Source organism: Pseudomonas californiensis (genome assembly GCF_021147775.1).
GTDB lineage: Bacteria > Pseudomonadota > Gammaproteobacteria > Pseudomonadales > Pseudomonadaceae > Aquipseudomonas > Aquipseudomonas californiensis.
Genome location: NZ_JAGTPK010000002.1, coordinates 57672 through 115342 on the forward strand (window position 1 = coordinate 57672; position 57671 = coordinate 115342).

At 57.6% G+C, this 57671-nt stretch carries 48 protein-coding genes and 1 pseudogene (2 of these 49 cut by a window edge); 21 read left to right on the forward strand and 28 right to left on the reverse strand.

Annotated features, from left to right (window positions below):
• Positions 1-1279 (reverse strand): annotated as a pseudogene (locus KDX37_RS29650) (GMC family oxidoreductase); its annotated part reaches 534 nt to the left of the window's first position; the annotation flags it as partial.
• 210 nt (positions 1280-1489) lie between these two features.
• Here KDX37_RS29650 and KDX37_RS02385 point away from each other — a divergent pair.
• Together KDX37_RS02385 and KDX37_RS02390 are read left to right on the forward strand one after the other, a co-directional pair.
• Positions 1490-2494, forward strand: coding sequence for an AraC family transcriptional regulator (locus KDX37_RS02385; RefSeq protein ID WP_231651072.1), 1005 nt, complete (start codon positions 1490-1492; stop codon positions 2492-2494).
• A complete protein-coding gene (locus KDX37_RS02390; RefSeq protein WP_231651073.1) occupies positions 2434-2751 on the forward strand; it encodes an alpha/beta fold hydrolase in 318 nt (105 codons plus the stop codon). Before KDX37_RS02385 ends, KDX37_RS02390 begins: the two co-directional genes overlap by 61 nt.
• 722 nt (positions 2752-3473) lie before the next feature.
• On the opposite strand, the gene KDX37_RS02395 is transcribed toward KDX37_RS02390, so the two are convergent.
• The 3 genes from KDX37_RS02395 to KDX37_RS02425 form a co-directional block, all read right to left on the reverse strand.
• Positions 3474-8306: a M10 family metallopeptidase C-terminal domain-containing protein gene (locus KDX37_RS02395; RefSeq protein ID WP_231656665.1), complete on the reverse strand. Its 4833-nt coding sequence runs from the start codon at positions 8304-8306 to the stop codon at positions 3474-3476.
• 268 nt (positions 8307-8574) lie between these two features.
• The gene (locus tag KDX37_RS02420) at positions 8575-10128 is read right to left on the reverse strand and encodes a rhamnogalacturonan lyase B N-terminal domain-containing protein (RefSeq protein ID WP_231651074.1); all 1554 of its coding nucleotides are present in this window, start codon (positions 10126-10128) and stop codon (positions 8575-8577) included.
• A gap of 92 nt (positions 10129-10220) precedes the next feature.
• A complete protein-coding gene (locus KDX37_RS02425; protein ID WP_406641252.1) occupies positions 10221-11462 on the reverse strand; it encodes a pectate lyase family protein in 1242 nt (413 codons plus the stop codon).
• A 597-nt stretch (positions 11463-12059) separates the two neighbouring features.
• On the opposite strand from KDX37_RS02425, the gene KDX37_RS02430 reads away from it, so the two are divergent.
• From KDX37_RS02430 to KDX37_RS02440, 3 genes are all read left to right on the forward strand, one after another.
• Positions 12060-12455: a hypothetical protein gene (locus tag KDX37_RS02430; protein ID WP_231651075.1), complete on the forward strand. Its 396-nt coding sequence runs from the start codon at positions 12060-12062 to the stop codon at positions 12453-12455.
• Between the two features lie 156 nt (positions 12456-12611).
• A complete protein-coding gene (locus tag KDX37_RS02435; protein ID WP_231651076.1) occupies positions 12612-13802 on the forward strand; it encodes a CaiB/BaiF CoA transferase family protein in 1191 nt (396 codons plus the stop codon).
• 55 nt (positions 13803-13857) lie between these two features.
• Positions 13858-14247 carry a VOC family protein gene (locus tag KDX37_RS02440; RefSeq protein ID WP_231651078.1) on the forward strand — a complete coding sequence of 130 codons (390 nt, stop codon included), beginning with the start codon at positions 13858-13860 and terminating at the stop codon, positions 14245-14247.
• A gap of 131 nt (positions 14248-14378) precedes the next feature.
• On the opposite strand, the gene KDX37_RS02445 is transcribed toward KDX37_RS02440, so the two are convergent.
• A complete protein-coding gene (locus tag KDX37_RS02445; RefSeq protein WP_231651080.1) occupies positions 14379-14909 on the reverse strand; it encodes a cupin domain-containing protein in 531 nt (176 codons plus the stop codon).
• Positions 14910-15380: 471 nt separating this feature from the next.
• Between KDX37_RS02445 and KDX37_RS02450 the strand changes: the two genes are divergently transcribed.
• The 4 genes from KDX37_RS02450 to KDX37_RS02465 all read left to right on the forward strand — a co-directional run bounded on the left by KDX37_RS02450 (position 15381) and on the right by KDX37_RS02465 (position 17856).
• On the forward strand, positions 15381-16145 hold the full coding sequence (locus KDX37_RS02450) for an FKBP-type peptidyl-prolyl cis-trans isomerase (RefSeq protein WP_231651082.1): 765 nt from the start codon (positions 15381-15383) through the stop codon (positions 16143-16145).
• A gap of 451 nt (positions 16146-16596) precedes the next feature.
• Entirely contained in the window at positions 16597-17049 is a 453-nt protein-coding gene (locus tag KDX37_RS02455) for a YkvA family protein (RefSeq protein ID WP_231651084.1), read from the forward strand.
• 100 nt (positions 17050-17149) lie between these two features.
• Entirely contained in the window at positions 17150-17488 is a 339-nt protein-coding gene (locus tag KDX37_RS02460) for a helix-turn-helix domain-containing protein (protein ID WP_231651085.1), read from the forward strand.
• Entirely contained in the window at positions 17485-17856 is a 372-nt protein-coding gene (locus KDX37_RS02465; protein ID WP_231651086.1) for a hypothetical protein, read from the forward strand. Before KDX37_RS02460 ends, KDX37_RS02465 begins: the two co-directional genes overlap by 4 nt.
• A 37-nt stretch (positions 17857-17893) precedes the next feature.
• Here KDX37_RS02465 and KDX37_RS02470 read toward each other — a convergent pair whose 3' ends face one another.
• Together KDX37_RS02470 and KDX37_RS02475 are read right to left on the reverse strand one after the other, a co-directional pair.
• The gene (locus KDX37_RS02470) at positions 17894-19666 is read right to left on the reverse strand and encodes a bifunctional diguanylate cyclase/phosphodiesterase (protein WP_231651087.1); all 1773 of its coding nucleotides are present in this window, start codon (positions 19664-19666) and stop codon (positions 17894-17896) included.
• Positions 19667-19790: 124 nt separating this feature from the next.
• A complete protein-coding gene (locus KDX37_RS02475; RefSeq protein ID WP_231651088.1) occupies positions 19791-21872 on the reverse strand; it encodes a carboxy terminal-processing peptidase in 2082 nt (693 codons plus the stop codon).
• Positions 21873-22009: 137 nt separating this feature from the next.
• Here KDX37_RS02475 and KDX37_RS02480 point away from each other — a divergent pair, with 137 nt between their 5' ends.
• Positions 22010-22972, forward strand: a complete 963-nt coding sequence (locus KDX37_RS02480; protein ID WP_231651089.1) for an NAD(P)H-quinone oxidoreductase — start codon at positions 22010-22012, stop codon at positions 22970-22972.
• Between the two features lie 71 nt (positions 22973-23043).
• Here the strand turns inward: KDX37_RS02480 and KDX37_RS02485 are convergent, their stop codons facing one another.
• From KDX37_RS02485 to KDX37_RS02510, 6 genes are all read right to left on the reverse strand, one after another.
• Positions 23044-23697, reverse strand: a complete 654-nt coding sequence (locus tag KDX37_RS02485; protein ID WP_231651090.1) for an HAD family hydrolase — start codon at positions 23695-23697, stop codon at positions 23044-23046.
• 49 nt (positions 23698-23746) lie between these two features.
• The gene (locus KDX37_RS02490; RefSeq protein WP_231651091.1) at positions 23747-24736 is read right to left on the reverse strand and encodes an ABC transporter ATP-binding protein; all 990 of its coding nucleotides are present in this window, start codon (positions 24734-24736) and stop codon (positions 23747-23749) included.
• 1 nt (position 24737) lies between these two features.
• Entirely contained in the window at positions 24738-25535 is a 798-nt protein-coding gene (locus KDX37_RS02495) for an ABC transporter permease (protein WP_231651093.1), read from the reverse strand.
• Positions 25522-26322 carry an ABC transporter permease gene (locus tag KDX37_RS02500; protein WP_231651317.1) on the reverse strand — a complete coding sequence of 267 codons (801 nt, stop codon included), beginning with the start codon at positions 26320-26322 and terminating at the stop codon, positions 25522-25524. The genes KDX37_RS02495 and KDX37_RS02500 overlap by 14 nt, the downstream gene beginning before the upstream one ends.
• A 38-nt stretch (positions 26323-26360) precedes the next feature.
• A complete protein-coding gene (locus tag KDX37_RS02505; protein ID WP_231651095.1) occupies positions 26361-27167 on the reverse strand; it encodes an alkaline phosphatase family protein in 807 nt (268 codons plus the stop codon).
• 124 nt (positions 27168-27291) lie between these two features.
• A complete protein-coding gene (locus KDX37_RS02510; protein ID WP_231651097.1) occupies positions 27292-28359 on the reverse strand; it encodes an ABC transporter substrate-binding protein in 1068 nt (355 codons plus the stop codon).
• A 354-nt stretch (positions 28360-28713) separates the two neighbouring features.
• Between KDX37_RS02510 and KDX37_RS02515 the strand changes: the two genes are divergently transcribed.
• Positions 28714-29433, forward strand: coding sequence for a UTRA domain-containing protein (locus KDX37_RS02515; protein ID WP_231651098.1), 720 nt, complete (start codon positions 28714-28716; stop codon positions 29431-29433).
• A gap of 256 nt (positions 29434-29689) precedes the next feature.
• On the opposite strand, the gene KDX37_RS02520 is transcribed toward KDX37_RS02515, so the two are convergent.
• From KDX37_RS02520 to minC, 5 genes are all read right to left on the reverse strand, one after another.
• The gene (locus KDX37_RS02520; protein WP_231651099.1) at positions 29690-30979 is read right to left on the reverse strand and encodes a M18 family aminopeptidase; all 1290 of its coding nucleotides are present in this window, start codon (positions 30977-30979) and stop codon (positions 29690-29692) included.
• Between the two features lie 86 nt (positions 30980-31065).
• Positions 31066-31701 (reverse strand): RluA family pseudouridine synthase, encoded by a 636-nt coding sequence (locus KDX37_RS02525; protein WP_231651100.1) that lies wholly within the window; start codon positions 31699-31701, stop codon positions 31066-31068.
• A gap of 90 nt (positions 31702-31791) precedes the next feature.
• Entirely contained in the window at positions 31792-32046 is a 255-nt protein-coding gene (gene minE, locus KDX37_RS02530; protein WP_002552653.1) for a cell division topological specificity factor MinE, read from the reverse strand.
• Positions 32046-32858 (reverse strand): septum site-determining protein MinD, encoded by an 813-nt coding sequence (gene minD / locus KDX37_RS02535; RefSeq protein ID WP_231651101.1) that lies wholly within the window; start codon positions 32856-32858, stop codon positions 32046-32048. The genes minE and minD overlap by 1 nt, the downstream gene beginning before the upstream one ends.
• Before the next feature lie 232 nt (positions 32859-33090).
• Positions 33091-33828, reverse strand: a complete 738-nt coding sequence (minC, locus tag KDX37_RS02540; protein ID WP_231651102.1) for a septum site-determining protein MinC — start codon at positions 33826-33828, stop codon at positions 33091-33093.
• A 120-nt stretch (positions 33829-33948) separates the two neighbouring features.
• Between minC and KDX37_RS02545 the strand changes: the two genes are divergently transcribed.
• Positions 33949-34881 carry a lipid A biosynthesis lauroyl acyltransferase gene (locus KDX37_RS02545; RefSeq protein WP_231651103.1) on the forward strand — a complete coding sequence of 311 codons (933 nt, stop codon included), beginning with the start codon at positions 33949-33951 and terminating at the stop codon, positions 34879-34881.
• Positions 34882-34913: 32 nt separating this feature from the next.
• A complete protein-coding gene (locus KDX37_RS02550) occupies positions 34914-36095 on the forward strand; it encodes a patatin-like phospholipase family protein (protein ID WP_231651104.1) in 1182 nt (393 codons plus the stop codon).
• A gap of 88 nt (positions 36096-36183) precedes the next feature.
• Here KDX37_RS02550 and KDX37_RS02555 read toward each other — a convergent pair whose 3' ends face one another.
• From KDX37_RS02555 to KDX37_RS02565, 3 genes are all read right to left on the reverse strand, one after another.
• A complete protein-coding gene (locus tag KDX37_RS02555) occupies positions 36184-37038 on the reverse strand; it encodes a pirin family protein (protein WP_231651105.1) in 855 nt (284 codons plus the stop codon).
• Positions 37039-37242: 204 nt separating this feature from the next.
• Positions 37243-38055, reverse strand: coding sequence for an MlaA family lipoprotein (locus tag KDX37_RS02560; protein WP_231651106.1), 813 nt, complete (start codon positions 38053-38055; stop codon positions 37243-37245).
• Entirely contained in the window at positions 38048-39346 is a 1299-nt protein-coding gene (locus KDX37_RS02565) for a serine/threonine protein kinase (RefSeq protein WP_231651107.1), read from the reverse strand. The genes KDX37_RS02560 and KDX37_RS02565 overlap by 8 nt, the downstream gene beginning before the upstream one ends.
• A gap of 1197 nt (positions 39347-40543) precedes the next feature.
• Between KDX37_RS02565 and KDX37_RS02570 the strand changes: the two genes are divergently transcribed.
• From KDX37_RS02570 to KDX37_RS02580, 3 genes are all read left to right on the forward strand, one after another.
• Complete coding sequence (locus tag KDX37_RS02570) at positions 40544-41398, forward strand: glycine betaine ABC transporter substrate-binding protein (RefSeq protein ID WP_231651108.1); 855 nt, start codon at positions 40544-40546, stop codon at positions 41396-41398.
• Between the two features lie 237 nt (positions 41399-41635).
• Positions 41636-41947 (forward strand): DUF485 domain-containing protein, encoded by a 312-nt coding sequence (locus KDX37_RS02575; RefSeq protein WP_231651109.1) that lies wholly within the window; start codon positions 41636-41638, stop codon positions 41945-41947.
• Positions 41944-43602 (forward strand): cation acetate symporter, encoded by a 1659-nt coding sequence (locus tag KDX37_RS02580; RefSeq protein ID WP_231651110.1) that lies wholly within the window; start codon positions 41944-41946, stop codon positions 43600-43602. The genes KDX37_RS02575 and KDX37_RS02580 overlap by 4 nt, the downstream gene beginning before the upstream one ends.
• A 129-nt stretch (positions 43603-43731) precedes the next feature.
• Here KDX37_RS02580 and KDX37_RS02585 read toward each other — a convergent pair whose 3' ends face one another.
• A complete protein-coding gene (locus KDX37_RS02585) occupies positions 43732-43890 on the reverse strand; it encodes a DUF3309 family protein (RefSeq protein ID WP_231651111.1) in 159 nt (52 codons plus the stop codon).
• A gap of 330 nt (positions 43891-44220) precedes the next feature.
• Here KDX37_RS02585 and KDX37_RS02590 point away from each other — a divergent pair, with 330 nt between their 5' ends.
• The 4 genes from KDX37_RS02590 (at position 44221) to csrA (ending at position 46305) form a co-directional block, all read left to right on the forward strand.
• Positions 44221-44604: a DUF2784 domain-containing protein gene (locus KDX37_RS02590; protein ID WP_231651112.1), complete on the forward strand. Its 384-nt coding sequence runs from the start codon at positions 44221-44223 to the stop codon at positions 44602-44604.
• A 103-nt stretch (positions 44605-44707) separates the two neighbouring features.
• The gene (locus tag KDX37_RS02595; protein WP_231651113.1) at positions 44708-45520 is read left to right on the forward strand and encodes an SDR family oxidoreductase; all 813 of its coding nucleotides are present in this window, start codon (positions 44708-44710) and stop codon (positions 45518-45520) included.
• An 84-nt stretch (positions 45521-45604) separates the two neighbouring features.
• A complete protein-coding gene (locus tag KDX37_RS02600; protein WP_231651114.1) occupies positions 45605-45937 on the forward strand; it encodes a YnfA family protein in 333 nt (110 codons plus the stop codon).
• Positions 45938-46110: 173 nt separating this feature from the next.
• Positions 46111-46305 (forward strand): carbon storage regulator CsrA, encoded by a 195-nt coding sequence (gene csrA, locus KDX37_RS02605; RefSeq protein ID WP_231651115.1) that lies wholly within the window; start codon positions 46111-46113, stop codon positions 46303-46305.
• A gap of 3 nt (positions 46306-46308) precedes the next feature.
• On the opposite strand, the gene KDX37_RS02610 is transcribed toward csrA, so the two are convergent.
• The 4 genes from KDX37_RS02610 to KDX37_RS02625 all read right to left on the reverse strand — a co-directional run bounded on the left by KDX37_RS02610 (position 46309) and on the right by KDX37_RS02625 (position 51507).
• A complete protein-coding gene (locus KDX37_RS02610) occupies positions 46309-46536 on the reverse strand; it encodes a YheU family protein (protein ID WP_231651116.1) in 228 nt (75 codons plus the stop codon).
• 153 nt (positions 46537-46689) lie between these two features.
• Positions 46690-47886, reverse strand: a complete 1197-nt coding sequence (locus KDX37_RS02615) for an osmoprotectant NAGGN system M42 family peptidase (protein WP_231651119.1) — start codon at positions 47884-47886, stop codon at positions 46690-46692.
• A gap of 96 nt (positions 47887-47982) precedes the next feature.
• Positions 47983-49731, reverse strand: coding sequence for an N-acetylglutaminylglutamine synthetase (ngg, locus tag KDX37_RS02620; protein ID WP_231651121.1), 1749 nt, complete (start codon positions 49729-49731; stop codon positions 47983-47985).
• 3 nt (positions 49732-49734) lie between these two features.
• Positions 49735-51507, reverse strand: coding sequence for an N-acetylglutaminylglutamine amidotransferase (locus KDX37_RS02625; RefSeq protein WP_231651123.1), 1773 nt, complete (start codon positions 51505-51507; stop codon positions 49735-49737).
• 244 nt (positions 51508-51751) lie between these two features.
• Here KDX37_RS02625 and KDX37_RS02630 point away from each other — a divergent pair, with 244 nt between their 5' ends.
• Positions 51752-54526 (forward strand): polysaccharide lyase family 8 super-sandwich domain-containing protein, encoded by a 2775-nt coding sequence (locus tag KDX37_RS02630; protein WP_231651125.1) that lies wholly within the window; start codon positions 51752-51754, stop codon positions 54524-54526.
• 21 nt (positions 54527-54547) lie between these two features.
• On the opposite strand, the gene KDX37_RS02635 is transcribed toward KDX37_RS02630, so the two are convergent.
• Both KDX37_RS02635 and KDX37_RS02640 read right to left on the reverse strand, forming a co-directional pair.
• Complete coding sequence (locus KDX37_RS02635) at positions 54548-55624, reverse strand: lipocalin-like domain-containing protein (RefSeq protein ID WP_231651126.1); 1077 nt, start codon at positions 55622-55624, stop codon at positions 54548-54550.
• Positions 55614-57671, reverse strand: the 3' portion of a protein-coding gene (locus tag KDX37_RS02640) for an ABC transporter permease (protein WP_231651127.1). Its footprint extends 423 nt past the window's final position; 2058 of the gene's 2481 nt are visible here — the last part of the coding sequence; its start codon lies beyond the right edge, outside the window; its stop codon occupies positions 55614-55616. The genes KDX37_RS02635 and KDX37_RS02640 overlap by 11 nt, the downstream gene beginning before the upstream one ends.

A 57671-nucleotide genomic window follows, 5' to 3' on the forward strand; every position in this document is an offset into this window, starting at 1 on the left:
AGCCCGTGCCCCATGCGCAAGGTGCGCGCATGGTCTTCGACCGGTGCAACGACAAAATGCAATTGGATATCCGGTTTGTCCAATGTGTCGCAGGTTTTGAGAAATGCTCCGCCTTCGGCGAAGTTAGAGGTGAGCATGCCGCGGCGCTCTTGGCGAAATCGCCAGATTTCCTTCAGTATTTTCAGGCCGCCGCGCAGGGAAACCCCCATGGCGTCCAGACTGTTGGTCTTGTAGACGAAGACAAAATCCGGATGATCCTGCAGGTTTTGCCCGACCCCCGGCAGTTCGTGCAACAACGGGATTCCATGGCGCTGCAACTCCGCCTTCGGCCCCACGCCGGAGAGTATTAATAATTGCGGGGTCTGAAGGGCCCCTGCGGCAAGGATCACTTCACGTCGAGCTCGAAGGACGTAAACCTGCCCGTGTTGTAACACCTCTACACCCACAGCACGAGTACCTTCGAACAGAATGCGTTGCACCTGGGCGCGGGTTTCAACGCTCAGCTTATCGCGCACGCCGACGTGGGGCAGCAGGTATGCGCGTGCCGCACTGTAGCGCTCGCCGTGTTTTTGCGTGACTTGATAGGCACCGACTCCCTCCTGCTCTGGCCCATTGAAGTCGTCGTTGAGCGGCAGTCCGGTCTGGCGGGCGGCGTCCAGAAAACGTTGCAGAAAGGGATTGTCGGAGCGTAAATCGCTGACCCATAACGGCCCGTCTCTGCCATGCCAGGCATCGTCAAGGCGCTCGTTATGTTCACTGCACAGGAAATACGGCAAGACGTCCTTGTACCCCCAGCCAGGATTGCCAAGAGAGGCCCAATGGTCGTAGTCCCACTGATGTCCACGCACGTAAATCATGGCGTTGATCGCCGAAGAGCCGCCCAATGCCTTGCCCCGAGGTTGATAACCTTTGCGCCCTAGGTTCTGTACGAAAAGTCGGTGAGCGAAGGTCAGGCAAGGCAAAAACATGCGAGGAAGCGGAGTCTACTGGTTGTAAATGAGCATTCAGAGCCTGTTTTTAACGCAGTATCACCGAGCGCAGCCACTTTTCGTACAGAGCCTAGCAGCGCGGCTTGCGCAACAGTGTCAAAGGCGCAGTTGTTCACCTTAGTTGGCACCATAGCCACTGTGGCGGCAGGAATATTGACCAGACTGGACCGTCCATCCCCTCCAGCTTCCAGCAAGCAGACGCTGATATCTGGATCTTCGGACAACCGTCCGACAAGCACGCAACCAGCAGAACCTCCGCCGACGACGATGAAGTCAAAATTTTTTTTTAATGGTTGTTATTCCTTGGGCAAGGCAAAGCGACGTTTACGACTCCGCAAACGCGCAACCTGGCTTGACCACGCGCTGCAGTGACCTTTTTATTGTTGTTGGAACGGCGAACCGTGCGACTCAATGGTGACGCGCCTTGTTAAAAATCCGAATGCTGCAACGGGACAACTACTTTATTATTTGGGCCAATCTTTTTATCGAGGCACATCGGTATGAGCTTTAGAGATTTTCTTCGGGGTCCGACCAGTGCCTTGCTGATGGTGGAGTTCGGCGAGGAAAAGGGCTTTCCGGCTGAGAAGATTTTGCTCGGTTCGGGACTGAAGTTGGCGCAATTGGCTGATCCGAATTTGGAGCTAACTGCCGACCAGGAGCTGCGCGTTGCCGAAAACCTGTTGCGTTTATCAGGCCATCCCACAGGGCTAGGTTTCGAAATCGGCACGCGCTATCACTTCTCGACCTACGGCCTATTCGGTTACGGTCTGATTAGCAGCGCAACCATCGGCGATGCGTTAGGCTTGGCGCTGCGCTTTTTGCCGTTGACCTACGCGTTCACGGTGGTCTCCTATGAGGAGCAAGGCAATGAAGGGGTGTTGACCTTTGCCACCCCAGGATTAGCACCAGACCTGCGCGAATTTCTATTAACTCGTGACATGTCAGCGGCTGCACTGTTACTGAGGGAGCTGGGCGGCAATGACTTTTCGTTATCACGCTTCTGCCTGAGTAAGCAGCCGCCGCCTACTCCTGACAATGTGCAAGTGCTGGGGTGCGCTCCTTCCTACGCGGCTAATAGCAACAGCTTGGCTTTTGATCGCTCTTTTCTCAGTCTCCCTTTACCTCAAGCCAACGCGGTGACTGTTTCGATGTGCGAACAGATGTGTACGCAACTGATGCAGCGTCGCATCGCCCGCACCGGGATGACGGCATTGGTGGAGCACTACCTGATCACCCCGGATAATGGCCCTCCTGACCTCTGCAGCATGTCCGAACTGCTACATGTGACCACGCGCACACTCCGGAGTATATGCATCGCGCGCTCTTACGAGCCTATCTGCAATCCGCAGCCCATCAGCCGTTATCCGCGCAGGCCATGGACATCTATTCGGCGCCTTGGTCAGGGCCGATTGGTCAGGCCGCTTTCTATCGGCAACTTGCACAGATGGATCAGATTTTTACGGATGAGGTCGAGGTGCTATACGACCGATTCGATTGCCCTGTGACCGTTCTTTGGGGGCAACGTGATGAATGGATCCCTCATGAGAAGTGCGATGTGCTGGCCAATCTAATCTCCGGTCAGGAATGCATCGTCATTGAAAATGCAGGCCACCTCGTTCAAGAGGATTGTCCGGAGGCTATCGTGGCGGCGGTGCTCAACACGATCAGCGACAGCATCAGGGCTGATGACGACTTCGTAGTTGACCGGCCGCAACGGGTCGATTTCTGCCTGTCGCCACCGTTTGCTTTGGGTCGAATCTAGCCAGTCATGGAGGTCATGTGCACTGCTCAAGTCGGATGCAAGTGGGTGGTCAATTCCATCCAATTACTCACAGTTCGTGGGACAGGCGTATTTCACCAGATTTGGAAGTCTTTTTCAGAGTTTCTCTAAGAGTTGATCTACACCTTTTTCTGCAAACCGATGAGCGCCGAAGCCATTCGGGACGCCTCAATGGCGTAAAAAAGGCGCTCGTCGAACGCGCTCTGGTCTGGAACTGGGCCACTGTGCCTATCCTCAGGGGGGCGAGCCCTAGATACGGATTACTCAATGTGCTCTCCGCTTTTAAGCCCATACGTTTCTTCAATCGGTTGATTTACAGCGGCGAGTCTTGAGTACACAATAAAGGCCACAGAAATAGTCATAAGTAATAAAAACTTCGATTTATTAATTGGTTAGAGGGTGAGTCATGGTCCCGTCCGCTGCGCCATATTCAGCTTCAAGGCCCTTGAACTCCTTGAAGCAAAAAAAGAAAGCAGCCATTGGTTGCTTTTTTTTCGTCCTGAAAATTTCATTTGGATTTTCGCTTGTCGCATTGTCGCTGCGGGCTGAAAAATTACCCTTCTTGTCAGTCAGTCATGGTGCCAGCGCACTGTGCTGGCTGAATGTGCCTGCAATCAAGTAGCCCCAAGCCTGCGCTACGGTTGTGTGGCTGCCCGCGCCTGGTCATTGCTGAAGCGCGCGGGCAGGGCTGTGTGGCCAGTCAGTCAGACGATGATGTCGGTTGCCTGCAGGCTCTGCACTCCGGTGAGCTGAATTTCGAAGTCCGGTTCGATATCGTCGTCAATATTGCCGTACAGCACACCATCGGCAAACCGAAGCTCCCCGCTGTTGTTGGTGCTGAATCCGGCGTTGCCGATAAAGACGAATGGGTCCTTGGTGCTGGTCTGGGGGCGAGCGTCAATGGCAGAAAAATCCAGCTTGTCGCCTTCTGCGGTCTTGAAGCCGGTGATGATATCGCGCGGTGCACCCAGTCCCATCTCGTTAGGGTTGTTGAACGCGTAGCGATCAGCGCCTGTGCCGCCGACCAGTGTGTCAGTACCCAACCCGCCAACCAGTACGTCGTCGCCTGCGCCACCGAAAAGGGCGTCGTCACCGTCGCCGCCCAGCAGGATGTTGGCGTTCTTGTTGCCGGTCAGTGAGTCTGAAAAGCGGCTGCCAGCAAGATTTTCAATACCTTTGAGGGTGTCCAGACCAGATCCGCCGGTGGTCTGTTGTGCGCTGGTATTCAGAGCCACGGTGACGCCTGCGCTGGCGAACAGGTAGGACGCCGTATCGTTGCCGTCGCGCCCGTCCAGGATATTGTCGCCTGCGCCTGCATAAAGCACGTTGTCCAGCGCGTTGCCTGTTGCGTTGGCGACGCCTGTGCTGGTGATCACCAGATTTTCCAGGTTGGCGCCCAGGGTGTAGGCCGTTCCGGCGCTGTAGACGGTGTCTATGCCGCCGGTCCGTGGATCGGCATTGGTTTCGACCACTCGATCTGCCGCATCATCGACGTAGTAGCTGTCCGAGCCATCGCCGCCGGTGAGCAGGTCGGCCCCCGCGCCGCCGTCGAGGATATTGTTGGCCGCATTACCGGTGATCACGTTTTTCAGCGCGTTACCGGTGCCATTGATTGCAGAGACTCCGGTGAGCACCAGGTTTTCCAGATTGGCGCCCAGCGTCCAGGAGACCGAGCTCAGTACCGTGTCGATCTGTGAGGGGGAATCGCTGCTCTCGATGACCGTGTCCAGAGCGTTGTCGACCACATAAATATCGTTGCCGTCCCCACCAGTCATTTCGTCTGCGCCCTGATCGCCGTCCAGCGTGTCATTGCCAGTGCCGCCCACCAGGGTGTCATCGTCACTGGTGCCAAAGATATTGCCACCTTCGTTCTGGCCGCCGTCAGTAATGTCCGCAGGATCATTATTGTCACTGGCGTTGCCGCGAAAGCCCTTGTCGTCTGCAATGAAGTCCGCAAGCCGTTGGCCCACGATTTCCGCGGACTCTTCGTGCAGGTGCCAGACGTCGTCGGGATAGACCAGCGGATTGACCTCGTAGCGCAGGGGTAGATCGGTGTAGTCGACGGCCAGTTTGACGTCGACACGCTCGCTGGCCATGGCTTCCTGAGCGGCCCTCACGTAGCCGGTGCCTTCGACGATGGCGTCTATTTTTTCGTCGGTGTAACCGCGCGCTTTGGCGGCTTCGGTCTGATAGTGACCTGTCTCCATGAGGTACACATCGAAGTCGCCTATCTGCGAGTGCAGGTAGTCGAACACCTTCAGGGTCGAGGCTTTGTAAAGATCTGCGGCGGCTTGTTTGTCGCTGGCGCGGGCGATTTCCTGGGCGGCCTCTTCGCCCTGACCCCAGATAATGCCGGTGGTCACCTTGTCGATGGCGGTGAGGGTGGCCAACTGTGCCTTGAGCAGTTCGACGGCGCGCAGCAAGGCTGGGCCGGGCTGGTCAGTGTCGGTCAGCCACCAGGAGACTCGTTGCTCCTCAAGGGTGCCGGTCGAATAGCCGACAACCGTGCTGCCGCCGACCGCCAGGTCGATACCATCGCCATTGGCGTCGGTGAACTGACTGCGTACGTCGTAAGGGGTGTAATGAGTCAGGTCCTTGACCAGTTCCGAGGTTCCCGATTGATCATCGTCTTCGGTCATGCGCAGCAGGCGAGCGTTGGACTGGCCCAGCGTTGGCAGATAAAGGATCTCCTGCGGTGCGCGCTGGCCGAATACGAAATCTGCCTCGGTCAAGGTGTTGAGCAAATTGCCGCTGAGGGCGATTTCGAAGCGATTGCCGTCGGCGTCCGGCGTGGCGGATTTGATGTAGGTTTTGTCACCGGTTTCGTTGAGGGTCATGTACAGCGTGTGATTTTCACCATTGCCCAGACCGAGGAAACCCAGAGCCGATACGTCTATCCGGTCCTGGCCGGGGGTGAAGTCGTAGATCGTATCGGTGGCGGTCAGGCCGTCAGTGTCGTAGTCGCGGTAACTGTCGCTGAGGGCGCCGTAGATAAAAGTGTCGTTACCGGCCCCGCCGTACAGGCTGTCGCGACCCTCGCCACCATTGAGGACGTCTGCACCGGTGTCGCCACGCAGCGAGTCATTGCCGCCCAGACCCAGAATCGTGTCATCACCTTCGGTTCCGAACAGTGAATCGCCGTTTTCGGTGCCGGTGAGCACGCCTGGAGTTACGTTGCCGACGGTGATGGCGAAACTGTCAGCCACCGAAGCGCCGGTTGCGTCGCTGGCGGTCAGCAATACCGAATATATCCCCGATGCGGTGCCGCCTGGCGTGCCGCCGAACGTCAGGCTTTTGCTGTCGAATGTCAGCCAGTCGGGCAGGGCGCTGCCGTCGGAAAGTGTTGCGCTGTAGCTGAGTACGTCGCTGTCCGGATCGCTGAAGCTGCCCGGTTGCACCGTATAGAAAAACGCAGCCAGCTCGCTGACGTTCTGGTCCATCAATGGCGTATTGAGGGTCGGCGCCTGATTGGTGGATGAGACTGTGGAAAAGATAAAATTGGATGCGCTCAGTTTGCCAATCAGGTTGCCTTCCAGAGCGATCTCGAAGCGATTGCCGGTGGTGTCGAACGCATCGGTCTTGACGTAGGTTTTGCTGCCGCTGGCATTGAGCGACAGGTAAACGGTATTGGCACTTCCATCACCCAGCCCGCGCAGTCCGATGCCGGACAGGTCGATGCGGTCCTGAGTGGGGTCGAAATCGACAATGGTGTCGCTCTGTTTGCTGCCGCTGGCGTTGTAGTTGCGGTAACTGTCCAGGCGCGAGTTGTAGATGAATACGTCCGCCCCTGTGCCGCCGCTGAGTGTGTCCGCGTCGGCCCCGCCATTGATGACATCGGCCCCAGCCCCGCCGTTGATGCGATCAGTCCCTGCGTTGCCGTTCAGTACATCGTTGCCATCGGTGCCGGTCAGCGTATCGCCATCGTCGGTGCCTTCGATCACGCGCTGGAATGTGAAATGGCTGGCGTTCAGTGTGTCTTTCAGGTTGCCGCTCAGGCCCAGCTCGAAGCGATTTCCGCTGGCATCAGCGTCGAGCGATTTGATGTAGGTGCGGTCGGTCGTCGCGTTGTAGCTGACGTTCAAGGTCCCGTTCTTGCCGCTACCGAGCCCGGTGAAGCCCAGATCTGACAGGTCGATGTGGTCCTGGCTGATGTCAAAGTCGGTGAGCAGGTCGGTGGAACTGGTGCTGGCGGTGCGAAAGCTGTCGGTCAATGCGTCGAAACGAAAGACGTCTGCGCCTGCACCGCCGCTGAGTTTGTCCGCGCCTGCACCGCCGACCAACGTGTCATTGCCCGCACCACCGCTGAGGGTGTCCTTGCCATCCAGGCCGAAAATCAATTCATTCGCGGCGCCGCCGTTGATCGTGTCGTTGGCAGCGGTGCCCTGCACAGTGATCAGCGGGAAATCTGCGCCAGCAAAACTGCCGTCGCCATAGATCAGGGTCAGGCCTTTGCTGGTGTGGCTGATGGTATTGCCGACTACGCTGTTGCGGTCGGTACCGTCTTCGTTGCGCTCGGCGACACCGTAGGTGGACAGATCGCTGCCGGTAATGACGTTGCCGCGTATCAGGTTGTCGCTACCGTTGAAGTACTGGCCCGATACACCCGACCTGTCGTCATAAGACTGGATGATGATTTCGGGTACCGGTGCTCCCAGCGAGTTATTGCTCAGCGTGTTGTCAACCAGGTCCACCCTGGAGCTGCCGTAGATGCGGACACCCGCGCTGCCATTGTCGTGAATATCCACACCACTGACCGAGATCTGGCTGGACAGCTTGATCAACACGCCTTCGGCGCCGTTACCGTAGACTTCGCCGCCGATAATCGTGATGTTGGCGGGCGACGGAATGTTTTCGCTGCCCCGCTGGATCACGATGCCGGTGCTGCCATTGTTGTAGGCGACGTTGTTGCTGAGGGTGAAGTCATGGGTGCTGGTCACCACGTTGAAGCCGTGGCGATCGTTGTTATAGGCGACGTTGTTTTCAAACACGCTGTCGCTCAGGTAATCCGCGACGAAGCCGTCCAGCCCGTTGCCGTGAGAGACGCTGTTCTTGATCACCATATTGACGGTTTGCTCGTGGGGATCGAAGCCATACCCCGAACAGTCCTTGATCTCGACGCTGTCCAGGGTGACGTTCGAATCCTTGCCGGTCGAACCCGGGATGTAGCCGTTGAACCAGCCGTCCACCTTGCCGGTGGTGGCGTCACGGTTGCCATCCAGTGTCAGGTTGTTCATGCCGAAATCATGCGTTTCCTCGCCGTAGGCGGAGCGCACGATTCCGGTGACCTTGGTGTCCGAGCCATCCTTGAGTTTGATAGTTGTCTCGCCCATGCCCGCGCCGGACAGGGTGACGTTGCTCTTGAGCATGAGGCAGCCATCGGACGGTTCCTCGCCACCCGAGACAATGTAGGTTCCGGCGTCCATCACCACCTGCCCGCCACCTGCTGCCGCAGCCGCATCGATGGCTGCCTGTATAGCTGCTGTATCGTCCGTGACGCCGTCGCCCAAAGCTCCATAGTCTTTTATGTTGAATGTCATGGACTTACTCCGGGCCGCGAAGATGTTAGGTAATGAAGTCAATGTTGCAGCGCCCGGATGTATATGACTCTCATAATAAAAAAAGTTGCGTGATATGTACTATATTTTCGGAGAAAATGCGGCTATCTGCGTCAATCTTATGGCTGCCGTATTTGTGGCGGTCGGTTGCGGGGGGGTCGACAGGCTGGCGTCAAAAAACAGAACCTTGGCCCTGGGGGCTGGCGAAAGGGTATTTGTCGGGATGGTGTTGAGGACGGTGAGCTGCGGATCAGTCTTCGATCAATTGAACGCTGTCGAAGACAATCGCCGGGCTTAGAAAGCCTGCACCGGTCTTGCCCGATGCAACGCCGATGTCCAGAGAGTTCAAGCCCGACTGTAATGCCGAACCCGGAATGCTCACTTCAAATAGCGTGTTGTTGCCTCGATAAGTCCCGCGCGTTATGCCACGACTCTCAGGCTGGTTCGGTGCGGGCGGGACAGGGGCCGTCCAGCGCTGATTGACCGTTAGCCGTGGGCGACCTCCGGCTTGGGTGAGGGAAATGAACATACGCAGCCGGTAATTGCGCACTTCATTTGTGTGCAGCTCAAAGTTGATCCGTGTCGGTGTGTTGACGTCACGCCACTGCACCGCTGGAAAATCGTTCAACGGGCTTGAGCCTACAGAAAACGTAGTGGCTTCCCATGGGGCCATTCGTGAGTCGGATGGGTGGGCGGATGCCAGCTGGCCGGCATTACGAAAACCTGCCGGTGTGCCATCGGGTGTCCCGATCTGCCATTTCACTCGGCCCGCGGGCGGGTCAGCCTGCAAATTGGCTTCGCGGTCGCTGCCTGCGACAACGTCCACGGTGGACTGAGCCACCTCCAGTTCGTTCTGATAGAGCGTGATCCGGTAGCGGCCAGGTCGTACACCTGTCAACTGAAAGTCACCGCTGGTCTTTGGCTGAGTCCAGTATTGAGCGGTTGCGTTGCTCAGGCCTATGAAGGCCGGCAAGGTAGCCGGTACGCCTGAACTGTGTCCCGATACCGAACCTCGTCCGGCAGCGTCCAGGTATCCCTCCAGTCCCAGCGCATTGGTGACAAACCCCAGATCTGTCAGTTGCGCCGATGGCTTGCCACCTGTAGTGAACAGCAAGCCGTACACACCGTGCAGACCAGCTCGATACGGCTCGGTCTGGGTGTGATTGGAGTACATGTAGTTGTACAGCTCATGCGTCTTCGCAGTCTTTTGCGTGGCGACGTCCTTGAAAAAGGGGCCTCCGGAACTCCGCTCCCTGTTGCCCATAAGCATATAGACGGCGACACCCGGGCCACTCACGCCGTGCACAGGGTCATCGATCATCGGGCGTGCGGAATAGAATTTTGAGCTGGTTCGGCCGTCTGGCAACAGAAAGACATCGTTGCCTTCGATGGCCTGACCGACGTTGGAGTCGGTGCCTCGGTCGGCCTTTGGCAAAGCATTGACGTTCAGCCTTGCGACAAACCGCAGCTCGCCTACCGGCGGTAGGGTCGGAGCATAAGTCGCCATGTAAATGGCGTCGCGGCCCTTGTGAGCCATGTAGTAGTGAATCAGATCGCCGTGTCGTACGCTGACTACCATCACATCGCCCGCAGTGCGCACATCCACTTGTGCGGTCCCAAGGCCCGATGCAATCTGCGACGCCTTTGGCTCGGTGGTCTGCAGCTCTTCGCCCTTGAAGCGCATGGACGTCAGGTCACCGTTACGGGTATCGACGCTGAAGACCAGGTCGGCGCCGGTATCGACAACCGCCTGGGTTTCCGTTCGTATGAAACCGAAGCTGGCGCTGTACGCGCAAGGCATCATGAACGCTCCACACAGCATGCCAAACACAATGCTCCCCCGACGGCCTGGCAGCGGCGGTTTCTGTGGAGTACACATCTGGCGTGAAGCACCGATCATTTCGACACGCTCATGTCTGATTTGCCAGCGCCCGCGTCTCGAAGCACCAGGGCGCGCGCCTGATCGGCGGGCAAGGGCGTGATGAGCCAGCGCCCGTAAGGGGTGAAGGCGTTGAGGGCATCCCTGTCCTCAGGCCGGTAGTCGGCTCCGCTTTGTTGCGCCTGATTGCTTGCGCACGGTCTGCCTATAGCCGTCTGGCATGCGCTGTGGGCCGATTCGGAAGCCGTGCTGAAGGGAGCAAAGGCAAGGCCTGGCTGATGGGTGTCATTGAAGACCGGGTGGATCACGTTCTGGAAAACGTTGCCCTCAACCAGCAGACGTGAAGTGTCTGTCCTCGACATGATTGCGCCCTGGTAAGTCATGTTCGCAAACACGTTGTTGACCAGTTGTGCAGTGACTTCGGCGTCGCCCATACCTCCCGCATGAGGGGCGCGTCCGGACGTATCGTGAATGTAATTTCTCTCTACAGTCAGGGTGTCGTGATGGCCGAGAAACAGCCATACCCAGTAATGATGTCCGTCGCAGGTCGCGGAGTAGGGCGTGCGTCCATCAAAGTCATTGTTGGAAATGGTCACGTGAGACGCAGTTCCCCAGCCGGTCACTATCATCTGCCGACCGATACGGGCGAACGTGTCATGGTCAATCCATACGCCGTCTGCGTCATCCAGCGTCAGCGCATCGCCGCCCCAGACCACGCGTGGGTTGATATCCGACAGGGTCAGGTTGCGAACGATGACGTTATGGGCTCCGCCGCCTATGAGCAGCCCCATTCCCTGTATGCCAGCGTGATTGCCCAGCCCCGTCAGTGTCTTGTTTGAGCCTACCTTCAGGCGTTTCAACCCGGCATTGTCATACGTCACGGTGGCCGGCGGCTTTGACTGACAGAAGTTGTTTGCGCCATTGAGCGCCCATTGTCCGCCACCTTGTGGGCAAGGGTTTGCCATGCAACCGGCTTCGGTGGTGCTGGCGCTGCCGTTGGACATAACGCTGCCGCGAAAATCGAAGGTGTGATCGAGCTCAATCACTCGCGGTGTATCGTCTGTGCAATTGCCGCGTTGATCGTAAGCATCACACAAGGCTTTTTTCAGGTCGTCGAGTGTCGCCGGATGCACCACCGTAGCACTCCCTCCACCTGTGACTCCCGTGGCAAAACCGTCTGGCTGGTTTGCTGCATGGGAAAATTGAGGCACCAATAACAGAGCGCTGAGGGCAAGTATCCAGCATGACGAAAGTTTGATGGTTTTGTTGAGCGAGTGGTTAACCTGAGCCTGTAGGAAAGACCGTATACCCAGCGATTGAAACTTCATGTTCTGGCTCGCGTTCTGTGGCTCGTGGGTGTTGAATGTCGTTGAAACAACTCCGATGCAATGTCTTGATCGTACGTCGTCATGTGCTTGCTTCATGCGCTTACAAGCGTCTGAAAGGATCTTGCTTGATTTTTAACACGCATAGGTCTTTGCCGCCTGAACGCCGCCTGAACACGTCCCAGTGAGCCTCGATCGCCAGGATCCCCGTTTTTTTTACAGGGGCAGTGATACGTTTGATCCTCAGGCAACTGAGCAAGTATCAGCTCTTGTTTGAGTCGTTAAATAGTCTGTTTTGTAAGTTGGGCACTATTTACGTGTCAGCGTTTTCTTATTGAGGTGTCACTCTTTTCGTATTTATTATTTGATGAGTAGAGTTGCTTGAGTTTTTCTAGTAGTTGGTCTTAGCTGCGGTTGTCAGTCGAGCGTGGCTCTTTTCGGATTTAAAGCGCTCGCGATAAACAAATAACTTTCCATGTCGTTGGCGTGTTGTTGACGATGTATATATTGATTTCGTTAAAGGACTATATGATGAAAAAGCGTTTCAGTGTGACGTTGATAACCGCAGCCTTGTTGCTCTCTACTCACGCAATGGCCAGCTCCGTGCTGCACACCGCCACGGTCGATCAGGACGGTAACATCGTTTCTCAGTCCCCGCAGTGGATCAAGGCTGTGCGTTTCACCAGTCAGAAGGACTACTTCGCTACCTACGAAGTGACCTTCAAGGAAGGTCAGTTCAATGAGGCGCCAGGTTTCTGTTCTGTGTCGTCCACCGATACCAGCGACTACGAGCGTCTGCTGTATGGCCACGCCAAGTTGGGCGGTGCTGCGACCACCGAAAAACTTAACGTGCTGGGCCTGATGGTCGGCAAGGACGGCGCATCAGGTCACTCTTCAATGAGTTTCCAATTGATGTGCAGTAACTGATTTGCGGGTGCGTTTCCTGTAACACGTGAAGCATTTCCAGGGTGCGTCCGCAAGGATGCATCCTCTCCACTGCCGCGCCGAGAACCGACGCTGACTTTTAATCTTCGTCATTTGCGCCGATTATCTACCTCCACTCACAACCCGTACGGACGTGTCATGAACCTACCTCTTCAGGGCATCAAGGTGGTGGAGCTCGGTCAGCTCATTGCCGGACCCTTCGCCGCGAAAATGCTCGCCGAGTTCGGGGCTGAGGTCATCAAGGTAGAGCCGCCATTGACGGGCGACCCGTTGCGCAAGTGGCGCCTGCTGCATGACGGCACGTCTGTCTGGTGGGCGGTACAAGCGCGCAACAAGCAATCGGTCACTCTGGATCTGCACAAACCCGAGGCGCAGGAAATGGCTCGACGCCTGATCCGGGACGCGGACGTACTGATCGAAAACTTCCGTCCCGGCACCCTCGAAGCGTGGGGGCTGAGCTGGGAGGAACTGCATGCGCTCAACCCGAAACTGATCATGTTGCGGGTGTCGGGCTTTGGACAGACTGGCCCCTATCGTGATCGCCCCGGTTTCGGCGTTATCGGCGAAGCCATGGGCGGGCTGCGTCATTTGTCGGGCGAGGCAGGGCGCACGCCGGTGCGGGTGGGTGTTTCGATTGGCGATTCGCTGGCGGCGCTGCACGGCGTCATCGGTATTCTGTTGGCCTTGCGTCATCGCGAGCAGAATGCAGGTGAAGGTCAGCAGATCGACGTCGCGTTGTACGAGTCGGTGTTTAATACGATGGAAAGCCTGATCCCCGAATATTCGGTGTTCAACGTCGTGCGCGAACCCGCAGGCAGTAGCATGCCCGGTATCGCGCCGACCAACGCTTATCGTTGCAACGATGGCAAATACGCGTTGGTTGCGGGCAATGGCGACAGCATCTATCGCCGGCTGATGGAAAAAATCGGCCGAATGGATCTGGCCGACGACCCCGAACTCAAGCACAACGATGGCCGGGTCAGGCACGTCGCACGCATCGACGCGGCGATTTCAACCTGGACAGCCGAACGTTCACTGGACGATGTGCTGACTGCGCTCAATGAGGCGCGCATACCGGCTGGCAAAATCTACGACGCAGCCGATATCGCCGCTGACCCGCACTATCAGGCGCGCGACATGCTGCTGCAAGACACGCTGGACGACGGCACACCTGTGACGGTGCCCGGTATCGTGCCCAAGCTGCAGGCCACGCCTGGGCAACTTCGTTCGAGGGCGCCGACGCTTGGCGCGGATACTGATTTGGTCCTTGAAGCGCATGGCATCGATGCAGCCACTCGCGCCGAATGGCGTCGGCTTGGCGTTATTTGATCCAGAGTGTGGTCTGTAACGTAAAGAGACTCATATTCTGAACGGAGCTGATCCCGTGATCGATCATCTTGACCATCTGGTACTGACCACCGTAGACGTCGACGCCTGCAAGGATTTCTATGTCCGGATTCTGGGCATGACACCTGAGCGGTTCAGCCAGGGCCGACTTGCGTTTCGCTTCGGCAACCAGAAAATCAACGTCCACGAGCGTGGTCGAGAATTCGAGCCCAAGGCACATCTGCCGGTGCCGGGTGCGCTGGACCTGTGTTTCATCGCCAGCATTCCGCTTGAAGCGGTTATCGAGCATCTGCGGGAACAGGAATGGCCAATTGTCGAAGGACCGGTGAAGCGCACGGGAGCGACCGGGCCGATTTTTTCGGTCTACGTGCGCGACCCTGACCTGAACCTGATCGAGATTTCCGAGCAGATCCGCGTGGGGGGATGAGCTGCCGGTAGAGGGGCTGATGGCGCATGCTCTGGCATCGGTCGGATCGTGCGTTCAACGGATCGAGGGCTGAAGGTCAGCCCTTGGAAGCTGACCACCATTGAGCCAGACAGTATGGGTTTACTCACTGGTCAGCAGGGCTTGGCTGGACCGCCGCTTTTGGCAATGAACCCATCACCTGTGCCTGGCTTGAGGATGATGTAAGCCCGGCGCCAGGGCTGGTCATCAAGCAGCTTCCAGCGATGGCCTGGGCCGGTGGTGTCCTGGGCGACCAGTACGTCGCCTGGGTGAAGGACAAAGTTTTCGCCGCCGGTGGTCGAGAATTCCAGGGTGCCCGACAAGGTGATGACGTATTGCGCCTCAGGTGCGGGATGCCAGTTGTAGGTGGAGTGCGCAGGTGTTTCTGTGAAATGCAGCGTGCTGACATCGGTCATTGCCGTCTGATCAATCGACCCTTCGACCACGTGGGAGAGGTTGTCCGGACCAGTGCACAGTTTGAAGGCCTTGATGCCTTGCGTCACCACGGCAGGGGGTGTTGAGGCATAAGTCGTCTCGGGCGCAGCGCTGGTGGCCGCAGCCACAATCACAGCCAGGCCTGCGCTCCATCGAGTGAATGGGCGAGCTGTCGAGGCCTTGAAGTCAGAACGCGGGTTCGGTGACATAGTGTTTTCCGCAAATGGCAAGCTGCGTAAAGCCTCGGTATCAGGTGGAGCACCGTGGCACGTCATGGGTGCGATTACCCTCGCCGTGGATCGAACCACATACGGGACGCGTTAAAAATTATCTTTAATTTCATCCAGGTGGTCATCGACACCAGTGTCATAGCGGGACGCTGTCAGGTCCTGAGGACGCTACGCCCGATCAACTGCGTGCGGCATCGATGCGACACTTGTGACAGGCAGCCTGCTTTCTGTGTCTTCCCGGCGCGCAATCCTGCGTTTGCCCAAAGCCGCGCCGGCAATCCGATAATCTGAACTTCGGCTGAACAGCGTGACGTCGCGCCGGGAAAACCTTTGGATACCTGAACTTATCGGCGTTTTGCCTCTCTCATGCCGGTAGCCATTGATCGCGGCGGCCTGATAAGCTCGCGGCTTTACTCGTTTGCCCTTTTGGCGCATGAACAAGGAATTAGCATGAAACAGCATCGGTTGGCAGCGGCGATTGCCCTGGTCGGTCTGGTACTCGCAGGTTGTGACAAGCAAGCCAGCACCGTAGAGCTGAAAACCCCGGCACAAAAAGCGTCTTATGGCATCGGTCTGAACATGGGCAAAAGCCTGGCTCAGGAAGGCATGGATGATCTGGATTCCAAAGCTGTGGCATTGGGTATCGAAGACGCTGTCGGCAAGAAAGATCAGAAGCTCAAAGATGAAGAGTTGGTAGAAGCCTTCTCGGCGCTGCAAAAGCGTTCTGAAGAGCGTCTGGCCAAGATGAGCGAAGAGTCGGCAGCTGCTGGCAAGAAATTCCTCGAAGAAAACGGCAAGAAGGACGGCGTAGTGACCACTGCGTCCGGCCTGCAATACCAGATCATCAAGAAAGCTGACGGCGCTCAGCCCAAGCCGACCGATGTGGTGACTGTTCACTACGAAGGCAAGCTGACTGACGGCAAGGTGTTTGACAGCTCCGTCGAGCGCGGCAGCCCGATTGATCTGCCGGTTGGCGGCGTGATCCCTGGTTGGGTCGAAGGCCTGCAATTGATGCACGTTGGCGAGAAGATCAAGCTCTTCATCCCGAGCGATCTGGCTTACGGTGCTCAGAGCCCGAGCCCGATGATCCCTGCCAACTCGGTTCTGGTTTTTGACCTGGAACTGCTTGGCATCAAGGACCCGGCTGCTGCGCCAGCACCTGATGCTGACGAAGAAGAATCGGCTCCAGCTGCATCGGCTCCAGCCAAGAAGTAACGTTACACCCGGCTACTGAAAACGCCCTGTCTCGACAGGGCGTTTTTGTGTGTGGTCTATTTCCCGAACGCTTGGCCATCTGCACAGTCCCACTACTATCGTGAGCCTGGTCATGAAGTTCAGCGGGCTTGTCGGCAGATTGTCCGACAGTCTGACTGGATAAGCGATACAGCTCAACGGGGCGTCCAAGTCAACGATTTGATGGGTTTTTTTTGTGAGTAAAAAACGCCCGATTTGACTTCGAGCCCCGTAAAACGGGCTGTTCATGAACAAAAAAGACGGCTGTTCACAAGGTTATCCACAATTAATGTGGATAACCTTGAGACGAACCTTGTCCCTGGCCCTCTTATGGAAGGTCACTTGAAGTGAAAAGGCCTTCAAGGACTTGATCCTCAAGACGGCTGTGTATCGTGCCCTGCATCGAAACAACCTTTGCTCAACGGGAGTGAATATGAAAGCACCGTGGAACCTGATTCGTTACCTGCCTGGTGCCCGGCGCTTGATTGCGGCGGGACGGCTTCCGGGCCTTTTGTTTGCCGTGGCGCGCAAAGGCTCCAGCGAGGGCAGCCGGTTGGGCAAGTTCAAAGACGACTTGCGTCTGCTCCAGTCGCTGTGCCTGGCGTACTGGCGCGGCGAATACCGGGACATAAGCCCCAAGGCGATTGTGTCCATCGTCGCAGGTCTCATGTATTTCCTCAGCCCGCTTGATGCCATACCTGACTGGATTCCAGGGCTCGGCATGTTTGACGACATTGCGGTTCTGGCCTGGGTCATGAAGCATCTGACGGATGAGCTTGATGCGTTTCGCGCCTGGCGCGAGCAGCAGCCGCCGGAAAAACTGGTTGTGGTCGAACAATTGCCCGAAACGCAGGCGTTGCTGGAGAAAGAGAAGGGAAGGGCTTAAGTGTTACAGGTTTGACACAAGCCGTAGCGTTCCGCTGTTAAGATGCCAGCATATGGAGTAAGCACATCCAGCATTTGGCCTTGGCGTGAAAGGGGAGTCTATGGATCTTCAAGTGATATCTCGTGACGGAGAACCGGAATACGCGGTGCTTCCCTGGGCCCAGTATCAAGCCCTGCTCAAAGCAGCAGGTCTTGCTGAAAAGCCTCGCGCGGCCGCTCAACCGGGCGCTCCGGTTGCAGAGGTTGAATATCCAGGCTTCGACCAGTTGGGGGCATTGCGCTCCGCCAAGGGCCTTGAAGTCGCCAGCCTGGCGCGCGCGGTCGGCATCAGTCCGTCTTACCTGGAGTTGATTGAAAGCGGCACCCGTCAGCCTGACGCCGCGATCAAGCGCAGCCTTGCATGGGAGCTGGGTGTACCCGGCTGGAAGAGTGAGTCGTGAGCGTGCGCATCAGCCGACAGCACTGGGAAGGGCTGTTGGGTGAGCTGAATCATGCACGCCGTCAACGTCATCTGGTGACCTATCGAGCCTTGCTGGAGCGACTGCAACTGCCCAGCCCTGCCATGCAGACCCTGACGGCGGCCCTTGAGCATTTGGCCGCCCTGGACGCTCGTGCCGAGCAGCCTCTGCGCAGCTCGTTGGTGATCAGCCAAGGCGCGAGCCGTCTTCCACGTCCCGGTTTTTTTGAATGTGCCGAACGTCTGGGCCGATTTTGCGGCCCATCCGATGGTGTGGCCGCTGCCTCCTGGCATGCTTCAGAAGTGGTGCGGGTGTTCGAATACAGCTATCCCGAAGTAGAAGTCCAATAGCGAGTTACTGACTCAGTGCGGTCATCGGCCGACGCTCTCAGGCGCTCGCCAGCAAATCCAGCCGGGTTGAGTCCAGCACGTGGATGCTGGCACCCGCGACATCCTTGGCGAAGTGTTTGGCCTGTGATGCCAGGTCGGCGAGCTGGCTGGCGTTGACCTGGTTACAGCTTTCTTCGCGCAGGTGCACCACGCCAATCGACAGCGAGAGCAACGGGAACTCCTGACGTTGTCCCTGGCGATTCAGCCCCACAAAACAACCTGCTTCCAGATGCTCTGCGCGATAGAAGCGGCGGCACTGGTTCTGGAAGTCATCGAGCAGGATGTGCAGGCGCTTTTTCCACTCATCAAAGCCCAGCACCATCAGGAAATCATCTCCGCCGATATGTCCCACAAAATCCCGGCTGGGATCGACTCGGTCGTTCAGACATTGCGCCAGGCACAGCAATACTTCATCGCCCCGGGCATAGCCGTAGATATCGTTGAAAGGCTTGAAGCTGTCGATGTCCACGTAGCAGATCATCGATTCGCGCTGTTGCTGCAGCAGGCGTGTCAGGCATTGCTGAATGGGCACATTGCCAGGTAACAGGGTCAGCGGATTGGCGTAGCGCGCCTGCTGAATCTTCAGTTCGGTGATGAGCTTCAACACATCGATCACCCGTCCCAGGCCCAGGTAGGCACCATTGAGCGTGATGATGAAGTCTTCTTCGATTCGCTGACGCGCACGGCTGGTGAGCAATCGGCTGACCTGCTGCAACGACTGGCTGACTTCGACTGCCAGAAAATCTTCACTCATCAGGCGGCTGATCGGTTTGCGGGCAAACAACTCGGTGCCAAAGGGCTTGAGCAGCGCCTCGGACAGTGAATGCCGGTGCACGATGCCGCAAGGCCGTTCGTGCTCGTCCAATACCGCGAGCGAATTGAGGTTGGCCTGTTTGCGGAATGCTTCAAGCACCTCTGCAGTGGGCGTGTTCTGGCTGACCGACGGCTGCGGGTTGAGCAGGGCGCTCAGGTCTGCAACGTCTTCATTCAAGGAGGCAATGGCGGCCTCGGTATCGGGCAGCATGTTACGTGTGTCGCGTGGCGGGCGTTCCTGAGGACGAGCGAGCAGATAACCCTGCACCAGGTCCACGCCCATGTCTTTTAGTGTTGCCAACTCTTCAGCCAGCTCAATGCCTTCGGCAATGACAATGGCTCGGGATGCTTTCGCCATGTGCAGCATGGAACCGACGAACTCGCGTTTCACCGCATCCTGATGAATGCCGTCGATAAAGTGCCGGTCGATCTTCACGTAGTCGGGCCGCAACTCAGACCACAGGCGCAGCCCCGAATAACCCGCGCCCAGATCGTCCAGCGCGATGGAAAACCCCATATCACGGTAATGATGCAGGGCTTTGTACAACAGATCGAAATCATCGGTCGGCATCTGTTCTGTCAGCTCGATCACCACATTGTTTGGCGCGATGTTGTAACGACGCAGCATTTCAAGCGTTCGGCCTGGCGGGTGTGATGTTTCGAGCAGCGATTCGGGCGAGACATTGAGGAACAGTTTGCCAGGCAGCTTTTGCTGGCTGAAACGACGACAGGCACTTTCTCTGCAGGTCAGCTCCAGTTCGCTCAGGCGACCCGCCTGGCGGGCCACGGCAAACAGATTGAGCGGCGAATGCAGTGCGCTGTTGGATGGGCCACGTGTCAGGGCTTCGTAGCCCAGGATGCGTCGCTCCGACAACGAGACGATGGGCTGGAACAAGCTGTGCAAGTCACGACGAGCCAGAATGGAACTCAGTGCGCTCAACTGTTCGGCTGCGGTCATGGTCATCTCTATGGCAATAAAAAAGGGCTGAACGCAAATGCGATTCAACCCCATATTTCACGACAGCTTCATGACTGTTTGATGACGGTTGCTGCTAATTAGCCACCCCATCAGCCTGTCAGTTTTATTTCTTGGCCACCGATGCGCTCAGGCCCAGGTAGTCGATCAGGATTCGACCTGTTTCAGCGAGATACGCATCGTCCTCTGGCTTGGTTTTCTCGTCTTCGACCGGAAGCGCGTCCTCGTCTTCTTTCTTCAGCTCTTTGAGCGGTTCTTCGCCCTTGGCTTTGCGACGGGTGTTTTCCAGTGCGAGTTGCTTGCCTTCGATGGATGCATGTTCGGCACGGCGATCGGCTTCATTGAGGCTGACGGTTTTCTCGCTCATCAGCTTCTTGGCCAGCGCAAGACGGTCTTCGATGAAGACGAACTCGGCATCCTTGGCAGAACGCGACTCATGGCGTGCCTGCAACTGTGCCAGGAACGGCTTGAACGGATCGACCGCGGGCTTGATGGCTGGCTTGATGCTGTCCCATGGCATGGCTTCAGGCAGCGCGCTCTCACCGATTTCCTTGGTGTCGATCAGCGACGGATAAGTGATGTCCGGCACGACGCCCTGATGCTGGGTGCTCTGTCCGGAAACCCGGTAGAACTTGGCCAGTGTCAGTTTCAGTTCGCCGTGGTTCAGCGGCTGAATGGTCTGCACGGTGCCTTTACCGAACGTTTGACCACCGATGACCAGAGCACGATGGTAATCCTGCATGGCGCCCGCGAAGATTTCCGACGCCGAGGCAGAGAGGCGGTTGACCAGCAGCGCCATCGGACCTTTGTAGAAGGCGCCCTTGGCTTCATCTTCGAGCACATCGACCTTGCCGTCCGCGTTACGCACCAGCACGGTTGGGCCGCGGTCGATAAACAGGCTGGTCAACTCGGTGGCTTCCTGCAACGAGCCGCCGCCGTTGTTGCGCAGATCCAGCACCACGCCATCGACCTTCTCGGCCTGCAGCTCGGTCAGCAGTTTCTTCACGTCACGCGTGGTGCTCTTGTATTCAGGATCGCCAGCACGGTAGGCCTTGAAGTCCAGATAGAACGCCGGGATATCAATAACGCCCAGCTTGTAGTCCTTGCCGTCCTGCTTGAGGTGCAGGATCGATTTCTTCGCTGCCTGCTCTTCGAGTTTCACCGCTTCGCGAGTGATGGCGACAATCTTGCTGGTCTGGTCGTTGGGTGCATTGCTGGCCGGAATGACTTCCAGACGAACCACGGAGCCTTTCGGACCACGGATCAGCTTGACCACTTCATCCAGGCGCCAGCCAATCACATCGACCATTTCCTTGTCGCCCTGGGCGACGCCGACAATCTTGTCAGCCGGAGCGACCTGCTTGGTCTTGGCGGCGGGACCTGCTGGCACCAGACGCACGATCTTCACGTTGTCGTTATCGCTCTGCAACACGGCGCCGATGCCTTCCAGCGACAGGCTCATGTTGATATCGAAGTTTTCCGCGCTGTCAGGCGACAGGTAGTTGGTGTGCGGATCGTACGACATGGCGAAGGTGTTGATGTACGCCTGGAAGATATCTTCGGCGCGTGTCTGATTAAGACGGGCCAGTTGATTCTTGTAGCGCTTGGTCAGCGTTTCCTGAATCTTCGCCGGGTCTTTGCCCGCGATCTTCAGGCGCAGAACTTCATCCTTGACGCGCTTGCGCCACAGTTCGTCCAGTTCGGCGGTGTCTTTGGCCCAAGCGGCGTCCTTGCGGTCGACCAGCAGGGTTTCCTTGGTATTGAAGTCGAGCTTGTCGACCCCTTTACCCAATTCGGCCAGGGCGAAGTCCAGACGCGCCTTGATGCGGTCCAGGTAACGTTTGTAGATGGTGAAGCCCGGGTTCAGATCGCCGCTCTTCAGGAAATCATCAAACTGGAACTGCCACTTGTCGAATTCGGCAATATCGCTGGCCATGAAATAGCTTCGCGAAGGGTCCAATTGCTTGATGTAGCTCTGATAGATGATCGCTGACCGCTTGTCGTCAAGGGGCGGCTTGCTGTAGTGATGTCGCTTCAGCAACTCAACGACGTTGAGGCTGGCAATCACTTCATCGCGGTCCGGCTGAAGGTTATCCCAGCTGTTGGCGGCAAAAGTGCTGGCTGACATCGGCAAAACGCTCAGGCCGACAAACAGTGCAAGGGCGGTACCAGGGAATAGTTGCTTCATGCTGATTCGACGCGAGGACAATTGATAACGCATATTAGGCCGTCTTTGAGGTCGCCGGTTCCTTTGGACCCGGCCGCATAATGCAAAAGCCCGGGCAAACAGCCACGGGCTCAGTCTGGACTCACTATGGAGGCACTGTGAAGGCATTGCAAGGCGTTGAAGGACACGTGGAATGGGTCGAGGAGCCAAGTCCGGCCCTTGATGTGGGGCAGGTTCGTATCAAAGTCGCTGCGGCGGGTTTGAATCGGGCCGATCTGTTACAGCGTGCAGGCATGTATCCACCGCCTGCAGGCGTTACCTCGGTGCTGGGGCTTGAGTGCTCGGGCGTGATCGCGGAAGTCGGTCCAGGCACGTCCTGGCTGGTCGGCGACCGGGTTTGCGCGCTGCTGGCGGGCGGGGCGATGGCCGAAGAAGTGGTGGTCGATGCTCGCCATGTGCTGCCCGTTCCGGAAGGCCTGTCGTTGCACGAGGCAGCAGCTATTCCGGAGGTGTATGCCACGGCCTGGCTGAATCTGTTTCAGCTCGCAGGTTTGAAGGCGGGTGAAAAAGTCTTGCTGCACGCGGGTGCAAGTGGAGTTGGTTCAGCGGGTATTCAGCTTTGCAAAGCGTTCGGCAACCCGGTCTGGGTCAGTGTCGGTTCGACTGAGCGCTTGAACTACTGCGTTGCGCTGGGTGCCCAGGGCGGAGTGGTACGCAGCGAAAGTCTTGAAGCGCTGAATGACTTTGCCCCGTTCAATGTCATCCTTGATCCGGTCGGCGCTAATTACGCGGAGTTGAACGTCAAGCTGCTGGCTCTGGACGGCCGCTGGGTGCTGATCGGTGTGATGGGCGGTCGGGACGCGAAGGTCGATCTGGCGCAGGTGTTGGGCAAGCGGATACAGCTGATGGGCTCGACGCTGCGCAGCCGCGACGAAACGTTCAAGGCTGATTTGCTGCGTGACCTGGGTCAGCACGTCTGGCCGTTGTTCACGGAAGGCCGCCTGAACCCCCAATTGGCGAAAACTTTTTCGATCAACGACGCCGAAGCGGCGTTCGAAGAGTTGGCCACCAATCAGGTGTCGGGCAAGATTGTGCTGGTGATCGACGAAAGTCTGGTGTGATCAGCGCCTGAAAAAAAGATAGCGGTCCCCGGGGTAATCCGAGGGGCCGCTTTTTTTTGGCGCGCGCCTGTTCAGTTCCAGCTGTGCACCGGCCAGCCAGCCGTCTCGGCGTGCTCGCGCAGCACGGCGTCCGGGTTCACGACATGCGGGTGGTCGACCCTGAGCAGCAGCGGCAGGTCATTTCGCGAGTCCGAGTAAAAACTCGCACCTTCAAGGTTTTCCCCTTCGGCATCCAGCCACTCCATCAGGCGGGTGATCTTGCCTTCGCGGTAAGTCAGCACGCCGACCGTGCCGCCGGTGTAAACGCCGTGTTGCACGTCCAGCTCGATCCCCAGCACTTCGTCGATGCCCAGGCGCTCGGCGATGGGTTTGACCAGATGCACACCCGACGCAGATATCACCAGGATACGATCGCCCTTGGCACGGTGCTGCGCGATGGATTTACAGGCATCGCTGTAGATGATCGGTTCGATGAAGTCTTCAACCCACGGCCCGACCAGATGATCGATTTCTTCCGGCGTGCGTCCCGCCATGGGTTCAAGGCTGAACGCCATGTAGTCTTCCATCGCCAGTTGACCTGCACTGTAGGCGGCCATCAGTTCGTCATTGCGTTGCATGAACGAGACCGGATCGACCCAGCCCAGGCGGCCCATCTGCTCGCTCCACAGCGTCGCGCAGTCGCCGCCGATCAGGGTTTCGTCCAGGTCGAAAATTGCTAGAGCCATTTGCTCCTCCTAGAGGTTGTTGAATCAGGTGGAGGCCAGCCGGCCTTGCTCAATCCAGGGCACAGAGCGCCGAGGGTTCAATGTTCAGCGTCACACGGCGGCCATCGGGATGCAGATCATCCGCGCTGCGGTTCAGTACGTCGACCACCAATTCCACGCCTCGGGCCTGAACCCGGTAGCGGATGACGTTGCCGAGCAGGCTATGACTGCGCACTTCACCTTCCAGTTCGCCTGTCAGGCTCAGTTGAATGGATTCGGGGCGGATGGCGATGCGGCTGTTGATCGGGCGCTGCATCAGACGGGTCGCGGCGTCAGGTTCCAGCAAGTTGTAGTTACCGATGAAACCTGCGGCAAAAACGTCCACCGGTGCGGTGTACAGGGTTTCAGCGTCGCCGCTCTGGACGATACGGCCCTGGTTCATCAGGAAAATGCGGTCCGACATGGTCAGCGCTTCTTCCTGATCATGGGTGACGAATATCGTGGTCAGGCCCAGTTCGCGCTGGATGGCGCGGATCTGTTCGCGCAGGTGTTTGCGAATCCGTGCATCCAGCGCCGACAGAGGTTCGTCGAGCAACAACAGGCGCGGCCGCGTGACCAGCGAACGGGCAAGGGCAACACGCTGGCACTGTCCGCCGGACAACTGATGCGGGTAGCGTTTGGCGAAATCGTGCAACTCGACCATCTTGAGAATTTCGGCAACACGCGCCTGACTCTCTTCGGCGCTGACCTTCTGCATGCGCAGGCCAAAGGCTACGTTCTGCTCCACAGTCATGTTGGGAAACAGCGCATAGCTCTGAAACACCATACCGATGCTGCGTTTTTGCGGAGTAAGCGGTACCAGGTCCTGGCCATCGAGCAGAATGCGTCCGCTGTTGACCGAGGTCAGGCCAGCGATGCAGCGCAGCAGCGTGGATTTGCCGCAGCCCGAAGGGCCGAGCAGGGTAACGAACTCGCCTTTCGCTATGGTGCAGTTGATGTCACTGAACACGGCGGTGCTGGCGTAGCTTTTCTGCAGGTTTTCAATGCTGACAAAACTCATTTCAGTCTTTGTCCTTGTTCAGTCGGTTGGCGGCCCAGGTCAGCACCAGCACAAAGAGGAAGTAGGAAATCACCAGCGCACTGTTGAAGTGCCCACTGCTGTTACGCATGTTGTTCAGGTAGACCTGAAGGGTTTCGTAGCGGGTACCCACCAGCAGGTTGGCGAAGACAAATTCGCCAAACAGAAAGGAAAACGACAGCAGCAGGGCAATCATCAGACCTTTGCGCAGGTTCGGCAGCACCACGATGAAGGCAGCCTGCCAGGTGCTGGCGCCGAGCAACTGGGCAGCGTCCATCAGATCGGTCAGGTTGATTGCTTGCAGGTTGTTGGTAATGGCGCGGTACATGAAGGGCAGGGCTACCGTGAAGTAGCAGCCGATCAGAATCCAGGGTGTGCCGACCATCGCCATCGGTCCTGAGCCGTAGAGCTGCAACAGACCCACCGAGGACACCACCGGTGGCACCGCGAAGGGCAGCAGAATCAGGATGTTCATCAGCCCGTCGAGGCGCGGAAAGTGGTAATGCACCACAAACAGCAGTGGCAGGATCAGCACCACCGAGAGGATCAAGGCGCCCACGCAGACCAGCAGCGACTGGCTGAAAGCCGCCAGGAATCGCGGATCGCTCCACAGCGCCACGTACCATTTGAAGGTCAGGCCGCTGGGCAGAATGGTGGCCGACCAACTGGTGGAAATCGAATACAGGAAAGTGCCAGCCAGCGGCAACAGCAGCACCAGGAACAGCAGATACACCACGGTCTTGTGGTAAACCCCAGCGGGCCCTTTTTCAACGCGTGACATGGTAGCTCCTTCTCAATAGCCACTGATGGACCACTGTGACCAGTGTCATGAGCCCCACCAGAATCATCGCCAGAGCGCTGGCCATGTTTGGATCGAGGGTGATGTCGCCCGCAACCATGGCTGCGATGCGGATTGGGAGGACGTTGAAGTTGCCGGTGGTCAACGCATACACCGTGGCATAAGCCCCCAGTGCATTGGCCAGCAAAATCACGAAGGTGCCCAGCAACGCCGGGGTCAATACCGGCAGGCCGATGTACCGCCAGAACTGGAAGTTGCTGGCGCCCAACAAGGCAGCCGATTCGTTCCAGTCCTCGCGAACGGCATCGAACGCCGGGTAGAGCAGCAATACGCCCAGCGGGATCTGAAAGTAGGTGTAGAGAATGATCAGGCCTGTTTTGGAGTACAGGTTGAAGTCGTCGATGATCCCGACATCCTTGAGAATCAAGGTCAGTGCGCCGTTAAACCCCAACAGGATGATGAACGCGAACGCCAGGGGGACACCGGCAAAATTGCTGGTCATGTTGGCGAACGAATTGACGAAGTCGCGCAGGCGCGAGTTCACCTTGCGCAGTGAGTAAGCACCCAGAATCGAAATAATGATCCCGAACAGACTCGACCAGAAACTGATCTCCAGACTGAACTGCATGGCCTGACGGTAAAAGCGCGAACTGAACGCCTTGCTGAAGTTTTCCCAGCCCCAACCGCTGTCGCTTTGCAGGCTGTGGATCGCCACCCAGCCGAGCGGGGCGATCTGAAACACGATGAAGAACAGTGCAAAAGGCACCATGCACAGCAGCGCCAGCCATTTGCCACGAGTGAAGGTGGTCACTTGAGTATCCCCCGGCACACGGGTTTATCGTGAGGCACGCCCAGCAGCTCGCAGATCGTGCCGCAGAGTTCGGTCTGTCGAGGCTTGGCATCCACGTTGAAGTTGAATGCATCGCCGAATACGAACAGCGGCACCTCGCGTTCCTCTGGCAGCAGACCATTGTGCGAGCGGTCGTTGTTCATGCCGTGGTCAGCGGTGACCAGTACCTGATAACCCGCATCCAGCCAGCGCTGCAGGTAATCGGCCAGGATGATGTCCGCGCTTCGGGCGCTGTTACGGTATTGCGCCGTGTCGAGACCGTGCTTGTGCCCGGCGTCGTCGATGTTCATGGGGTGGATCAACAGAAAGTTTGGCGCATGCTTGAGCCGCAAGCTCTCGGCATCGGCAAACAGGTGCGAGTCCGGGTAATGGTCGACCCAGTAAAACAGCCCGTGCTGGATAGCCAGTTCGGGTGCGTCTGTGTGCCGGTCGCGGGCAGCGTCGAACGGGGTGCGGTTGTACAGCTCGCTGATCCAATGGTAGGCCGCGGCAGCTGTGGTCAAACCTGCGTCGCGTGCGTAATGAAACACGCTGCGCTGGTTCGAGAGGCGTGAAACGTTGTTGTGAACGATACCGCTGTCGATCGGCGCGACGCCGGTCATGATGCATTCGTACAAAGGGCGGGAAAGCGCTGGCAGCTCGCATTCCAGCTTGTATAGCGCGGCACGATTGGCATCGTGGTACGCCTGAAGATGGCCCATTGCATGGCGTGCCACTTCGTAGTTCAGGCCATCGAGCACAATCAGGATGACGTTGTGTTTCATGGGCGACTCGCTTGGGCGAAGGTTATGACAGGACCCTTGGTGGGCAGAGCGGCTCGCCCGCACAGACTGCGTAAGGGGTTACACAACCTGTGGGGGCGACTTCATCCATGAGGCGCTGGAGGAATCAGTTCATCTCGATGATGACTTGCTCGTTCCACTTTTGAGGCAGGGACTTGGAAGTCTTTTCCCAGGCCGCCGGGTTCTTGATCGGCGTCACGTTCTTGTACTGCTCGTTTGGCAGCAGCTTGGCCTTCACGTCGTCAGGCAGCGTGACGTGCTCGGCACGGATCGGACGCGCATTGCCTTTGGCCAGGTTGATCTGACCCGCGTCGCTGAAGATGTATTCGCGCGTCAATTTGGCTGCGTTCGGGTGCTTGGCGTATTTGTTGATGATCGTGGTGTAACCGGAAATCACCGAGCCGTCCGATGGGATCAGCACCACGTAGTCATCCGGGTTAGCCATCTTGGCCTTGTAGCTCAAGCCATTGAAGTCCCAGACCACGCCGACTTCCACTTCACCTTTCTCGATGGTCTGAATGGTCGGGTTGGCCAGCGACAGGCGTTTCTGTTTGGCCAGTTCGGTGAACAGTTGCAGGCCCGGTTCGATATTGGTTTCGTCGCCCTTCATCGCGAAAGACGCGGCCAGCACGCCATTGGCCGCTTGTGCCGCTGTGCTTACGTCACCGATCGACACCTTGTATTTGCCAGTCTTGAGGTCGGCCCAGCTTTTAGGCACGTCAGAGCCGTGCAGCAACTTCTTGTTGACGATGAACGCAATGGTGCCAGTGTAGGCCAGCGCCCAGTGGCCGTCCGTGTCCTTGGCCCAGGACGGGACTTGATCCCAAGTGCTTGGCTTGTAGGGTTGGGTCACACCTTTGGCCGCGGCGATGGGGCCGAAGGCTGCGCCCACGTCACCGATGTCGGCGCTGGCGTTGTCTTTTTCCGCATCGAACTTGGCCACTTCCTGCGCCGAACTCATGTCGGTGTCCATGTGCTTGAGACCGTACTTGGCTTCCAGGTCGGTCCAGGTGCCTTTCCAGTTCGCCCAGTCATCCGGCATGCCGACGCTGTTGATTGCGCCTTCAGTCTTGGCAGCTGCTTCCAGTGTCTTGAGGTCTGTGTCCGCAGCCATGGCTGCCGTGCTCATGGCAATGGCTGAACCGAGGAGTGATGCCAACAAAAGATGTTTCATTCGAAGCTCCTAGTGCACTTCTTTACTGAAGTGTTCGTTGCGGATGGTTTGGTCTAGATCAGCAATACCTGAGCCAAGTTAGGCCAGTTGCATGACATTTTCGTGTCGCGCGTGGAAATTGATTCCAATCTGCCTGCATTTCTGGCGGGTTGCGGGCTAAGCGTAGACCATTGCAAAGTGCCTGTATCTCAAGGGCTTGCGCGGTGTTTTCGAGGGGGTTGGCATGGATCGTGAAGCACCTTGTCACACGACAGTCACACAGCCGGCCTAGGCTTGCGACGACAGCTGAAAGGGCGTTGGCGGCATCAGGGCATGCCACGAAGGTGCACTGGTCTAGACCAGATAGGTGCGAACATGCGCGAAGATGTGCCACGAGCGGTAACAACTATTTGTCATGCGTTGCAGGAGCAGATCGAACACGGTCTGTTGCCACCGGGCAGCAAGCTGCCTGCCGAGCGCAAGTTGAGCGAGGTTTTCGACACCACCCGCATTACGCTGCGTGAGGCACTGGTGCAGTTGGAGGCGCAAGGGCTTGTGTATCGAGAGGAACGGCGCGGCTGGTTCATATCGCCGCCGCGACTGGCGTACGACCTGATTCGTCGCAGTCATTTTCACGCCATGGTGTCGGCCCAGGGGCGAGTTGCGCAGACCCAGGTCCTGTCGGCTCGCTTGCAACCGGCGTCAGCGATGATCTGCGAGATGCTTGGGCTACCGGCGTTGTCCAGCGTGATTCAGATTTGCCGGGCCAGGCGTATCGATCAGCGGTTGGTGTTGTATGTGGAGCACTACCTGAAACCGGAATTCTTCCCCGGCATTCTTGAGCACGACCTTAATGAGTCGCTCACCGAGCTGTATGCGCGCTGTTATGACCTGCGTTACGGACAGGTACGTTTCGATGTGATGCCTACCGCCTTGCATGCCGACGCGGCGTCAGCCCTCAAGGTGTCGCTGGGCAGCCCTGGCCTGCGCATTGCGCGCATCAACCATGACCAGAACGAGCGGTTGATCGACTGCGATCTGGAATACTGGCGCCACGACGCGATTCACGTCAGCGCGATGGTGCGCGATATCTGACGGCGTCAGACAAGCCTTTCGAGAATCTTGAAAGCAGCCTGTTCCCGATAATTAAAGCCGACCGTCTACATCAACTCGACGATGATCATCAGCATCGAATGGAAAGTGTCCATGACATTCACCACCATGACTCGGACACTCGTGAGTCTGGACGGGTTGGGTCATGGCACTGGAGGAGCTGACACCCTTGACAGGCTGCCGATATCGCTCGCACACAACAGACGTGTCTGCGAGCGTTCTGCCCGGCTTCAGTGGCTCAAGGCAGCTCGTGGCTGGCGTAGAACGCGCTCAATACCTTGACCAAGTGCGCCAGGTCGTGGCTGCCGGCCAGTTCGCGGATCGAGTGCATGGCAAACGTCGGCAGGCCGATGTCGACCGTACGAATACCCAGATGGCTGGCGGTGATCGGCCCTATGGTCGAACCGCAGGCCATGTCGCTACGCACCACGAAGCTTTGTACCGGGACTTCTTCAGCCATGCACAGGTGGCGGAAGAAACCGGCCGTTTCGCTGTTGGTGGCATAACGCTGGTTGCTGTTGACCTTGATCACCGGCCCGGCGTTGAGTTTCGGGCCGTGGTTGGCATCGTGCTTGTCTGCGTAGTTGGGGTGTACCCCATGCGCGTTGTCGGCCGAGATCAGCAGTGATTTCTGGATGGTGCGTACGTAGTCCTCGCTGCTCGGCAGCAGGCGCTGAACGATCTGCTCCAGCATCGGGCCATCTGCACCGCAAGTGGACGACGAGCCGACTTCTTCGTGGTCAGTGCAGACCAGCAGCACAGTTTCGTCGCTGTCAGTGTTCAGTAGGGCTTGCAGGCCAGCGAAGCATGACAGCAGGTTGTCCAGGCGGGCGCCGGAGAGGAAGTCACCGTTGAGACCCACCACCGCAGCGCTCTGGGTGTCGTAGAAACTCAGCTCGTAATCAAGCACCACGTCGGCATTCAGACCATGCTCGCGGGCCAGTTGGTCGGTGAGCAGCGCGCGGAAGTCCGCTCGCTCATCACCGGCTACTTGCGCAAGGATCGGCGGCAACTCGTTCTGGGCGTTGATGGCCCAACCTTCGTTGGCGGTGCGGTTGAGGTGAATGGCTAGGTTGGGAATGATCGCAATCGGCAGCTTGAAGTCGATCAACTGACTTTCTACCTTGCCATCACGACGGAAAGTCACTCGCCCGGCCAGCGACAGGTCGCGGTCGAACCACGGCGCCAGCAGTGCGCCGCCGTAGACTTCGACACCCAGTTGCCAAAAACCCTGACGCTGCAATTCCGGTTGCGGTTTGACGCGCAGGCACGGGCTGTCGGTGTGGGCACCGACCATGCGGATGCCGCCGGTCAAGGGTGACTGTCGGCCCATCCGGAACGCGACGATGGAGGAGTCGTTACGGGTAACGTAATACCGGCCGCCGGTTTCAACCGACCACGTGTCACGCTCGTCCAGACGCTGAAAACCAGCGGCTTCGAGGTGTTGCACCAGAGTGGCGGTGGCATGGAAAGGGGTAGGGGACGCCTTCAGGAAATCGATGAGGCCTTTGTTCAACTCTTCGCGCATAACTAGCTCCAGACAGCAGTGGCGCGAGTTTACCGCATTGGCCTCATCGCTGCCTCACGCACTCGGCGAGACAGCACGCAGGTGGATCAGAACGGCGCGGGGCAATTGAACGTCAGGCGCTCGCCCGAGACCGGGTGAGTGAAGCTCAGCATGCTGGCGTGCAGACACAGACGCGGGTAGGCCGCGAGCGCTTCAGGATGGGCATACAGCCCGTCGCCGAGTAAAGGATGCCCGATCGACAGCATGTGCACGCGCAATTGATGCGAGCGACCGGTGATCGGCGTGAGCTCGACCCGGCAATGGGTATCGTAACGTTCGACAATCTTCCAGAACGTCAGGGCGTGCTTGCCCGCCTCGTGATCAACCACGTGGCGCGGTTTGGTCGGCGGGTCGTAGCGCAACGGCAGATCGATACTGCCGCTGTCCAGCGTCGGATGGCCCCAACACAAAGCGGTGTAGGCTTTTTCGGTTTCGCGGTCATGAAACTGGCGCGACAGTTCACGGTGCGTGTCAGCATCGCGAGCGAGCAGAATGATGCCCGAGGTTTCCCAGTCCAGCCGATGGACGATCCGGGCTTCGGGGTAACCGTTTTCCTGCAGGCGGGTAATCAGGCAATCCTTGTTGTCATCGGCACGGCCGGGGACGGAAAGCAGCAGGGTTGGCTTATCGATCACCAGAACAGCAGCGTCCTGATGAATGATGCGGATGTTCGACAACGGCATGCAACGGCCTCGAAACGCTAGAAACGCCAACGGCGGTATGGGCGCCACTCCCGCAGGAGCACGCCGATACCGCCGCAGACGATTGCCTGATCAGCGATCGGGCAGGGTGATATTGAGTTCCAGAATCGAACAGCTGCCCTGGCTTTCCAGAGCGACCTGTACCTGATCAGACTCGATATTGACGTACTTGCGGATCACTTCCACCAGTTCTTTCTGCAAGGCAGGCAGGTAGTCCGGGGTACTCCGCTGGCCACGTTCGTGGGCGACGATGATCTGCAGACGCTCTTTCGCTACCGAAGCTGTGCTTTCTTTTTTACGGTCACGAAAGAAGTCAAAAATATTCATTAATTACCCCCGAACAGACGTTCAAAGAATCCTTTCTTCTGCACATCCAGGAAGCGATGTTCCCGGTCTTTGCCCAGCAGGCGGTCAACAGCATCGCTGTAGGCCTGACCGGCGTCGCTCTGATCATCCAGAATGACCGGAACGCCCTGGTTGGAGGCCTTCAGAACGGCCTGGGACTCAGGGATAACGCCCAGCAGGGTGACTGCGAGGATTTCCTTGACGTCTTCCACACCGAGCATTTCGCCCTTGCTGACACGTTCAGGGTTGTAGCGCGTGAGCAGCAGGTGTTCCTTGATCGGGTCTTCGCCGTTTTCTGCGCGGCGCGATTTACTCGCCAGCAGGCCCAGCATACGGTCGGAGTCGCGTACCGACGACACTTCAGGGTTGGTCACGACAATGGCTTCGTCCGCGAAGTACATGGCCAGATGCGCGCCAGTCTCGATGCCTGCAGGTGAGTCGCAGACGATGTATTCGAACGACTCTTTCAGTTCCATCAGAACTTTTTCGACGCCTTCCTTGGTCAGTGCGTCCTTGTCACGAGTCTGGCTGGCTGCCAGCACGAACAGGCCTTCGATCTTCTTGTCCTTGATCAAAGCCTGTTGCAGATTGGCCTCGCCATTTACCACGTTGACAAAGTCATACACGACACGACGCTCGCAACCCATGATCAGGTCGAGGTTACGCAGGCCGACGTCGAAGTCGACGATGACTGTCTTGTGGCCGCGCAGTGCGAGGCCGGTACCGATAGCGGCGCTGGTGGTGGTCTTGCCCACACCACCCTTGCCGGATGTAACAACGAGAATCTTGGCCAAGGTGAATCACCCCTAGAGGAAAAGGACGTTTAGTCCCTGAAGAGCATCCCTTGACGCGGCGTTAGTCGAAGAGTTTCTGGAAACCGGGAGGCTGATGATCGAAAGCGTGGCCATAAGCTACTGCTTTCTTGTCAATAACCTGCCAAGAAGCAACACTTCTCGGGATTTCCTACAACCTTTGCTACGTTTTCGCGACGAATCAGAGATGCTTTGAAAATTGCGGCAGTATCCGTTAAAGACGAATGATGTTCAACACATCACCGGACAGGCTGACTTGTACCGGCGAGCCCCACAAAGGGTCTCTGCGCAGGTCCTCGGACACCTTGTATTGCCCGGCAATGGAAATCAGCTCGGCACTCAACTGCTGGCAGAAAATCCGTGCCCGCGTGTCGCCCTTGATGCCTGCCAGTGCTCTGCCGCGCATTGGGCCGTAAACATGGATGTTCCCATCGGCCAGAAGTTCCGCACCCGGACTCACAGGGGCGACCACAACCAGATCGCCACCCTGGGCATAAATCTGCTGGCCACCCCGTACCGGCGCCGTAATGATACGGGTCGGCTTGATGATCGGCTCGGGTGGTTTTTCAGGAATTTTCGGTGCCTCGACCTCGACCGGGTCGATCACGCGTTCGCGCGCGCCCGAGGGCGGCAGTACCGGCAGGTCGACAGCGATGGCTGCGGCGATGTCCTCAATGCGGTTGGCGCGGATTGCCAGCGTACGCAAACCGTGCTGACGGCAGATGCGCACCAGGCCCGGCAGGTCGACAGGGCCTTCGTTCGGCGCGAGCTTGTCCAAAGCCAGAATCAACGGTGTGTTGCTGAAAAAATTCGGGGCCTGAGCCACCTTCGCCGCCAGTTGACGGTCCAGCGCTTCAAGATTGGTGCGGGCCAGCTCCATCACAGTGATGGCAAGCATGCTGCCCTTGAGCTGAAATACGGGATCAGGGTTCTGCGATTCAATCTGGCTCATGGTGGGTATACACAACAGCTTGTCGCTAAAAGTGCCGAGACTTATAACGAGAACGCCCGCAGGCCGCAAGCCGGTCGAACCGTTGTAGAATGCGCGGCCTTTGTTCTGACGGAAGCCCAAATGGATCGCCCGCGCTTTAAAGCCCGTTTCCTTCACCCCCGTTTCTGGCCGCTGTGGCTGGGGCTGGGGCTTCTGTGGCTGATCGTCCAGTTGCCGTTTCGTGTTCTGATGCTCATCGGTCGGCTGCTGGGCGCACTGATGTACCGCGTAGCCACTGATCGAAAATATATTGCCTCGCGTAACCTGGAACTCTGTTTCCCGCACGTGTCGGCGGCCGAGCGCAAGCGATTGCTCAAGGAAAACTTCGCCTCCACCGGCATTGCCTTCTTCGAGATGGCCATGAGCTGGTGGTGGTCCAGAAAGCGCCTGGCAAAGCTCGCCCACATCGAGGGGCTGGAGCACCTGCAGCGTGCGCATCAGCAGGGTGAGGGCGTCATTCTGATGGCATTGCATTTCACTACTCTGGAAATCGGCGCGGCCCTGCTCGGCCAGCAGCACACCATCGATGGCATGTACCGTGAGCACAACAATGCGCTCTTCGATTTCGTACAGCGTCGCGGTCGTGAGCGCCATAACCTGGATTCGCTCGCGGTGGAGCGCGAGGACGTGCGCGGTATGCTCAAGCTGCTGCGCGCTGGTCGCGCTATCTGGTATGCGCCGGATCAGGATTACGGCGCCAAACAAAGCGTGTTTGTGCCGTTGTTTGGCATTCAGGCGGCGACGGTTACCGCGACCAGCAAGTTTGCCCGGCTCGGGCGCGCACGGGTCGTGCCGTTTACGCAGCAGCGTCTTGCGGACGGCAGCGGTTATCGCCTGGTCATTCATCCGCCACTGCAGGATTTCCCGGGCGAAAGCGATGAAGCCGATTGCCTGCGCATCAATCAGTGGGTAGAAAGGGTTGTTACTGAATGTCCTGAACAGTATCTGTGGGCTCATCGACGTTTTAAAAGTCGACCAGCCGGTGAACCGAAGCTATATAACAAACATAAATAAAAAGCGTCGTTGATCACCGAGGTCAGTTGTAGATGCCAGATCCTGCCGTAGCGATTCCCATTGCAAGCGATGCAGAGCCCGTTACCGGGCTCATTCTGTCAGGTGGTGGCGCCCGCGCTGCTTATCAGGTTGGCGTGCTGGCGGGCATCGCCGACCTCCTTCCGCCTGGCGCACCCAATCCGTTTCCAGTCATCGTCGGTACGTCCGCCGGGGCCATCAATGCCGTGAAGCTGGCCAGCGGTGCGCTGCATTTCCGTATCGCCATCCATCAGTTGACCGAGTTCTGGCAGTCATTTCGCAGCCATCAGGTGCTGCGCAGTGACTGGCCGGGTGTCATCCGTCAGGCAGGTCGATTTTTTGGCCGCAGCCTGACCGGGATGGGCCGCAACATCCCTGTTGCGCTGCTCAACAGTTCGCCGCTGCGCGACCTGCTTACCGAGCGGCTGGACCTGTCCGGTATCGATGAAGCCATTGATGCTCACCATCTGCGCGCGGTTGCGGTCACGGCGTTTGGTTATGAGTCGGGGCAGGCAGTCACGTTTTATCAGGGCCGAGGCACCATTGACCCATGGCTGAGACATCGCCGTATCGGCCGGCCGACACAGTTGACGGTAGAACATCTGCTGGCCAGCTCGGCCATACCTTTGCTGTTCGCGCCGATCAAGCTTGAGGATGAATACTTCGGTGACGGCGCGGTACGCCAATCGGCGCCGATCAGCCCGGCGCTGCACCTGGGGGCCAACCGTGTACTGGTGGTCGGTGTCAGTGGCAACCCACGCGGGCTGCAAGCCAAGCGACCTGCGCCGCGGCCACCCACGGGCGCACAGCCGAGCCTGGCGCAGATCAGCGGCCACATGCTCAACAGCACGTTCATTGACAACCTGGAAAGCGACATCGAACTGCTTGAGCGTCTGAACATGGCCAGTGCGATGCTGCCCGATGATCAGGTCAGACAGCCAGGGATGGCACCGGTGGACGTGCTGGTGATTTCCCCGAGCCAACCCCTTGATGAGATTGCCGCCCGCCACCGCCGCGAATTGCCTCCGGCGTTGCGTACCTTTCTGCGCGGGCCGGGTGCAACCAAGACCAGCGGCGCAAGCGTGCTGAGCTATCTGTTGTTCGAATCGGGTTACTGCAGCGAACTGATCGAACTGGGTCGCCACGATGCCATTGCCCAAGGCGCGGAGTTGAAACGTTTTCTGCGCCTTGACTGACCCACGCAGTGGCGGGTTTCGAATGGCCAGATCGGCAAGGAAGGTGCTGGCGGTCCTTGCGGATCTGGGGCTGCGTGGGGTAACGGCGTTACGCGGTCAGACGATCATTTCTGAAATCACGCAGAGCTTCTTCAATTTCTTCACGGGTATTCATCACGAATGGCCCGTATTGCACGATTGGTTCACGCAATGGCTTGCCGGCAATCAGCAGAACACGTGCGCCTTCGGTACTGCTGATTTGCAGCTCGCCTTCATCGGCGAGGCGCGCCAGGCGGCTGGTGCTGACGGACTGGTCGCTGCCTGCAACGTCGATACTGCCTTCATACACGTATAACAACGCACGATGCCCTTCTGGCAGGCGTGGGCTTATCTGGCCGCCAGCAGGCAAGTGAAAGTCGAAGTACAGCGGCTCGGTATCCGGACGCTGCACTGCGCCTTGCTGTCTTGTCTGACCGTCGTCGAATTCACCGGCAATCACCACCACCTCGACGCCCGCCTGGGTAGTCAGGCGCGGGATGTTTTCGGGCTGGATGTCCTGATAGCCGGCATCGCCGAGTTTGGTCTTGCCCGGCAGGTTCAGCCAGAGCTGGAAGCCACGCATTGCGCCTGCTTCCTGTTCGGGCATTTCGCTGTGGATCACGCCGCGAGCAGCGGTCATCCATTGCACGCCGCCGCTTTGCAGCAGGCCGACATTGCCCATGTGGTCTTCGTGACGCATGCGCCCTTCGAGCATGTAGGTCACTGTCTCGAAGCCGCGATGCGGGTGAGGCGGAAAGCCTGCGATGTATTCGTCCGGGTTTTCCGAGCCGAATTCATCGAGCATCAGAAACGGATCGAACTGCTCTACACCCTGGCCGCCGAATACTCGAGTCAGACGCACACCAGCACCATCAGAAGTGGGGCGGCCCGCGTGGACAGATAACACTTTACGAAATTGAGTCATGAAAAAAGCACTCCCGGTCAGATGACAATGGACACCATGGTATGCCTGTAGAATCGATTGATGGGTTCGAATAGTCGGGGAAACTGATCGTAATAGTCGATGTATCGCTATCCGGAAGGGCTATGGCTGCTTCAAGCTACAAATTATTGCCGAAAAAAAGGCCAGCCCGATAACTCCGGCTGGCCATTTTTTGATGCGTCTCGCTTACTCGGCGATCTGCAACTTGCGTGACTCGGTGTACACGTAGCGGACTTTTTCGTATTCGAATGGCGAGTTCAACTGACCGTAGCGGAAGCTGGTGACATAGCGACGGTCAATGGCCCGCAGGAGGGTGATTTCCGGGTGGTCGCTGCTGACCTGAGCGACGTTCAGGAAATTGATCGCCGTCTCGGCGGTGTAGTCGAACAACAGGCCGCCTGTATCACGCAGGTTCGACGGACCGAACAGCGGCAGCACCAGGTAAGGACCTGCAGGCACGCCATAGAAGCCGAGCGTCTGCCCGAAGTCTTCACTCTGACGCGGCAGGCCCATCATGGTCGCCGGGTCCCAAAGACCCGCGACACCGATGGTGGTGTTGAGCAGCAGACGCCCCGTTGTCTCCAGCGAACGCTCGCCTTTGAACTGGAACAGGCTGTTCAGCAGGTTGGGCACATCACCCAGGTTGGCGAAGAAGTTGCTCACGCCGCTGCGTACGAAGCCAGGGGTGATGTATTTGTAGCCATTGACGACTGGCAGGAACACCCACTCGTCGAAGCGATAGTTGAAGTGGTAGACCCGGCGGTTCCAGGATTCCAGCGGATCGTAGACTTCCAGCGCGTTGATGGACGCACGTTCGAATTCGCGCTGGTCCAGCCCCGGGTTGAACTGCAACGACTTGAGCGGTTGGGTGAACCCGTCCGCGTCCGTCTGGCGGGCCACGGTAGCCGGATGTTGTGCTTTGTTGCTGGTATCCGCGTCAGCGGCATTGACCGTACCGGCGCAGAGCAGGGCGGCAAGGAGTAAAAGACGTTTAGCCACGGAAGAACTCCAGCATGGCGTCGCTGTTGACGCGGTAATTGATGTTGCCGCAATGGCCGCCGTAAGGGTAAACGGTCAGGCGATCGCCAAAGGTCTTGCGCAGGAAGCCCAGATCACCGGAGCCCAGAATCACATCATCAGCGTTGTGCATGACGGAAATCTTGGTGTTGTTGTGCAGGTAATCCTTCAGTGCATATAGGCTCACCTGATCCACAAGTTGCAGCAGGCTGCCGCCATCTGTGCGGGCGCGCCACATCGGAATCACTTGTTCGGTGAGGTAGCAGTCGAAATCACACTGCAGGGCGCGTTTCAGGAACGGCGTCAGGCTGGTGCCTTCGGTGATCGGAAACTTCGGCGGGGTGATCAGGCCACGACGGTTGATCAGGTCGGACGTGAACGCAATGTCAGCCGAGGAGAAGCGGAACGAGGTACCGATCAGCATCGCCATCTGTTCGTTGGTCAGATGCTGCTTGGACTGCTGAAAGTCGAACAGCAATGCATCGTTGAGGTCGATGTAGCCCTTTTGGCGGAAGTAACGCGTCAGCTTGGCCAGCACCAGTTCGTAGAACGTCGTGGTGTTGTTGATGCCCTTGACGTTGGTCTGCACCAGTTTGTCGAGGTTGCTGATCGAGGTGTAGAGGTTGACCGGAGGATTGAGCAGCAGCACTTTCTTGAAGTTGAAGCTGCGACGGGTTTCGTCAAGCTGGCTGACGAACGCCGCGTTGAGTGCGCCAAGGCTGTAACCGGTCAGGTAATAGTCGGTGACAGGCAGTTGCGCCTGCTGGGCTCGGATGGCCTGCATTACGCGGTACAGGTCTTCTGCGTCATCCTTGGAAATGCCGGGTGTTGCAAAGCGTGAAGCCGAGCTCATGAAGTCGTAGCTGGTAGGCGACGATAACTGCACGACGTGATATCCCGCGCCGTAATACAGTTTTTTCAGGAATTCATTGATGGTGCTGTTGTACGGCGCGCCTGTGCCTGCGATCAGAAAGATCAGTGGCGCGGCGTGGTCCTGCTTGGCCAGACGGTAGTGCAGTTTCTTCACTGCCCAGAAGTTGTCCGGCAGCGTGAATTCACGCTCAGGGTGCAGATTGAGGGTGTAAACGTCCTGGTCGATGTCTTCATCATCGGGCAGGTCGGGGCGCAGATCGGGCGGTGTGGTCGCAATGGTCGCTTCAAACGGGTTAGTCAGCGGATAGCCATAAGTGGCGGGGTCGACAGTGGTCGCCAAAGCGGACGCACTTAAACACAGGCCACCTATAACGGTAGCGAAGCGCAGAAAACGGAGCATGACTAAATCCCTTGGGAAAGAAGTGCTGATGAGGTACGCAGGCTATGACCACTACTGTAGTGCCAAAGTGCCGCATTGACCGGCGAACCTTTGTAAACATGAGCGAACAATACACGTTCTGTGGAATTTACAATGCAGATCTGTGCCTTTTTTTCTGAACTGAACGTTTTGGCCTGCTTTTGGTGCATGACTTCCTGATTCGGGCAGGATTGGCTCCTGTCTGCGGTCAGTCAAAAGGGATTGCGAAAGCCGGGCTGAACGCCAGAAAGCACAAAGGAGAGCCTGAGCTCTCCTTTAATGTGGTTCACGTGCTCTTTTTATTGTTATAGGGCGGCCTGTTGTTGTTTTTGGCGACCTGTCCCTTTACAGCGTCTTGTGCGACCCCCATACGGGGTCAAGAGCAAACGTATTTTTTTGAGCGCTGATTCACTTTGATCCAATGCCTGCACAGCATTACGATCCAACCGGTTCTGCAGCTACCTTAAGGTAGTTTTATTGTTCTCTGTCCGGTTGCGAGATTCTCCAGGGAGAGTCTCTGTAAAGCGGGTCCACTCCAAAAAAATCTGTTAGCTGCGTCTCTGTCCGTGTTGTTCTTGTTATGTCAGAGCCGTTACGTTTTGTTTTTATTGGGTTGCTGCATGTTTTTTTATTTTTGTTGTGCAAGAGAGATAGCAGAACCTGTGCCAACTTTTTAAATGCCTTGAAAAACAATGGCTTGATTGATTTGTGGCGAAAGTGCGGTTCAGGAAACAGACAGGAATGTTCCCGTGTTACCCGACTTGGGTGTTCCCCATGGCTGAGCGGTAACACATCTTGTTTCTCTTTCAGGTGAGCGCCAAAACAGGGCATCGGCAATCACCTTGTGGCAGGCGAACACAGGGCCGTCGCTGTCGAGGCAGCGCAAGCAGGTTTGTCTGGCATGCAATATCCAGACGGCGTTCGAGCGCTTTTTATCAGGTGTTGTCGCTGATGGCTGTGTGATGTCGTTCAGCGTTGTCCCGGTGTCGCAGACAGAGCATGTCTGATCCCCGCGCAGGTTGATGATCAGGGTGGCGCTGCGGTGCGAGTTGTCGTGCGCAAGACTGATCAAGGCGTGCAGGGCGCGGGCTGCCCCAATGTCGGGCGTGCAAGCGGTCTTGGAAAACAACGTTAACGATGCCCGACATCCGTCGGTGCATGACTTCCGGGGAAGTGACGATGAAGATTCGAAATATCCTGGGCGCGGGTGCCGCCCTGGTACTTGCTGCCAGCTCTACACTGGCCATGGCTGAAACAAAGACACTGACCATCGGTTATGTAGAAGGCTGGTCCGACAGTGTCGCCACCACTTTCGTGGCATCCGAGGTGCTCAAACAAAAACTCGGTTATGACGTCAAGCTGCAGTCTGTGGCTGCCGGGATCATGTGGCAGGCAGTCGCCACCGACAAGCTGGACATGATGCTCTCGGCCTGGTTGCCGGGTACTCACGGTGAGTACTACACCAAGTACAAGGATCAGGTTGTCAACTACGGACCCAACTTCAAGGACGCCAAGATCGGCCTTATCGTGCCGGAGTACGTGAAAGCCAAGACCATCGAAGACCTGAAGACCGATGACTCCTTCAAAAAGAAGATCACCGGTATCGACGCAGGTTCGGGTGTGATGATCAAGACTGATCAGGCCATCAAGGATTACGGTCTGGACGGCTACAAGCTGCAGGCCAGTTCCGGCGCGGGCATGATTGCCGAGCTGACACGCGCCGAGAAACGCAACGAATCCATCGCCGTAACAGGCTGGGTGCCGCACTGGATGTTTGCCAAGTGGAAGCTGCGCTTCCTGGAAGATCCAAAAGGTGTTTATGGCGCCGCCGAAACGGTCGACAACGTCGCCAGCCTGAGCCTGGAAAAGAAAGCGCCGGATGTCGTCGCGTTTCTGAAAAAATTCCAGTGGGCCTCCAAGGATGAAATCGGTGAAGTCATGCTGGCGATTCAGGATGGTGCCAAGCCCGAGGCAGCCGCCAAGGAATGGGTAGCCAAACACCCTGATCGCGTCGCTGAGTGGACCGCCAAATAGTCCAGCCAGGCTTCTGAAACAGGCTTTTGAAGGCCGTCCGGTTTTAATATCGGACGGCCTTTTTCGTTTCAGGCATGACTGTTTTTGCGTTTCGACTACTGTTCAGTTTGCCGCGTTTGCAACGTGGCCTGTGTCTACGACTAATGTCGTTCTAATACTAAGGTCGTCTGGAGTGCGCGCCGGACCCGACTAAAGTGGATTGCGTGACATCTCATCTGTGCTGCGAGGACAAAAACAATGAACGACAGCATTTACCTCTCGATTCAAAACAGCCCGCGTTTCAAGGAGCTGGTCTCCAAGAGAGAGCGTTTCGCCTGGATTCTCTCGGCGATCATGCTTGGGCTTTACGCCGCATTCATCCTATTGATTGCGTACGGACCTCATATTCTGGGGGCCAAACTGAGCGCAACATCTTCCATTACCTGGGGAATGCCGATCGGGGTCGGCCTGATCATCTCTGCATTCATTCTGACGGCCATTTACGTGCGCCGCGCCAATGGCGAGTTTGACGATCTGAACAATGCGGTTCTCAAGGAGATTCAGCAATGATCCGTCGTCTATCCGCGGCCCTCGGCCTTTCAGTTTTCGCTCCGGCCCTCATGGCGGCAGATGCACTCACCGGGGCTGTGCAGAAGCAACCCTTGAACGTGTCGGCTATCGTCATGTTCGTGCTGTTCGTAGGCTTTACCCTGTACATCACCTACTGGGCATCGAAGAAGAACAAGACCGCGTCGGATTACTATTCGGCAGGTGGCAAGATCACCGGTTTTCAAAACGGTCTGGCGATTGCGGGCGACTACATGTCAGCCGCCTCTTTCCTGGGTATTTCCGCGCTGGTATACACCTCGGGCTACGACGGTCTGATCTACTCGATCGGCTTTCTGGTCGGCTGGCCGATCATTTTGTTCCTGATCGCAGAGCGTCTGCGTAACCTGGGCAAATACACATTTGCGGACGTTGCTTCGTACCGTCTCAAGCAAAAGGAAATCCGGACACTGTCGGCTTGCGGTTCGCTGGTCGTCGTGGCGTTTTATCTGATTGCGCAAATGGTTGGTGCCGGCAAGCTGATCCAGTTGCTGTTCGGTCTGGACTACACCGTTGCGGTGATTCTGGTCGGTATCCTGATGTGCCTCTACGTGCTGTTCGGCGGTATGCTGGCCACCACCTGGGTGCAGATCATCAAGGCAGTGATGCTGCTGTCCGGTGCGTCGTTCATGGCGCTGATGGTCATGAAGCACGTCAATTTCGACTTCAACATGCTGTTCTCCGAGGCGGTCAAGGTTCACCCTAAAGGTGAGGCAATCATGAGCCCGGGCGGTCTGGTAAAAGATCCGATCTCGGCGTTCTCGCTCGGCCTGGCACTGATGTTCGGTACCGCTGGCCTGCCTCACATCCTCATGCGCTTCTTCACTGTGAGCGATGCCAAGGAAGCCCGTAAATCGGTTCTGTACGCGACTGGTTTCATCGGCTACTTCTACATCCTGACCTTCATCATCGGTTTCGGCGCCATCCTGCTGGTCAGCACCAACCCGGCGTTCAAGGACGCAGCGGGTGCCTTGCTGGGTGGTAACAACATGGCGGCGGTTCACCTGTCCAATGCGGTCGGTGGCAGTCTGTTCCTGGGCTTCATCTCCGCGGTTGCATTTGCCACCATCCTGGCAGTGGTTGCAGGCCTGACGCTGGCGGGTGCTTCGGCGGTGTCTCATGACCTGTACGCCAGTGTGATCAAGAAAGGCAAAGCCAACGAGAAGGATGAAATTCGCGTCTCGAAGATCACCACCATCGCTCTCGCGCTTGTGGCCATCGTGTTGGGCATCGCCTTCGAAAGCCAGAACATTGCGTTCATGGTGGGCCTGGCGTTCTCCATCGCAGCCAGCTGCAACTTCCCGGTTCTGTTGCTCTCCATGTACTGGAAAAACCTGACCACCCGCGGTGCCATGATTGGTGGCTGGATGGGGCTGATAAGTGCAGTGGTGCTGATGATCCTGGGCCCTACCATCTGGGTGCAGATCCTGCACAATCCTAAAGCCATTTTCCCTTACGAATACCCGGCGCTGTTCTCCATCGCCATCGCATTCGTGGGTATCTGGTTCTTCTCCATCACCGACAAGTCGAAAGCCGCAGAGGGCGAGCGCGCCTTGTTCATGCCGCAGTTCGTACGCTCGCAGACTGGCCTGGGTGCCAGCGGTGCAGTGTCGCACTAAGCGTTGCGCAGTATAAAAAAACAGCCCTTCAGGGCTGTTTTTTTTTGCCTCGGTTTTCTCAAGCGATAAAGTTACAGGCAATAAAAAGCCCCGCTTCAGTAGCAGGGCTTTCATATCGCTGGAAACTGGTTATATCCTGCCGAGCAGTACCAGAATCAACAGGATGACCAGGATCGTGCCGATGATGCCCGATGGACCGTAGCCCCAGCTGCGTGAGTGCGGGAATACCGGCAGACCGCCGACCAGCAGCAGAATCAGAACGATGATAAGAATAGTGCCGAGGCCCATGACGAGTTCCTTCTTTTAATGTCCAGTTTGATAGCTACTGCAGTTGAAGCCAGCACCCAATGGCGTCGGGTTCGACTGCCTGAAATATCCGACCCCGGTGTTTATCAAAAGGTTCGTTCAACTTAATACAAATGCTTACAAATTTAAAAAATGAGTCTGATCAGGAGCTTGGATTTTAAACATTCATAGCAAGTGGACATTTTAGAGGCATATCTGTACCAAAACGGCTTGAGAAAGATTGAACTATTGAGCCAGTAAAGTATCCCGCATTACTTGAGCGTTAATGGCAGGCTGATGATTTAATGCGTTGCATGGGCACGCAGAAGGAGCATGACCGTGGTCTATCGATTGGCAGCCGATGCAGTCGTTTTGTTTCATCTGTTCTTTATCGTCTTCGTATTGGCCGGTGGTCTTGCCGTCTGGCGCTGGCCCAGGGTTGCGCTGGTGCACGTACCCGCCATGGCATGGGGCATGATCGTGGAATTCATGCACGTGTATTGTCCGCTGACACCCCTGGAAAACGCGCTGCGTCTCAAGGCCGGTGAACAAGGCTATGAGGGCGATTTTGTCGAGCATTACCTGATTCCGCTCATTTATCCCGCCGCGCTCACTCCCGCCATACAACTGTGGCTGGGCGCCATCGTCGTGTCGATCAATGCCTTGGTCTACGGTGTTCTGCTGTTTCGTTGGCTGCGCCGCAGCAACGCGGGATGAGGTCCGGGTTTGCTCCAGGCATTCAGCGTCTTGATGGTGGGGTTACAGGACCTCGGCTGTGATTACACTTCAGTTACTCCTGCACATCACAAGGCATTCTGTTATGCAAAATCGCATCATGGTTACTGGCGCAGGCTCAGGTCTGGGCCGTGAAATTGCACTGCGCTGGGCACGCGAGGGCTGGCGTCTTGCGCTGTCTGATATCAATGATGCCGGTTTGCAGGAAACCCTATCACGGGTTCGCGAAGCCGGAGGTGATGGCTTTGTTCAACGCTGTGATGTGCGCGATTACAGCCAGCTCACCGCTTTTGCCCAGGCGTGTGAAGAGCGCTTCGGCGGTATCGACGTGATCGTCAATAACGCAGGCGTGGCTTCAGGTGGTTTCTTCAACGAATTGTCGCTGGAAGACTGGGACTGGCAGATCGCGATCAACCTGATGGGCGTGGTCAAGGGCTGCAAGGCTTTTCTGCCGATGCTCCAGGCCAGCAAGGGCCGGATCATCAACATTGCCTCAATGGCAGCGCTGATGCAGGCACCGGCAATGAGCAATTACAACGTGGCCAAGGCAGGTGTTGTAGCGCTCTCGGAAAGCCTGCTGGTCGAGCTGCGTGATCAGGACGTGAGTGTGCACGTGGTGTGTCCGTCCTTCTTCCAGACCAACCTGCTCGATTCCTTTCGCGGCCCGACACCCGCCATGAAAGCGCAGATCGGCAGGCTGCTGGAAAAGTCGCCGATCACTGCCAGCGACATCGCTGATCATATCTTCGAGGAAGTCGCCAAAGGCGAGTTCATGATCCTGCCCCATGAAGAAGGCCGATTGGCTTGGGAAATGAAGCGCAAGCAACCGCAGGCGATGTATGAAGAGATGACGGTAATGTGCGGGAAAATGCGCGCCAAGGCGCGTCAGACACAGTAACGCTGACGTCGGCAGCCGCAGCGCTGGCGCTGAAATCTCTGGTAGGGTAGCGGGCCTGTATCGTTACCCCTGAAGAGAGTGGCTGTGCTCAATTATCTGTGGTTTCTGCTCGCGGCCCTGTTCGAGATTTTCGGCTGCTATGCCTTCTGGCTATGGCTGCGGCAGGGCAAGAGCGCGTTGTGGATCATCCCGGCGCTGGTCAGTCTGACCGTGTTCGCCCTGTTGCTGACCCGCGTTGAAGCGGCCTACGCCGGGCGCGCTTATGCAGCGTATGGCGGGATCTACATTGTGGCGTCGATCGCCTGGCTGGGGTTGGTCGAGCGGGTCAGGCCTTTGACGTCCGACTGGCTTGGGCTGGCTTTTTGCGTGGTGGGGGCGACGATTATTTTGCTCGGACCTCGCTGGTCTGCCAGCTGAACGAACAGCCGCTGCAGACGATTTATCCTACGTAAATGGCTGTTAAGTAGGATGCTTCCGTCGGTATATTCCGATGGGCCTGAAGGGTGTTACTGATTTGTCATCCGCACATTGAAGCGTGCGCTTCTGCGCTGCACCCTGCCTCTTTTCTCATAACAAGAGAGGCGGGAAGCATGCTGGTATTGACGCGGGAAATTGGCGAAACCTTTTCCATCGGTGACGACATCACCGTGCAGATTCTGGGTGTGAACGGCAATCAGGTTCGGCTTGGCATTGACGCACCCAAACATATCAAGATTCACCGTGCCGAAGTCTTCCGGCGTATCGCTGCCAAATTGGCGGAACAGCCGATGTCACCTGCCTCGTGAGGCTCAGTCGAAGAATTCCTTGGGCACGTCGTGTTTGAGCATCAACTGGCACTGTTGGCTTTCTTGGTCGAAAAAAATCACCGCCTGGCCTTTGGTCAGCGCATGCCGTACGCGCAGTACGCGAGTTTGCAGTGGCGTCTCGTCACCGTTGTCGGTGCCTTCACGCGTCACGAAGTCTTCGATCAGGCGAGTGAGAGTGTCGGGTTCAAGTTGGTCGTAGGGGATCAGCATGGCGGTTCTCTTGTCGATAGCCGGCGATGATAGTGCTGCGGTGGCGAGCATCGCAATTTATAACGGGGCGCAATGCCGTTCTTCAGCGGCAGGCAAACGACTGACCCTGTATGCAGGAGCAGACCGGGCAGTGCCCGGCTGCTTTGAGCGGTATCAGCTTTCTTCGCGATTCTGTCCGATCAGGCTGTCGACCGGTGGTACACGGGTGTCGGACTCCATCTGAGCGTCATGCTCGATCTGATGGCTGAAACGCTCCAGTGAGGTCTGCGCGGGCTTGGCGTCGCTGGCAAATACTGGCGGGCTGAGGATGTAGGCTCCGAGCAGCTTGCTCAGCGCCGCCAGGCTGTCGATATGGGTACGCTCGTAGCCGTGCGTCGCGTCACAGCCGAAGGCCAGCAGCGCCGTGCGGATGTCGTGGCCCGATGTTACGGCCGAATGGGCGTCACTGTAGTAGTAGCGAAACAGGTCGCGACGCACAGGCAGCTCGTTCTCGACGCCCAGACGCAACAGGTGCCGGGACAGGTGATAGTCGTAAGGGCCACCGGAATCCTGCATGGCGACACTGACCGCATGTTCGCTGGAATGCTGACCCGGCGCGACAGGTGCAATGTCGATGCCGACAAACTCACTGACGTCCCAAGGCAATACACCTGCCGCGCCCGTGCCGGTTTCTTCGGTGATGGTGAACAGCGGGTGACAATCGATCAGGGGCTCGGCGCCGCTGTCGACGATGGACTTCAGGGCCGCCAGCAATGCAGCCACGCCTGCCTTGTCGTCCAGATGACGCGCGCTGATATGGCCGCTCTCGGTGAATTCCGGCAGGGGATCGAATGCCACGAAGTCACCAATGCCGATGCCCAGTGATTCGCAGTCGGCGCGTGTGGTGCAATAAGCATCAAGGCGCAGTTCGATGTGATCCCAACTGATCGGCATTTCATCAACGGCAGTATTGAACGCGTGGCCTGAAGCCATGAGCGGCAGTACGCTGCCACGGATGACGCCGGTGTCGGTGAACACGCTGACACGGCTGCCTTCGGCAAAGCGGCTGGACCAGCAGCCCACTGCGGCCAAGGCCAGACGGCCGTTGTCTTTGACTTCCCTGACGCTGGCACCAATGGTGTCTAGGTGCGCAGACACGGCACGGTCAGGGGTGTTCTGCTTGCCCTTGAGCGTCGCGCGAATGGTGCCTCGTCGCGTCAGTTCGAACGGAATGCCTATTTCCTCAAGGCGCTCGGCAACGTAGCGCACGATGGTATCGGTGAAGCCGGTCGGGCTTGGGATCGCGAGCATTTCCAACAGAACTTTCTGCAGGTACTTCAGATCCGGGTCGGGGATATTTGCAGGGGTCATGGAAGCTCCTCCAGGAATAGTTACAGGCCAGGTCTACAGCCTGCACACGGGTCGAAAGTCCCATGTGCAGGCTGTCCCTCAAGCGTGTAACTGCGGTCAAATATGCACAGGCAAACTGTGCGGAAACAGCAGATCGACGAATCTTTCGGCGGTGGGTTGAGGTTCGTGGTTGGCAAGCCCTACGCGTTCATTGGCTTCAATGAATACGTACTCGGCCTGATCGGCGGCAGGCACCATCAGGTCCAGACCGACAACCGGAATATCCAGCGCCCGTGCCGCACGCACCGCTGCATCAATCAGCACTGGATGGAGTATGGCCGTGACATCGTCAAGGCAGCCTCCGGTGTGCAGATTTGCGGTGCGGCGTACGGCCAGGCGCTCGTCCAGGGGCAGCACAGTCGAGTAGTCGTAACCGGCTTCGCGCACCGTGCGCTCGGTTTCCTCATCCATGGGGATCTTGCTCTCGCCGTCAGTCGCGGCGGCACGGCGGCGACTTTGGGCTTCGATCAGTTGCTTGATGGTATGGCGGCCATCACCATTGATTTCGGCTGGGCGTCGTATGGCAGCAGCCACCACTTCAAAGCCGATCACGACGATGCGCAGGTCCAGGCCTTCGTGAAAGCTTTCCAGAATCACGCGGGCGTCAAATTGGCGAGCACGCTCGATGGCATTCTGCACGTCTTCAAGCGTACGCAGATCAACCGCCACACCCTGGCCCTGTTCGCCGTCCAGCGGCTTGACGACAACCTGGCCATGGGTTTCAAGAAAAGCACGGTTTTCCTCTTCGCTGCCCGCGCGCTGTTGGGCAGGCAGGCGTAGGCCTGCAGCTTTCAGCGCTCGATGTGTCAGGCTTTTGTCCTGACACAGCGTCATGCTGACCGCGCTGGTGAGGTCGCTCAATGATTCGCGGCAGCGTACGCGACGGCCGCCATAGCTGAGCGTGAACAATCCGGCGTCGGCATCGTCCACTTGCACGTCGATACCTCGACGATGCGCTTCCTCGACAATGATTCGCGCATACGGATTGAAGTTCGCCTGAGGGCCGGGCCCCAGGAAGAGCGATTCATTGATGCCGTTCTTGCGCTTGATGGCGAAGGTCGGCAAGTTGCGGAAGTTGAGCTTGGCGTAAAGCGCCTTGGCCTGATCGTTGTCATGCAGCACCGACAGATCCAGGTAGCTCAGGCCGCGGCTCATGAAGTGTTCGATCAAGTGACGTACCAGCACTTCACCGACGCCTGGGCGGGTGCACTGCGGATCGACTGCCAGACACCAGAGGCTGCTGCCTTTTTCCGGATCGCTGAAGGCTTTCTGATGATTGAGGCCCATGACGCTGCCGATCACGGTGTGAGTGCTCTCATCTTCCGCCAGCCAATACACCGGTCCACCCTGATGACGGGGGGTCAGCAGGGCAGGGTCGATCGGCAGCATGCCGCGCGCCAGATACAGGTTGTTGATCGCCTGCCAGTCGGACTCGCTCTGCGCGCGACGAATGCGATAGCCGCGAAACACACGCTGCGCCGGACGGTAATCGCTGAACCACAGGCGCAGAGTGTCGGACGGGTCGAGAAACAACTGCTGGGGTGCCTGTGCCAAAACCTGTTGGGGTGCCGCCACGTACAACGCGATGTCGCGCTCACCGGGTTTCTCGTTGAGCAGGTCCTGGGCCAGCGCCGCCGGGTCAGGAAACGTATGCCCAATCAGCAAGCGGCCCCAGCCGCAGTGCAATGCCAGAGGCTCACCTTCCGGCTGACTGCCGTCCTCGGCAAAACGAGCCTGCAGGCGTTCATAGGTGGGCGACTGCCCGCGCAGCAGGCGCTGGCTGTAAGTCGTCGCATTCTGTTTCATCGGTCACAGTCCTTGTTCGCTGAGCCACAGGTTCAGCGCCGCCAATTGCCACAGCTTGGAGCCGCGCAATGGCGTGAGTTGTCCTTGCGGATTGGTCAACAGCTTGTCGACCATGGTCGGGTTGAACAGGCCGCGGTCCTGGCTCGGATCGGTCAGCAATTCACGAACCCAGTTCAGGGTGTTGCCTTCCAGATGCTTGAGGCCCGGCACCGGGAAATAGCCCTTCTTGCGGTCGATCACCTCGGAAGGAATCACCATGCGCGCTGCTTCTTTCAGTACCTGTTTGCCGCCGTCGGGCAGCTTGAACTTGCCGGGGATGCGCGCCGACAGCTCGACCAGACGGTAGTCCAGGAACGGCGTACGCGCTTCAAGGCCCCAGGCCATGGTCATGTTGTCGACACGCTTGACCGGGTCATCCACCAGCATCACGGTGCTGTCCAGGCGCAGAGCCTTGTCGACCGCCGCGCTGGCGCCAGGCTGCGCGAAGTGATCGCGCACAAAATCACCGGCGGCGTCATTGGCCGTCAACCATTTCGGTTGTACAGTCTCTGCATATTCCGCATAGCTGCGGTCGACGAACGCGTCCCGATAGGCAGCCACCGGATCGCTGGCACCGTCCACTTGCGGGTACCAGTGGTAGCCAGCAAACAGTTCGTCGGCGCCTTGGCCGCTCTGTACCACTTTGCAGTGCTTGGCTACTTCGCGTGACAGCAGATAGAAGGCAATGCAGTCATGGCTGACCATCGGCTCGCTCATGGCGCGGAACGCCGCAGGCAGTTGCTCGATGATCTCGCTTTCCTGAATGCGCAACTGATGATGGCGCGTGCCGTAATGCTTGGCGATCAGGTCTGAATACTGGAACTCGTCACCGCGCTCGCCACCAGCGTCCTGGAAACCGATCGAGAAAGTCGACAGATCTTCGACACCCACTTCGCGCAGCAGGCCGACCAGCATGCTGGAGTCGACACCGCCTGACAGCAGCACACCAACATCGACCGCGGCACGTTGGCGAATCGCCACCGCTTCGCGGGTGCTGTCGAGTACGCGGTCACGCCAGTCTTCAAGGGTGAGGTTTTTCTCGTCGTCATGCGGACCGTAGGGCAGGGTCCACCAGACTTTCTTCTCGACGTTGCCACTGGCGTCAACCCGCATCCAGCTGGCAGGTGGCAGTTTTTCAACACCGGCCAGCAGTGTACGAGGCGCAGGCACCACCGCATGAAAATTGAGGTAATGGTTCAGCGCAATCGGGTCGAGCATCGAGCTGATGTCGCCGCCCTTGAGCAGCGCAGGCAGCGACGACGCGAAGCGCAGGCGCTTGTCGGTCTGCGACAGGTAAAGCGGCTTTACGCCCAGACGGTCGCGAGCAATGAACAGCTGCTTGCTGTCACGTTCCCAGATGGCGAACGCGAACATGCCGTTCAGCTTGGGCAGCATGTCTGCGCCCCAGGCGTGGTAGCCCTTGAGCAGTACTTCTGTGTCGCCGCCGGAATGGAACTGATAGCCCAGGCTTTCCAACTCGGCACGCAGTTCCGGAAAATTGTAGATCGCGCCATTGAAGGCCATCGACAGACCAAGGTGGCTGTCGATCATCGGCTGCGCCGAGCCGTCTGACAGATCCATGATTTTAAGGCGGCGATGGCCCAGGGCAACTGGCCCCTGGCTGTGGAAGCCCCATGCATCCGGGCCGCGAGGCGCCAGCTCATGGGTAATGCGTTCAACAGCCGCGAGGTCCGCTGGCTGATGGTCGAAACGTAATTCACCTGCTAATCCGCACATAAGTCCTTACCGGGTTTCCGTTGGGGAGGTGACTGAGAAAGTGCAGTCACCCAGAAACTGACCCGAAGGCATCGCGGTAGTTTTAGATCAAAAGGTTATAAGCGGGCAGGGCACGTGCGTCTCATGGCGCCCCATTTTGCGCTTTATGACTAGCAGAGTTGCCAGTAGTTGTCGTCTGTAGGGACGCGCATTGTTGTCGCATCCAGGAAAGAGTCGACGCAAATAACAGGGTGAGGTAGACGCTATGGACGGTAAAAGTGGCTGGTTTGCTTTGGGCACCATTCTTTCTGATCGTGCCCTTGAAATTGGCGAGAGGCTTCAAATCAGCCTGATAAATCGCGGTTCAGGAACAGTTATTGAGGTCATCGAGTACAGCCCACCCGCTGATAGGTTGGGTCATTTTGACTGGCCCAAGTATCTGTCAGATCACGTCAACGCTTCAGCCACGCATCTTAGAGCGGGCATAAAGCAGGCAGATGGGACATTCAAGACCGAGTACAGCCAGTACCTGAATCAATTGTGGACAGACAGCGGCGTGGACAGAGCCCTGATCAGCAGTGCCTGCGATCTTGCGGGTTGGTCGGATATGAGTATTTTCAACGCTGCGGGTTCATTGCCTTTGGGTACTGTGATCACCTGTGAGCTGACCAGTACGAACGAACACTGTGTGTATGAGACGTTCAGCGTCCCGGTACCTGATGCACAGACAGGACGTTTTATCTGGCCTGCTTTCGTTAGCCAGTTAGTCAATCGGTCGGCCGCGCTGTTGAGAGCAGGTGAAAAAGACGAGCCTGGCAAACGTTTTGTTCCAATTGGCAGCAGTTACAGAAATCATTTGTGGGCGCCAGCGGGTACGCCATTGCGGGCGGACTGGCGGGTTACGCTTTCAGAAAGCGCGCGCGTAACAGCGAACACTGTTTTCGAGTCGCTGTGCATTCAAGCCTCGGTCACACCCCCCGTTCAGCAGGTGATAGATGAGTGGCTGGCCGGGTTCGCCGATGGCAAATTTCCGGACGTGATTTACCCACCTGATGGGCAAGTCGTGGAGGACGTCAGCGGGCTGACAGAGCACCTGGATCGTATCGTCAAGATTGCCAGTTACTTGCTGAAACTGCCGGCCTCCGCTCCAGTGCTGTATGTGAACAAAGCATTGGAGGCACTTGATTTCTATGCCGTACAAAATTATGACATTGCAAGTTGGTGGTCCAGGCAAATCGGTTTGGCCAAGAAGGCCGCGCGTGCTGCACTCTTGCTGGCTGTGCATCTCAAGGGGGGAGAGTTGCTCAGACTCTATATTCCTTACGCCATGAAAACCACTACGACGTATGCTCATACTCAGACGGGGGCAAACCTGGCCGACTTCGCATCTATTCAGATTCTTTGGAGTGCAAGCGCCTGGAGTAATTCTGGAGATGATAAATACACGTTATACCTGCGCGCGGCGGCAGATGTCTTATCTGAACTGTGCCTGCCGGTAGAGCGAAGCGGCACAGAGCACGGAGAGGGTATCAGCGTCGATTATTCAATCAGCCAGCACAACCCTAAATACGGCGCTGTTTATTGCACCCAGCTCTACTCGGGCTCGTACGGCGCTGAACTGGTTGGAAGAATAATCGAAAGTCTGGCTGTTCTGATCAATGAGTTTTCACTTTCTCCAGCGGCCAGAATCGAGTTGGTAAAACTGGTCGCCGGTGGCATGGGTTGGATGGGATATGCAAACCATCTTGATTTTCAAGTCAATGGCAGAGCTATCAGTCGCGGTATTGCATTCAGCACACACTTTGGAGCGTGGGCCACAGCCCTCCTGCCTTCAGCGGATGAGGACAATAAACCAGTACTCGAAGAATTGATCCGTCGTTCCGACGGCGATGAGGCCCACAACACGTACTACCAAGGGGCACGTTTCTTTTGGGTCAATGATTACATGTCGTATATGGGAGCGGGTTTTTGTCTGTGGGCCAAGGTGATATCCAAACGCACGGTAGGTGGAGAAAGCGGCAATGGTGAAAACCCCAAAGGCTACTACATGGGCGCAGGCACCTATTTTCTTACCCGCCACGGTGAGGAATACGCAGGCATTCAGCCCGTATGGGACTGGCAGCGTTTGCCTGGCACCACGGTCGAGCAGAATCCCGACTTTAAATGGCCCAACACTACGTGGGGTACGAACATGTGGGGAAGTCATGATTTTGCGGGAGGGGTCAGCGATGGGGCGAGAGGTCTGCTGTCCATGGAGTTATCCAGGGGAAACGTAACACACGCTTACAAGACTGTGATGACCTTCGATAACCGTATTGTCTGTATCGGGACAAAGATCGAGTGTAGCAACGCTGTCCATCCTGTTGTCACGAGTGTCAATCAATGCATCGCAAACGGTACGGTTCGATACAGGACAGTGAATGGCGACGAACATGAGGTCAGGCTGGGGGAGTCAGTCACTGGATCAGATATAGATCAAATTCATCACGACGTTTTTCTATACCGTCTCGGTATGATCTGGCGGCGACCAAGTGTAACTATCAAGGTCGAACGCCGCAGCGGTGCGTGGAAAGATATCAATGTGAACGGCTCCCCAGACGTGGTGACACAACCGGTGTTTTCAGTCTGGATCAATCATGATCTTGACGCATCCGGATCTTATTTTTATGAAATTCGGCCTGCTGAAGACTTCTTGGACGAGACTACGTTGCTGACCGCACACCAATCCACTGCGGACTTTCATTATTGGGTCGACGAAGATGTGGTGATGGCCAGTTGTTTTGACCCCCGACCTTTGCGTCTTGACTGCAGCGAAGGAACCCCGACGTTCTATCCCGAGCAGCCGTGCTCTTACATCTATAAGCGAGAGGATAGGACGGTTCAACTGACGTGCTCTGACCCGACACAGAAAAAGGATAAGCTTTCCTTTACTGTTCGCACGGATGATGAGGGCAATGCGGTCTCCAGCCGCTCGTTCCCGTTGCCTCAAGGTGACGAACTGGGCCGACCCGTGACAGTGGAATACCCGCTGGATGAGTGATGTCGCTCTGGAAATGGTGGGCTAATACCCCGTCATTTCCAGATACCCGACACCTTTGTCGCTGCCGCTGAAGGTCACCGGGCCTTCCCAGTAGGGAATGCTCAGGCCCATCCAGGCGTTGGGGTTGAGCGCTTCAGTGATGATGTCGAGGTTCTTGCCGGGTATCTTGATTGACCAGCGCGTTGGCATTCGGTGATCGCCAATTACCGTCTCCTCCAGCGGCTGGAAGCTGACATCGCTGGCGTGCAGCATGTGCGTGCTGCCATCGGCGCTGATCCAGTTACCGGTCACGTAGGCTTCGCCATTCTTCTGGCGGATGCGGTACAGCATCAATCGATCACCGCCCGCCATTTGCAGGGAAAACCAGTCCCAGCCGGTCTGTTCAACGGTCAAGGGCTGACTGCTCCATTCCCGGTCCAGCCATGCCGTACCGGTGACCTGATAGTTTTTGCCTTCGATCTCGACACTGCCTTTGGCATCGAAAAATGGCTGGCTGTAATAGTAGGACGCCTGACCGACATCCGATTTTCGGCTGTAACCCTGATCACCCTGCAGCACTACCGGTTTGCTGGCGCTGAGGTGCAGGTTATAACGAAAGTCGTCACTGCTTGCTTTCAATTGCAGGCTTGCCAGAGGATCTGCTGCTGTGGAATCGCTGACCAGTGACCAGTCGTCGATCCAGGCGGCAAAGGGGCCCAACTCAACGTTCGCTTGCCCGATACCGCCACGTGCATAGCGCTGTGCCGCGTAATGACGGTTCGCCGACGTTGCCGCCGCATGCCCGAGCCAGATAGTCCTGTCATTCCAGCCGTTTCCTGTTTGGGTGCCGGCACGCAGGGCATTGCGAAACAGCGTCCACTGCACGCCGAATTGCTGGCCCTTGTCGTCCATCAATGTGGCGGTGATGTACCACCATTCGATTCTGAAACCGGGATGCTGACCATGGTCCTCGGGGAATGAAAAGGCCCGGCCCGGCGTGACTTGCGCGTAAGCCTCGGCCGGGGTGGCCAGCCCGGAGAAACCGCGGCCTGAGCCGGCCTTCTCGTCACAGGCCGCCAACATCAGTGCGAGTGTCAGGATCAGCCACTTATTGATCATTGGCAAAAGTCCTCAGCAAATCGGCAGGACGCGTGCGATACAACCTGATCAGCGGCCAGGCGGAGGCCAGCAATGTAGCCACCAACGCAAGGCCGGTCAGTTGCAGCAGTTGCAAGGGGAACACCTGCAACGGCAAACGCCAGCCGAAGGCGAGCACGTTGATCACTGCATTCAGGCACCACGCCAGGGCGATTCCCAATGGCAAGGCGAACAGAAGTGTCAACACCGCCAGCAGCCAGGTCTGCCCCAGATTGAGCAACATCAGTTGCCGACGTGTGACGCCCAGCGCCCAGAGCGGCGCAAGCTGACCGAGACGGCTCTGGCTCTGAGTCAGCAGGCTGATGAAAAGCGCCACGCCCGCGACACCCAGGGTCAGGCTGTTGAGCGCACCGGTAGCGGCGAACGTGCGTTCGAAGACCTGTGCCGACCAGCCTTTCAACTGGCTTTGATCAATGATGTGACGGTCGTCCAGCGCGAAATGCTGCTGTAATCCGTTGATCAACGGAGCAATGTCTTGCGCGGCGATTCTCAGATTGAAACGGATGGGTGTCAGGTGAGGCCAGTGCTCAAGCAAGTGCTCGGCATTGACCAGCAAGTGACCCTTTGGGTTTCCGTAGTCGGCATAGATGCCCACGATCCTGAGTGGCCATGGCCCGCTGGCTGCGGGCAGATTCAACGTGTCGCCCAGGCCGAGTTTCAATCGACGGGCCAGTTGCTCGCTGAGCATCACGGTGTCCTCATTTGCCAACTGATCCCAAGGGTCGCCCGCAGCGGACTCCAATAGCTGCCAGTGTTGACGATAGGTCGGGTGGTCAATGACCCCGTACAGGTCGGCGGGCCAGCCCTGAAGCTGGACGGGCACTTCCCAGTTCGGCAACACTGCGCTGACCTCGGGTTGCTGGCTCAGCCAGGTTTGTAAAGGTTGGGCCTGCTCCGGGTTTTGCGGCGTTATGTACAGCTCGGCGGTCAGGCGTTGTTCGAGCCAGTGAGTGAAAGTCTCGCGAAAACCCGAAGTCATGCTGCCGGCACCAATATTGGCAGACATGGCCAACAGCAAGGCCATCAATGCCAGGCTCAGGGCGGGCAGCTGTTGTCGGCAGTCCGCCAGAAACCATTGGCCCATGACCGAGCGGCTGCGTGCCAGCAGACCACCGAGCAAGGCGTCGAGTAACACCGGAAGGCCAAGCGCAGCGCTGAGGAGCAGCGAGGAAATCAGCACGAAGCCCCACGTCAGCGTATTGCCGAACAGCAAGGCCGCCACTGCAAGGACTGCCGCTGCCGCTGCAACCCAGCCCTGGCGCCGCAACCAGCGGGCGTGGGCCTGTTGCCAGGCTTGAGCATTGGCCAGCGCGAGCAACGGCAGACGTGCCGCACGCAACAGGCTGTTGGCTCCCGCCAGCAACGCGCCCAGCAGGCTCAAGCCGATGCCACTGATCCACCAACCTAGGCTCAGGTTCAGCGTCCCCGCGACTTCGGCGCCGTAAAGCCCCCGCAAGCTGGCCGCCACGTCGGGTAATAGCAGGCCGGCCAGCCAGTACCCACTGATCACGCCCAACAATCCGCCGAGTAACGCCAGCACACCCAATTCGATACTCAGCGCTGTGATGAGCAAACGGGCACTGACGCCGCAGGCGCGTAGATTGCGCAGCAGGCCACGGCGCTGCTCCAGCGCCAGGCCGATCGCGGCATGCACGATGAACAGCCCGACGATGAATGACAGCACGCCGAGTGCGTTCAGGTTCAGGTGAAAGCTTTCGGTCAGGCGTTCGAGGTTGTTGTCTTCACCACTTTTACTGATCACCAGTTTCCCGGTCAGATCGGGCGGCAGTGCTGGTAAGCGGGCGGCGAAATCCTTGGGCAGTATCAGCCGTGACAGCTGGCCAGGCACGTTGAGCAGTGACTGTGCGAAGCCCACATCGGTGAGCAGAGCGCCCGGCGCCATGTCAGATATGACACGCAAAGGGGGCAACGTCAGCCCCTGATCAGTTACTGGCTGCTCGCCTTCTGCCAGGCCAAGGCTTTGCAGGGTTTGCGGTGCGATCCAGGT

Coding starts and splice junctions, on each gene's coding strand:
- KDX37_RS02470 (WP_231651087.1), bottom strand. CDS start 19,666: ATGACCGCAGCCGAACAGTTGAGCGCACTGAGTTCCATTCTGGCTCGT.
- minC (WP_231651102.1), bottom strand. CDS start 33,828: ATGAGCCAGATTGAATCGCAGAACCCTGATCCCGTATTTCAGCTCAAG.
- KDX37_RS02570 (WP_231651108.1), top strand. CDS start 40,544: ATGAAGATTCGAAATATCCTGGGCGCGGGTGCCGCCCTGGTACTTGCT.
- KDX37_RS02590 (WP_231651112.1), top strand. CDS start 44,221: ATGACCGTGGTCTATCGATTGGCAGCCGATGCAGTCGTTTTGTTTCAT.
- KDX37_RS02420 (WP_231651074.1), bottom strand. CDS start 10,128: ATGATGCCTTGCGCGTACAGCGCCAGCTTCGGTTTCATACGAACGGAA.
- KDX37_RS02575 (WP_231651109.1), top strand. CDS start 41,636: ATGAACGACAGCATTTACCTCTCGATTCAAAACAGCCCGCGTTTCAAG.
- KDX37_RS02435 (WP_231651076.1), top strand. CDS start 12,612: ATGAACCTACCTCTTCAGGGCATCAAGGTGGTGGAGCTCGGTCAGCTC.
- KDX37_RS02450 (WP_231651082.1), top strand. CDS start 15,381: ATGAAACAGCATCGGTTGGCAGCGGCGATTGCCCTGGTCGGTCTGGTA.
- ngg (WP_231651121.1), bottom strand. CDS start 49,731: ATGAAACAGAATGCGACGACTTACAGCCAGCGCCTGCTGCGCGGGCAG.
- KDX37_RS02555 (WP_231651105.1), bottom strand. CDS start 37,038: ATGACTCAATTTCGTAAAGTGTTATCTGTCCACGCGGGCCGCCCCACT.
- KDX37_RS02475 (WP_231651088.1), bottom strand. CDS start 21,872: ATGAAGCAACTATTCCCTGGTACCGCCCTTGCACTGTTTGTCGGCCTG.
- KDX37_RS02520 (WP_231651099.1), bottom strand. CDS start 30,979: ATGCGCGAAGAGTTGAACAAAGGCCTCATCGATTTCCTGAAGGCGTCC.
- KDX37_RS02580 (WP_231651110.1), top strand. CDS start 41,944: ATGATCCGTCGTCTATCCGCGGCCCTCGGCCTTTCAGTTTTCGCTCCG.
- KDX37_RS02485 (WP_231651090.1), bottom strand. CDS start 23,697: ATGGCTCTAGCAATTTTCGACCTGGACGAAACCCTGATCGGCGGCGAC.
- KDX37_RS02455 (WP_231651084.1), top strand. CDS start 16,597: ATGAAAGCACCGTGGAACCTGATTCGTTACCTGCCTGGTGCCCGGCGC.
- KDX37_RS02460 (WP_231651085.1), top strand. CDS start 17,150: ATGGATCTTCAAGTGATATCTCGTGACGGAGAACCGGAATACGCGGTG.
- KDX37_RS02490 (WP_231651091.1), bottom strand. CDS start 24,736: ATGAGTTTTGTCAGCATTGAAAACCTGCAGAAAAGCTACGCCAGCACC.
- KDX37_RS02630 (WP_231651125.1), top strand. CDS start 51,752: ATGGACGGTAAAAGTGGCTGGTTTGCTTTGGGCACCATTCTTTCTGAT.
- KDX37_RS02430 (WP_231651075.1), top strand. CDS start 12,060: ATGAAAAAGCGTTTCAGTGTGACGTTGATAACCGCAGCCTTGTTGCTC.
- KDX37_RS02545 (WP_231651103.1), top strand. CDS start 33,949: ATGGATCGCCCGCGCTTTAAAGCCCGTTTCCTTCACCCCCGTTTCTGG.
- KDX37_RS02610 (WP_231651116.1), bottom strand. CDS start 46,536: ATGCTGATCCCCTACGACCAACTTGAACCCGACACTCTCACTCGCCTG.
- KDX37_RS02550 (WP_231651104.1), top strand. CDS start 34,914: ATGCCAGATCCTGCCGTAGCGATTCCCATTGCAAGCGATGCAGAGCCC.
- KDX37_RS02615 (WP_231651119.1), bottom strand. CDS start 47,886: ATGACCCCTGCAAATATCCCCGACCCGGATCTGAAGTACCTGCAGAAA.
- KDX37_RS02585 (WP_231651111.1), bottom strand. CDS start 43,890: ATGGGCCTCGGCACTATTCTTATCATCGTTCTGATTCTGCTGCTGGTC.
- KDX37_RS02390 (WP_231651073.1), top strand. CDS start 2,434: ATGGATCAGATTTTTACGGATGAGGTCGAGGTGCTATACGACCGATTC.
- KDX37_RS02495 (WP_231651093.1), bottom strand. CDS start 25,535: ATGTCACGCGTTGAAAAAGGGCCCGCTGGGGTTTACCACAAGACCGTG.
- KDX37_RS02395 (WP_231656665.1), bottom strand. CDS start 8,306: ATGACATTCAACATAAAAGACTATGGAGCTTTGGGCGACGGCGTCACG.
- KDX37_RS02385 (WP_231651072.1), top strand. CDS start 1,490: ATGAGCTTTAGAGATTTTCTTCGGGGTCCGACCAGTGCCTTGCTGATG.
- KDX37_RS02635 (WP_231651126.1), bottom strand. CDS start 55,624: ATGATCAATAAGTGGCTGATCCTGACACTCGCACTGATGTTGGCGGCC.
- KDX37_RS02445 (WP_231651080.1), bottom strand. CDS start 14,909: ATGTCACCGAACCCGCGTTCTGACTTCAAGGCCTCGACAGCTCGCCCA.
- KDX37_RS02595 (WP_231651113.1), top strand. CDS start 44,708: ATGCAAAATCGCATCATGGTTACTGGCGCAGGCTCAGGTCTGGGCCGT.
- minE (WP_002552653.1), bottom strand. CDS start 32,046: ATGAATATTTTTGACTTCTTTCGTGACCGTAAAAAAGAAAGCACAGCT.
- KDX37_RS02625 (WP_231651123.1), bottom strand. CDS start 51,507: ATGTGCGGATTAGCAGGTGAATTACGTTTCGACCATCAGCCAGCGGAC.
- KDX37_RS02500 (WP_231651317.1), bottom strand. CDS start 26,322: ATGGTGCCTTTTGCACTGTTCTTCATCGTGTTTCAGATCGCCCCGCTC.
- KDX37_RS02565 (WP_231651107.1), bottom strand. CDS start 39,346: ATGCTCCGTTTTCTGCGCTTCGCTACCGTTATAGGTGGCCTGTGTTTA.
- csrA (WP_231651115.1), top strand. CDS start 46,111: ATGCTGGTATTGACGCGGGAAATTGGCGAAACCTTTTCCATCGGTGAC.
- KDX37_RS02505 (WP_231651095.1), bottom strand. CDS start 27,167: ATGAAACACAACGTCATCCTGATTGTGCTCGATGGCCTGAACTACGAA.
- KDX37_RS02525 (WP_231651100.1), bottom strand. CDS start 31,701: ATGCCGTTGTCGAACATCCGCATCATTCATCAGGACGCTGCTGTTCTG.
- KDX37_RS02510 (WP_231651097.1), bottom strand. CDS start 28,359: ATGAAACATCTTTTGTTGGCATCACTCCTCGGTTCAGCCATTGCCATG.
- KDX37_RS02515 (WP_231651098.1), top strand. CDS start 28,714: ATGCGCGAAGATGTGCCACGAGCGGTAACAACTATTTGTCATGCGTTG.